We start from the raw sequence: 55,190 nt of genomic DNA, 5'->3' as shown, positions 1-55,190 counted from the left end.
ATGCCCGAGAATCGCATGCCGGTCTGCTCCAGCTTCTCGCGGTAATGAACGTTGACTTCGTAGCGATGGCGATGCCGCTCGCGGATGTCGGTCCGGCCATAGATCTCGGCCACCCGCGATCCTTCGGCCAGCTTGGCGGGGTAGGCGCCTAGGCGCATCGTCCCGCCCATCTCTCCGCCTTCGCGCCGGCGCAGCAATTCGTTGCCGCGGGCCCATTCGGTCATCAGGCCGACCAGCGGCTCGTTGGTCGGGCCGAACTCGGTGGAGGAGGCATCGGGCAGGCCGGCGAGGTTGCGGGCGCACTCGATGACCGCCATCTGCATGCCGAAGCAGATGCCCAGGAACGGGATGTTATGCTCGCGCGCGAATCGGACGGCCTGGATCTTGCCCTCCGCGCCGCGCTCGCCGAATCCGCCAGGCACCAGAATCGCGTGCACATTGTGCAGGGCTTCCAGCGCGTCTTCCGATTTCTCGAACGTCTCGGCCTCGACCCAGTCCAGCTTGACCCGCACCCGGTTGGCGATACCGCCGTGCAGCAGGGCCTCGATCAGCGATTTATAGGCGTCGAGCAGGGCGGTATATTTGCCCACGACCGCAATGCGGACCTCACCCTCGGGGTGGCGAATCGCATCCAGCGTCCGGTGCCAGCGCGACAGGTCGGGCTCCTGGTCGAAGGGCAGGCCGAAATGGCGCAGGACTTCGGTATCCATGCCTTCCGCATGGTACGAAATCGGGCAGGCATAGATCGTGTCGACATCCAGCGCCGCGATCACGGCTTCCGGGCGCACATTGCAGAAATTGGCGATCTTGCGCCGTTCGGTATCGGGGATCGGCCGGTCCGACCGGCACAGCAGCATCTGGGGCTGGATGCCGACATTCTGCAATTCCTTGACGGAATGCTGGGTCGGCTTCGTCTTGAGCTCGCCGGCCGAGGGAATCCACGGCAGCAGGGTCAGGTGGACGAACATCGTCTGCCCGGTGCCCAGGTCATTGCGCAGCTGGCGAATGGCCTCGAGGAAGGGCAGGCTTTCGATATCGCCCACCGTGCCGCCGATTTCCACCAGCACGAAATCCAGGTCCTCGGTCCCCGCGACCACGGCTTCCTTGATGGCATCCGTGATGTGGGGAATGACCTGCACCGTGGCGCCCAGATAATCGCCGCGTCGCTCGCGCGCGATCACGTCCGAATAGATCTGGCCGGTGGTGGCGTTGTCGGCCCGGGTGGCATGGACGCCCGTAAAGCGTTCGTAATGCCCGAGGTCGAGATCGGTCTCCGCGCCGTCATCGGTCACGAAGACTTCGCCGTGCTGATACGGGCTCATGGTGCCCGGATCGACATTGAGATAGGGGTCGAGCTTGCGTAGCCGGACCCGGTAACCGCGCGCCTGCAGCAGCGCCGCGAGGGCTGCAGAGGCAATGCCTTTACCGAGAGAGGAGACCACGCCGCCAGTGATGAATACAAACCGCGTCATGGATGGCCTCCCTACACCGTTTCGACCTGCCGGGCAAAGCGAATAACCGTCGCCTCTGCCCGATAAAAAAAGGCTGCCTTCCGTGGGGAAGGCAGCCCGATCCGTCAGTGGGTGGCCGTGGGCGCCGCGGGCGGAGCCGGGGGCAGGGCCGGGGCGGAGGTAGCGGCCGCGGGCGCCGGCGGCTGGGCCAGGATGTCATGGCCGCCGCCCGTCGAGGCCCCCCGGTTCAGCACCGCCAGGGTCAGCGACAGCAGCATGAAGATGCCCGCCAGGATCGAGGTGGTACGCGTCAGCAGGTTGGCCGTGCCGCGCCCGGACATGAAGCTGCCCATGCCCTGGCTGCTGCCGATTCCCAGGCCGCCGCCCTCGCTGCGCTGGATCAGGACGGTTCCGATCAGGGCCAGGGTGACGAACAGGTGCAGAAAAAGCAGAAGGGTGATCATTCTCGACTTCCGATAGGGCGGCGCAGACCGACCGTTTACAGATCAATGGCGGCGCGGACAATCGGCGGCGGCGCGGACAATCGGCAGAAACGCATCGGCCTTCAGGCTGGCGCCGCCCACCAGCGCGCCGCCGACCTCCGCGATCGGCAGGATGGTCGGGGCCTCGCGCCCGCTGACCGACCCGCCATAGAGAATGCGCATGGTCTTTCCCGTCTCGCCGAACTGGCGTGTCAGCTCGGCGCGGATGAAGCCCATCATGTCCGCGATGTCCTGCGGCGAGGCCGGCACGCCCGAGCCGATGGCCCAGACCGGCTCGTAGGCCACGACGCCGCTGAAATTGTCGGGCAGCGAGCCCTTGATCTGCCAGCCGACGACGTCCTGATATTCGCCGGCGGCCCGCTGGTCGGCGCTTTCGCCGATGCAGACGATCGGCGTCAGGCCGGCTTCCATCGCCGCCACGGCCTTCTCGCGCACCGTCTCGTCCAGTTCGCCATGTTCCCGCCGCCGCTCGGAATGGCCAAGGATCACATATTCCACGCCCAGCTCGGCCAGCATGGCGGCCGAGATGTCGCCGGTATGCGCGCCCGACGGCGCCTGGTGGCAATCCTGGGCGCCCAGCGCGATGCCGGTCCCTTTCAGCAGGGGGGCCAAGGCCGCCAGCTGGGTAAAGGGCGGGCAGACCACGACCGGCGGCGGGTTGGCAATGGCTTTCAGGCCCTGCGCAAGCGCGCTCACCAGCTCCCGCGAGGGGGCGCTCAGCCCGTTCATCTTCCAGTTGCCGACGATCATCTGCCTCATGTGGCTTGATCCCTTGATTTATCGTTTGGGGCCGCTGTGCAGCCCGGTTGCCGATACCGTACACCATGCGCGCCGTGCCAGCACAATGGCCACGCGCCAACGCGGCACCCGCGCACAGGGTTCTGGTCAATCGCGGGGCGTATCCTTATGGTGCCCCGCCGAATAAGGCGGCCGTCGGGCCGCCATAGTCGCTTGTGCCGCCTTCGTCCGGAATATTGTCGTTCATGATCTCCTTCCTGCGTCACGCCTTAGTCGATTCCTGGCTGGGCCGCGTCATTGCCGGCCTGCTGTTCCTTGCCTTCGTCGGCTGGGGTGTGGGCGATGTCCTGTCGAATATCGGCAGCGAGCGCGCCGATGTCATCGTGCGGGTGGGCGGCCAGACCGTCACCACCAACGATTTCCTCTCGGCGGTGCAGAACGAATTGCAGCAGGTCGCCCGCCAGGCGGGCATGAGCGACCCGTCGCAGCTGCCGGTCGCAACCCGCCGCCAGGCGGCGGAGCAGGTCTTGCAGCGGCTGCTGATGCAATCCGAGATCACGCTGTCGGCGGACCGGCTGGGCGTGACCGTTCCCGACGCCGCGGTGCGTGAGGAAGTGTTCGGCCTACCCGCCTTCAAAGGGCCGGACGGACGATTCGACCGCAAGCTGTTCGATTCGCGCCTGCAGCAGATCGGCATGACCGAAGCGCGCCTGCTGGAGCTGATCCGCGCCGACCTGGCCGTCCGCGCGCTGATCGAGCCGATCCAGAACGGTGCCCGCGCGCCGGAGACCATGGTCCGCCAGGCGTTCGATTTCGATGCGCAGACCCGGACCATCGACCTGGTGCGCCTGCCGCTGACCGCCCAGGCGGCGCCGGTGCCCGACGCGGCGCAGCTCCGCCGCTTCTACGACAATCATCCCTGGCTGTTCCAGACGCCGGAGTTCCGTCATGCGCGCGTCGTGGTGCTGTCGCCCGACAGCGTGGCCCAGTCGATCGAGATCCCCGATGCCGAGCTGAAGAAGCTGTATGACGCCCAGGCCTCGAAATACCATGTGCCCGAGACCCGCAGCGTGCAGATCGTGACGGCCCCCAGCCAGACCCGCGCGCAGGCCATCGCCGACCAGTGGAAGGCCGGTGCCGATTGGGCCCGCATCCAGGCCGATGCCAAGGATGCCGCCACGGTGCAGATGGACAATGTCCGCCAGACGGGCATTCCTTCCGTGGGGCTGGCGAATCTGGTCTTCGCCGCTCCGCCGTCCGACCTCCAGGGGCCGGTGCAGGTCGATACCGGCTGGGTCGTCTTCAAGGTCACGCAGGTCACACCGCCGCACGATACCCCGTTCGACGCCGCCCGGCAGGAACTGCGCGAACAGATGGCGCGCGGCCAGGCCGTGGAGCTGATCGGCCAGCGCGTGCAGAAGCTCCAGGACGCCATCGCCGGCGGCGGCCTGGACCATATTCCCGACAATCTGGGGGCGGCGGCCATCGCCGGCTCGCTGAACGCACGCGGCATGACCCAGGGGGGCGAGGCCGCGCCGATCCCGGCCTCGCCGGCCCTGCGCCAGACGATCATCGACAAGGTCTTCAGCCAGGCGAAAGACGCCAGCCCCACTCTGGTCCAGGGGCCGGAGAATGGCTGGTTCGCGGTCGCGGTCGACAGCATCACGCCCGCCCAGCTCCAGCCCTTCGATGCCGCCGCCGCGCAGGTGCGCGCGGCGTGGGACGAGGAGGCCAGGCGCCATGCGGCCAATGTCGCGGCCACCGCGCTGTACCTGGCCGCCAGGGCGCATGGCGGCGTCTCGGCCGCCGCCGGGGGCCAGCAGGTCGAGCATCCGGCGCCTCTGGAGCGCGGGCGGGCGGTCGAGGGCGTGCCCGACGAACTGGCGCGCCTGGTCTTCCGCTTCGACAAGGCCGGGCAGACCGTCATGCTCGACGGGGCCGACGGCTTCTATGTGGCGACGCTGACTGCGATCACGCATCCCGACCCCGGCACGCAGGCGATGCGCGTCGGCCGCATCCGCTCCGGCCTGTCGCAGGCGCTGGCTGATGATATCGGGATGACCTATGCCGCCGCCCTGCAGCAGGTGGTCAAGCCCAAGACCAATATGGGCGCCCTGAAATCGGCCCTGTCCTCGGTCACCGGGGCGGGCAGCGCCGGAGAGACCAGCCCGTGACGACCATCGTTCAGACCATTCCCGCCGCGCCGACCCTTGCGGAACGCGACGCGGCGCTGTCCGCCCTGCGTATGGGAGAGGGCAGCGTGGTCTGGAGCGTGGAGGCCGCCGACCTGCTGACGCCGGTCTCGGCCTATATGCGCCTCTCCCGCCTCGCCGGCGCCACCGATACCAGCCCGGCGCGAAATGCCTTCCTGCTGGAAAGCGTCGAAGGCGGGGTGGCGCGTGGCCGATACTCGGTGATCGGCCTGCTGCCGGACCTGGTCTGGCGCTGCCATGGCGGAAAGGCCGCGATCAACAGCGCGCCCGACCGCGATCCGGACGGCTTCGCCCCGGTCGCGGAGGCGCCGCTGGATTCGCTGCGCGCGATCATCCGCGACAGCCGGATGACCCTGCCAGCAGGACTGCCGCCGATGACGGCCGGCCTGTTCGGCTATCTGGGATACGACATGGTACGGCAGATGGAGCATCTGCCCCACAGCCCGCCCGACGATCTGGACCTGCCCGAGGGGGTGATGACCCGCCCCGGCCTGTTCGCCATCTTCGACACGGTACGCGACGAGCTGATCCTGGCCGCACCTGTGCGGCCCAGCGCCGACCGCGCGCCCGAGCAGGTGTGGCAGGCGGCGGAAGACCTGATCGCGCTGGCACGAAGGACGCTGTCCGAGCCACTGGCGCTGCACGAGATCCGGCCGGACTATACCGGCCCGCTGGAGCCCGCGCGCTCGAATTTCACCCGCGAGGCGTTCTGCGCCATGGTCCGGCGCATCCAGGACTATATCGCGGCCGGCGACGCCTTTCAGGTCGTGCCCAGCCAGCGTTTCTCGACCCCGTTCACCCTGCCGCCGCTGGCACTGTACCGGTCGCTGCGCCGCATCAATCCGGCGCCGTTCCTGTTCCACCTGGCCTTCGACGGGTTCACCCTCGTCGGCTCCTCGCCCGAGATCCTGGTGCGCCTGCGCGACGGGCGGATGACGGTGCGCCCCCTGGCCGGCACGCGGCCTCGCGGCCGCACGGCGGAGGAGGACCTGGCGCTGGAGCAGGACCTGCTGGCCGACCCCAAGGAACTGGCCGAACACCTGATGCTGATCGACCTGGGCCGCAACGATGTCGGCCGGGTCTGTGCGGTCGGCAGCGTGAAGGTCACCGAGAAATTCGTGATCGAGCGCTTCAGTCACGTCATGCATATCTCGTCGAATGTCGAAGGCGTATTGCGACCGGGGCTGGAGGCGCTGGATGCGCTGATCGCGGGCTTCCCGGCCGGCACGCTGACCGGCGCGCCGAAGATCCGGGCGATGGAGATCATCGACGAGGTCGAGCCGACCCGGCGCGCCACCTATGCCGGCTGCATCGGCTATTTCGGCGCGAATGGCGAGATGGACACCTGCATCGGCCTGCGCATGGCCGTGGTCAAGGACGGGCAGATGCACGTTCAGGCCGGGTGCGGCGTGGTGGCCGACAGCGTGCCCGATGCGGAATACGAGGAAACGCAGCACAAGGCCCGCGCGCTGTTCCGTGCGGCCGAAGCGGCGGTACGCTTTGCGCGCGGAGGCAACGCCGACTGACGGCATCGTGATCGCGCCAATCGCGCCGATCATAAAATTACACGATCTTTCCTGTTTTTTGTAACAAACGACCCAATTTCAGACGGTATGTATTATTTCGATGAAATTCTGAACTGTTGTTTGACCGGGGTGGAACAGAAGGCCATCATGTCGCCATGATCCTGCTGATCGATAATTACGACAGTTTCACCTTCAATCTCGTCCATTATCTGGGCGATCTGGGGGAGGAATGCGACGTACGGCGCAACGATGCGCTGACGGTCGACGCGGCGATGGCGCTGAAGCCGGAGGCGATCGTGCTGTCGCCCGGTCCGCGCTCGCCCACCGAGGCCGGGATCTGCTGCGACCTGATCCGCCGCGCGGCCGGGCATGTGCCGATTTTCGGGGTCTGCCTGGGCCACCAGGCCATCGGCCAGGTCTTCGGCGGCACCGTGGTGCGGGCGCCGGTGCCCATGCACGGCAAGGTCAGCCCGGTCTTTCATGACGGCAGCGGCGTGTTCGAGGGGCTGCCCAGCCCCTTCCAGGCGACCCGCTATCACAGCCTGACGGTCGATCCCGCCACCCTGCCGCCCGACCTGGTGCCCGTCGCGCATACCGAAGACGGCGTCATCATGGGGCTTCGCCATCGCGTCCTGCCGATATTCGGGGTCCAGTTTCATCCGGAGAGCATCGCGTCGGAACACGGGCACGCCATCCTGGCCAATTTCCTGGCGATCGCGCGCGGCCTCAATACGCCGCGAAAGGCGGCCTGACCGCCGATGGATGGCACGCCGTCCCTGCCTGTCGCCCCGACCGACGCCTTTCGGGCCATCCTGAGCCGCCTGGCGGGTGGCGAGACCCTGAACGAGGCCGATGCCGAACATGCTTTCGGCCTGATCATGGATGGCGGCATTCCCGACATGCTGATCGCGGCGTTCCTGATGGCGCTGCGGGTGCGGGGTGAGCAGCGGGCCGAACTGCTGGGCGCCGTGCGGGCCGTGCGGTCGCGCATGCGGCGGGTGGCCCCCGTGCCGGCGGGCACCATCGATGTGTGTGGAACCGGCGGCGACGGGCTGGGCACGCTGAATATCTCGACCGCCGTTGCCTTCGTACTGGCGGCGCTGGGCGTGCCGGTGGCCAAGCATGGCAACAAGGCCCTGTCGTCGCGCTCGGGCGCGACCGACGTGCTGGGCGCGCTGGGTGTGCTGATGTCGGACGACCCGGCCGTGATCGCGGCGCGGGTGAATGACGGGGGGCTGGCCTTCATGGCGGCGCCGTCGCACCATCCGGCCATGCGCTTTGCCGCACCCGCGCGCTCGGCGCTGGGGGTGCGGACGCTGTTCAACCTCATCGGCCCCCTGTGCAATCCGGCAGGCGTCACGCGCCAGCTGGTCGGGGTGTTCGATCCGTCCTGGCTGCGCCCGGTGGTCGAGACGTTGCAGCTTCTGGGGTCGGAGCGCGCCTGGGCCGTTCACGGCACATGCGGGGCGGGGCAGGGCGTGGACGAGCTGACGCTGGCCGGCCCCACTGCAATCGTGGCGTTGCAGGACGGCGTCCTGTATGATTTCACGCTGGAACCCGCCGATGCCGGCCTGCGCCCGGCACCGATTTCGGCGATTACGGGCGGCGGACCGGTGGAAAACGCCGCCGCGCTGGAGGCTCTGCTGGCTGGTGCCCACGGGGCCTATCGGGACACCGTTCTGTTGAACACGGCCGCCGCGCTGCACGTCGCGGGCCGTGGAGACATTCTGAAAGAGGGGAAAGTGCAGCCCGCATCGTTGCGGGCATTGGTCGCCGACGCGGCCCGTGTTCTGGATGACGGGTCTGCACTGGCTGTCTTGAAATCCGCGCGCGACGGCAGGCCGTCCGCGCGGGACGAATTCATACAGGGTTGATCATGAACGATACCGCGACGAATCCCGCTCAGAACGAGTGCGGCACCGCCTCGGACCCGGATGGGCTTCCGGATGTCCTTGCGCGCATCTGCGCCCGGACCAGGGTCGATGTCGCGCAGCGGGCCACCGTTACCCCCCTGAAGGAAATCACGGCCCGGGCCCGGGAAGTCACCACGCCGACCCGCGGTTTCGGCCAGGCGCTGAAGCAGCGGACGGCGGACCGCCAGATCGGGCTGATCGCGGAAATCAAGAAGGCATCGCCCTCGGCGGGCATCCTGCGCCCCGACTACGACCCCGCCGGCATCGCCGCCGAATATGAAAAAGCGGGTGCGGCCTGTATCTCGGTCCTGACCGAGGGATCGTGCTTCCATGGCTGTGCGGAAGACCTCCAGCGGGCACGCGACGCCTGCGCGTTGCCGATCCTGCGCAAGGATTTCATCCTCGATCCGTGGCAGGTGCATGAAAGCCGCATCATCGGCGCGGACTGCATCCTGCTGATCCTGGCGGCCCTGACCGACAGCGAGGCGGCGGAACTGCTGGATATCGCACGCGGGCTGGACATGGACGTCCTGGTCGAGGTGCATGACGAGGCCGAACTGAACCGCGCCCTGGCGCTGGACACGTCGCTGATCGGGATCAATAACCGTAATCTCAAGACGTTGAAGACCAATCTTGAGACGACGATCCAGCTTGCCCCGCTGGTTCCGCCCGACCGGATCGTGGTTTCGGAAAGCGGTATCCGCACCCACGACGATGTCGTGCGGCTCAGCAATGTGGGCGCCAGCGGCTTCCTGGTCGGCGAAACGCTGCTGCGCCACCCGTCGCCGGGCGAGGCGGCCCGCATCCTGCTGGGCGGTGCCTGAGCCATGCCGGTTGCGGGCGGCCTGACCCATCTCGACGCCAATGGCCACGCCGTGATGGTGGATGTGGCCGACAAGCCCGCGACCGTGCGGCAGGCCGTCGCGCGGGGGCAGGTGACGATGCGGCCCGAAACGCTGGGCCTGATCCTGTCGGGCGGCATGAAGAAGGGCGATGTGCTGGCCGTGGCCCGCATCGCGGGCATCATGGCCGCCAAGAAGACCGCGGACCTGATCCCGCTCTGCCACCCGCTGGCGCTGAGTTCGGTTCGCGTGGACCTGGCGCCTTCGCAGGATGGCAGCGGGATCGAGATCGAGGCCAGTGTCGGCACCACCGGCCCGACCGGGGTGGAGATGGAGGCCCTGACGGCGGTCAGCGTCTGTGCCCTGACCCTGTACGACATGTGCAAGGCGGTGGATCGGGACATGACCATCGGGAATGTCCGCCTGATTGCCAAATCCGGCGGACGCTCCGGGCTCTATCAGCGAGACGTAGCGGCTCAGGCACCTGCCGCCGGCTGAAAGAAGAAACCGCTCTGCGGCATCGCGCGATGCTCGCAATCGGCGCGCACGCATGACCGGCAGCCGGGGCCGATCGAGATGAATGTGCGCGGATCGTGCAGGTTCAGCATCGACGAATAGACGACCTCGTCGGCATGGGCGACGGAGCAGCCCAGCACGATGGCGCGTTTCGGCTGACGGTCGAAGAATGACAGCGGGTGAGGGACGACGGCCCGCGCCACGCTGATGAACAGGCCGCCTTCCGTATCCTGCGAAATCTGGATGATCAGCTTCCCGGCGGCCGAAAAGCTTTCGAAGACGTTCCAGCGCGGGCACAGCGCGCCGAAGCGGGCGCGGCTGAAGCGGTTGGCGCTATAGCTTTTCAGCACGTTGCCCGCCACATCCGCCTTGATGAAATAGAACGGCACCCCTTCCGCGCCCGGCCGCTGGAGAGAAGAGAGCCGCTGGCACACCTGCTCGTAACTGGCCGAGAAGGTCGTTTGCAGGCGATCGAGATCGTGCTTGAACGCCTTGGCTTTCGCCGCAAACAATTCGTACGGCATGATCAGCCCGCCCGCGAAATAATTGGCCATTGCGGCGCGGGCGATCGAACGCGTGTTTCCGTCGGACAGGAGCGGGTGACGGGCTGCCTCGTCGATCAGCGTGGCATATCCCAGATGGGCGACCAGCCGCGCCATGCAGAATGTCCGGGTCGGGCCGGGCAGGCCGGGCAGGAAGCGCGCCACTTTTTCGACGCTGTCGAAGTGGCACGGGCTGGTATTGGGAATGACGGATTCGGCGGCCGTGGTGGAAACCGTGACGCCGAAGCGGTCGCGAAGATGACGCTCCAGCCCCGTGCCGATCGTATCCGTATCCAGCCGCGCGGTTTCGTACAGTTGCTCGGCCGCGCGATCCAGCGTGTCGAAATAATTCCGTTCCGCCTGCACCCAGTCGCCGACGATCTCGTAGGCAGATGAGAGTTTGGACCACGCGGAAGCGCGCTCGGCCTCGGTCCGCTTGTCGGGCTGGCTCTCGCTGCCCTGTTCGTGCATGGCCCTGACCGACCGATAGAGTTCCAGAAACATCTTCACGAAAGCAGGATTATCGCGGATGGCCCCCTGGATCTCCCGCTCCGGCAGCGCGGAGCGGAACATCGGGTCGCTCGATGCCTCCCGCAGAAGCCGGAGCATCCGGATCTCGCCGTCATCGCCGAAATAGCTCGGGGCGACGGAAAACATGTCGCACAGCGTCACCAGCAGCCGCGTCGGGACCGGCTTGGCGTTATTTTCGATCTGGTTGAGGTAGCTTGCGGAAATGCCCAGCCGCTGGGCCATCATCCTCTGCGAAATCGCATTCGCGATCCGCAATGCACGCACGCGGTTGCCACAGAACATCTTTCGGCCGCTGGTGTCGCTCACGTTCACTCCGTTTACCAAATTCGTTCGGTTTGTTTCCGAGCTTACACCTCTTTCGGCCTTTGAGGACGGCTCTCCGCACGGTAAAAAATAGCGAACGTCGTAAATCTGCCGTTGGATTCCGACAGTGCTGTCGCATGTCGGCTGAATGGGCGGGACAGCTTTCCCCGTCCATCAACACGGCAAATTGAGTGAACATCATCAGGCCGGAGCGCCAGAGGGCAGGGATCTCATTCCTCTCCGACGCCGCGGTGCGCGAAAAAAAAGGGGACAAACCATGGGCGATAAAAAAACGTCCGGCACCGGCGCGGGCGTTTCCAACCCCGACCGGACCAATGCGACCTTCACCACGGACGAGCTGAAGCACGCTTTCTACGACATGGTGCTGATCCGCCGGTTCGAGGAGCGCGCGGGCCAGCTGTACGGCATGGGCCTGATCGGCGGGTTCTGCCACCTGTATATCGGCCAGGAGGCCGTGGTCGTCGGCATCCAGATGGAGCTGAAGCAGGGCGACAAGCTAATCACCTCCTATCGCGACCATGGGCAGATGCTGGCCGCCGGCATGGACCCGCGCGGCGTGATGGCCGAACTGACGGGGCGCGAAGGCGGCTATTCGCGCGGCAAGGGCGGCTCGATGCACATGTTCTCGCGCGAGAAGCATTTCTACGGCGGCCACGGGATCGTCGGCGCGCAGGTCGCGCTGGGGATCGGCCTGGCCTTCGCGAACAAATATCGCGGCACCGACGAGGTCTCGATCGCCTATTTCGGCGAGGGCGCATCCAACCAGGGCCAGGTCTACGAGAGCTTCAACCTCGCGGCCCTGCACAAGCTGCCCTGCGTGTTCGTGATCGAGAACAATCATTACGGCATGGGCACCAGCGTCGAGCGCTCCTCGGCGTCCAAGCAATTGTGGCGCAACGGCGAACCCTGGGGGATTCCGGGGCGCAAGGTCGACGGCATGGATGTCGAGGCCGTGCGCCTGGCGGCGCAGGAGGCGATTGCCTATTGCCGCGAAGGCAAGGGGCCGTTCCTGCTGGAAATGGAGACCTACCGCTATCGCGGCCATTCCATGTCCGACCCCGCGAAATACCGTCCGCGCAGTGAGGTGGACGAGATGCGCAAGAACCACGACCCGATCGACCGGGTGCGTCGTGACTTGCTGTCGAGCGGCGTCGACGAAGCAGAACTGAAGGCGATCGAGGACAAGGTGAAGGCAATTGTGGTGGATGCGGCCGATTTCGCACAGAGCAGCCCTGAACCCGATCCGTCCGAATTGTGGACAGACGTGCTGGTGGAAGGCTGAACGATGAGCACCCAGATCCTGATGCCCGCCCTGTCGCCGACCATGACCGAGGGCAAGCTGGCCCGCTGGCTGAAGACCCCCGGCGACCATATCGCCGCCGGCGACGTGATCGCCGAGATCGAGACCGACAAGGCGACGATGGAAGTCGAAGCCGTCGACGAGGGCACGCTGGCCGACATCCTGGTGCCGGAAGGCACCGAGCATGTCGCGGTGAACACCCCGATCGCGAACCTGCAATCGGACGGCGCGGCTGCCGCCCCGGCGGCGGCAAAGGCCGAAGCTCCGGCTCCCGCGCCGGCCGCACAGGCTGCCCCCGCCAAGGCCGCGCCGCCGGCCCCCACGGTCGCGCCCGAAAAGGAATGGGGCGAGACGGTCGAGATCACGGTCCGCGAGGCCCTGCGCGACGCCATGGCCGCCGAGCTGCGGCGGGACGAGGACGTGTTCCTGATCGGCGAGGAAGTCGCGCAGTACCAGGGGGCCTACAAGGTCTCGCAGGGGCTGCTGGACGAATTCGGCGAGAAGCGCGTGATCGACACGCCGATCACCGAACACGGCTTTACCGGCATGGCGGTCGGTGCCGCGCTGACGGGGCTGAAGCCGATCGTGGAATTCATGACCATGAATTTCGCGATGCAGGCGATCGACCACATCATCAACTCGGCGGCCAAGACGCGCTACATGTCGGGCGGCCAGATTTCCTGCCCGATCGTCTTCCGCGGCCCCAACGGCGCCGCCGCCCGCGTGGGCGCCCAGCATTCGCAATGCTATGCCAGCTGGTACGGCCATGTGCCGGGCCTGAAGGTGGTGGCCCCCTGGTCGTCGGCCGACGCCAAGGGCCTGCTGCGGGCCGCGATCCGCGACCCGAACCCGGTGATCGTGCTGGAAAACGAGATCCTGTACGGCCACAAATTCCCGTGCCCGATCGACGACGATTTCATCCTGCCGATCGGCCGGGCGAAGATCGAGCGCGAGGGCACCGACGTGACCATCGTCGCCTTCTCGATCATGGTCGGCACGGCGCTGGAAGCCGCCGCGATCCTGGCGGAGCAGGGGATTTCGGCCGAGGTGATCAACCTGCGGACCATCCGCCCGCTGGATACCGAGACGATCGTGGCCAGCGTCAAGAAGACCAGTCGCCTGGTCTGTGTCGAGGAAGGCTGGCCCTTCGCCGGCATCGGCGCGGAAGTGGCGATGCAGGTGATCGAACATGCGTTCGACTATCTCGACGCTCCGCCGGCGCGTGTCGCCGGGGCCGACGTGCCGATGCCCTTCGCCGCCAATCTGGAAAAGCTGGCCCTCCCGAACCCGACCTGGGTGGTGGATGCGGTCCGCAAGCTGGTCTGAGGAACACGCGCAATGTCCGTGAACATCCTGATGCCGGCTTTGTCGCCGACCATGACCGAGGGCAAGCTGGCCCGCTGGCTGAAGAAGGAAGGCGAGGCCATCGCCTCGGGCGACGTGATCGCCGAGATCGAGACCGACAAGGCGACGATGGAGGTCGAAGCCGTCGATGAGGGAACGCTGGGGCGGATCCTGGTCGAGGCCGGGACCGAAGGCGTGAAGGTCAACGCACCGATCGCCATCCTGGTGGCGGAAGGCGAGGCCGTGCCCGATGCGGCGCAGGCCGCCGCCGCACCCAAGGCGGCGGCCCCTGCGCCGACTGTGGGTGCCGCAGGTGCGACGCCCACAGTCATCGCGCCGGCCCCCGTTGCCGAGGTTGCGCCGAAGGCAGGGCGCGTCTTCGCCTCGCCGCTCGCCCGACGCATCGCCGCTCAGAAGGGTATCGATCTGGGCCAGGTGAAGGGCAGCGGCCCGAACGGGCGGATCGTGCGACGCGATGTCGAGGCGGCCGTGGCCGTGCCGGCACCGGCCGCAGCGTCCACCACCCCCAAGGCGGCGCCGCCTCCCGCACCCGTGATCGACGTGCCGCATACCGCGGTGCCGAACTCGACGGTGCGCAAGGTCATCGCGCGCCGGCTGACCGAGGCGAAATCGACCATCCCGCATTTCTACGTCGCCATGGATGTGGAACTGGATGCGCTGCTGGCCCTGCGCGCGCAGCTTAACGCGTCCTCGCCGGCCGAAGGGCCGGGCGCGTTCAAGCTGTCGGTCAACGACCTGCTGATCAAGGCCGTCGCCGTCACGCTGCGGCGCGTCCCCAAGGTCAACGCGTCCTACACCGAGGATGCGACCATCCTGTACGACGATGTCGATATCTCGGTCGCGGTGTCGGTGCCGGATGGGCTGATCACCCCGATCATCCGCAATGCCGACCGCAAGTCGCTGAGCCAGATCAGCAACGAGGCGAAGGAACTGATTGCCCGCGCCCGTGCCGGCAAGCTGAAGCCGCAGGAATTCCAGGGCGGCTCGTTCTCGATCTCGAACATGGGCATGTACGGGGTCAAGGAGTTCTCGGCCATCATCAACCCGCCGCAGGCCGCCATCCTGGCCATCGCGGCGGGCGAGAAGCGGGCGGTCGTGAAGGGCGATGCCCTGGCCATAGCGACCGTCATGACGGTGACGCTGTCGGTCGATCATCGCGTGGTCGACGGCGCGCTGGCGGCCGAATGGGTCGCCGCCTTCCGCTCGGTGGTCGAATCGCCGCTCAGCCTCGTCGTCTGAACCGCCGTGGCCCGGCATGTCCGGGCCACGGAACTTTTTCTGAACCGGCATCCTCGCGCGACCGCCCTTGTCCGGCCGCCCTCCGCTCCGGGAACGTACATCAATGAACAAGACAGAATTCGATCTCGTCGTCGTCGGCGGCGGTCCCGGCGGGTATGTCGCCGCGATCCGCGCCGCCCAGCTCGGGCTCCAGACCGCCGTGGTCGAGGCCAATCACCTGGGCGGTATCTGCCTCAACTGGGGCTGCATCCCGACCAAGGCGCTGCTGCGTGCGTCCGAGATCAATCACCTGCTGCATCATCTGGGCGAATTCGGCTTCGCGGCCGACAATGTGCGCTTCGACCTGCAGAAAGTGGTCAAGCGCTCGCGCCAGGTCGCCGGCCAGCTTTCCTCCGGCGTCGGGCACCTGCTGAAAAAGAACAAGGTCACGGTCTTCGACGGGTTCGGGGCGCTGGCGGGCAAGGACGGCAGCCGCCGCCTGCTGTCCGTCACCAAGGACGGCAAGCCGGTGGCGACGCTGAGCGCGAAGAACCTCATCCTGGCGACCGGCGCGCGCGCCCGCGTGCTGCCGGGGCTGGAGCCCGACGGCAAGCTGATCTGGTCCTATCGCGAGGCGATGGTGCCGACCGAACTGCCCAAGAGGCTGCTGGTGATCGGTTCCGGCGCGATCGGCATCGAATTCGCCTCGTTCTATCGCAACATGGGCGCCGAGGTGACGGTCGTCGAAGTGCTGGACCGCATCCTGCCGGTCGAGGACGAGGAGATCGGCGCGCTGGCGCACAAGGCGTTCGTCAAGCAGGGCATGACCATCCTCACGGGTGCGAAGATCGGCCCCATCACCAAGGGCGCGGACAATGTCAGCCTGTCGGTCGAAGCCGGCGGCAAGACGCACGCCCTGACCGTGGACCGCGTGATCTCGGCCGTGGGCATCGTGGGCAATGTCGAGAAGCTGGGGCTGGAGGGCACCGCCGTCACCGTCGATCGGACGCATGTGAAGGTCGACGCGAAATGCTTCACCGGCGAGCCGGGCGTCTACGCCATCGGCGACCTGGCCGGCCCGCCCTGGCTGGCGCACAAGGCAAGCCATGAGGGCGTGATGTGCGTCGAGGCGATCGCGGGGCGGCATGTCCACCCGATCGACCCGCTGAACATTCCCGGCTGCACCTATTGCCGGCCGCAGATCGCCTCGGTCGGCATGACCGAGGCCCGGGCGAAGGAAGCCGGGCACAAGGTGCGTGTCGGCCGCTTCCCGTTCATCGGCAACGGCAAGGCCATTGCGATGGGCGAGCCCGAGGGGCTGGTCAAGACGGTGTTCGACGCCGAAACCGGCGAGCTGCTGGGCGCGCACATGATCGGTGCCGAGGTGACGGAAATGATCCAGGGCTACGTCATCGCCCGGACGTCGGAACTGACCGAGGCGGAACTGAAGGAAACCGTCTTCCCGCATCCCACCATTTCCGAGGCGATGCACGAGGCCGTTCTGGCGGCCTATGACGGCGCATTGCATATCTGAATGGAGGGGCCGGGAGACTGCTCCTGAGCTTTTGATCGCCGGGGCGCGGGCAGGGGGGATGTTTGCTTGACGCGCCCCCCGCGACGTTCCACTTCTGGCTGTCCGTTTGCTTTATGGGTTCTGCCTTATGTCCACGCGTCTGGTGATCGACCACAGAAAAGGCGGTGCGCTGCTCCGCCACCCCGAGAAGGCGCATCGCCCGGACAATCCCATCGCCCGCAAGCCGGACTGGATCCGCGTCAAGGCGCCGAACCACCCCGTCTATCACGAGACCCGCGCCCTGATGCGCGAGCAGAAGCTGGTGACGGTGTGCGAGGAAGCGGCCTGCCCGAATATCGGCGAATGCTGGTCGCAGCGTCACGCCACCATGATGATCATGGGCGAGATCTGCACCCGCGCCTGTTCCTTCTGCAACGTCACCACCGGCATGCCCCATGCACTGGATGACGGCGAGCCGGAGCGCGTGGGCGAGGCCGTGGCCAAGCTCGGCCTGCGCCATGTCGTCATCACCTCGGTCGACCGCGACGACCTGCCCGATGGCGGGGCCGCGCATTTCGCCCGCGTCATCGGCGCGGTGCGCGCGGCGTCGCCCAGCACCACGATCGAGATCCTGACCCCGGATTTCCTGCGCAAGCCGGCAGCCCTGGAAGTGGTCGTGGCGGCGCGCCCCGACGTGTTCAACCATAATCTGGAGACCGTGCCGCGGCTCTATACCTCCATCCGCCCCGGCGCGCGCTATTACCAGTCGCTGCGGCTGCTGGATGACGTAAAGCGCCACGATCCGTCGATCTTCACCAAATCCGGCCTGATGGTCGGGCTGGGCGAGGAACGGCCCGAGATCCTGCAGGTGATGGACGATCTGCGGGTGGCCGATGTCGATTTCATCACGCTGGGCCAGTATCTTCAGCCGACGGTGAAACATGCGGCGGTGAAGCATTTCGTCACACCGGACGAATTCGCCGATTATGCCGCGATGGCGCGGGCCAAGGGCTTCCTGCAGGTCAGCGCCTCGCCGCTGACCCGTTCCTCCTACCATGCCGATTCCGACTTCGCGGAGCTGCGCGCGGCGCGCGAGGCGAAGCTGGCAGCCGTGCGGAGCGGGGCGGAGAGCGTCTGATGCCGACGCATGCGGAACGTCGCCTGATTGCCTATGCGCCCGAGCAATTGTTCGACCTGGTGGCGGACGTCGCCAAATATCCGCAATTCCTGCCCTGGTGCGCCGCCGCCCGCGTGCGCACCCGCACCGCGACTGAACTGGTTGCGGACCTGACCATCGGCTTCGGCCCGTTCCGCGAGACCTTTACCAGCCGGGTGGACCTCGAACATCCCACCCGCATCCGCGTCCGCTATGAAAGAGGGCCGTTCCGCTACCTGAACAATGTCTGGACCTTCGCGCCGGACCCGCGCGGCTGCCAGGTCGATTTCTTCGTCGATTTCGAATTCCGCTCGCGCCTGCTCCAGGCCGCGATCGGGGTGGTGTTCAACGAGGCCGTACGTCTGATGGTCTCGGCCTTCATCCGCCGCGCGCGCGACATCTACGGCCCGCCGGTGACCGACAAGACATTGGCGCAGCCCACGAATGCGCAGCCGGCCGGAACCGGAGGCGCCTGAAGGACGTTGGGATTACGCAAGGTCAATGACGGCCCCGCGCCGTCATGACGCCGCGTGCCCTGATGCGGGCGCGTTCCAACCCCTTGGAGGAACGATCGTGATGAAATTGTCTTTCGGCCCGATGATTGTCGCCGCAGCCCTGGTTGTCGGCACGCCGGTCCTCGCGGACCCGGATCACCACCACCATCATCATCACCATAAAGACCATGGCAAGGAGCATCAGGAATCGGCCACGGGCTCGCCCACGACCGAAGACCTGAACGCCAAGAGCCTCGCCACCGCCCGCGCCGGCAATCCGCCGCAGCCCGAGGCGGCCGTCCCGCCCGGTACGGTCCCGTCCGGCGTCGTTCCCCCGGGCACCATGCCGAACACGCCCACGATGTCGGCACCGACCGAACCCACGGCGACAGTTCCGGCGGGCACCGGCACCGTGGCGCCGCCGGCACCGCCCGCGCCTTCGATGCCGGAGAGTTCGCCGCAGTAAAGCCGGCACGCCGCACATCGGAACAGCCTCTCCGGCCCGACCGTCTTGGCCGGAGAGGTTTCTATGTCGCCTCCGTCAGCCCCGCCAGCAGGTCCAGCGCCTGCGCCACCGCCTGCCGGCGGACGGCTTCCCGATCGCCATCGAAATGGCGCGATATCGTGCTGCCTTCGCCATCGCGCCGGATGGCCCCGAACCATACCAGCCCGACCGGCTTTTCCGCCGAGCCGCCGCCCGGCCCAGCGATGCCGGTGATGGAGACCGCCAGATCGGCCTCCGGCGCATGGGCCAGCGCCCCCCGCGCCATCGATGCCGCGACTTCGGCGCTGACCGCCCCGTGGCGGGCCAGCAGGGCCGCCGGCACGCCCAGCAGCGCGGTCTTCATCCCGTTGGAATAGGTGACGAATCCGCCCTCGACCATGTCGGACGATCCGGCATGATGCGTCAGCGCGGCGGCCACCAGCCCGCCGGTGCAGCTTTCGGCGGTGACGGCCCGCAATCCCGCGCCGCGCATCCGCTCCAGCACCTCGGCCGCCTGGGCCAGCACGGTTTCGTTCAGCATGGACGTCATGGGCACCCCGCGATGATGTCAGGCCAGCACGATCAGCATCCGCGCGGCCGTCAGGATCGCCGCGGCGATCAGTCCGGCCACGATATCGTCGCCCATGATCCCCACCGCGTCATGCCGCCGGTCGAACCAGCCGACGGGGCCGGGCTTGGTAATGTCGAACAGCCGGAACAGCGCAAAGGCCAGCAGCAGCCACAGGATGCCGATCCGGTCGGGCCATAGCGGGTCTACCTGCATGGGGCCGAACGTCAGGGGGAACATCGCGATCCACATGCCCGCGACCTCGTCGATCACGATCCACTGATGGTCCTCGCCGCCGCTGACCCGCGCCGTGGCCACGTATCCGACACCACAGCACAGCAGGATGGCAGCCCCGAGCACAAGCGGATGGGGCAGGAACAGCAGGCCGCAGACCAGGGCCGCCAGCGATCCGACAGTCCCGGGTGCGACGGGCGAAAAGCCGCAGCCGCCGAAACTGGCGACAAGGCGGGCAGGGGTCATGGCGGCGCCTCCGATCGGGGTCCGGAGGCCAGAGCCTGGTAGATGGCCAGGTTTTCCTCCACGCGCTGGATATAGCTGCGGGTTTCGGCAAACGGAATGCTCTCGATCCAGTCGAGCATGGCAGTGGGCGTGGGGTCGGCATGCGCCGGGTCGCCGACCGAGGCCAGCCATTGGTCGGCCCGGTGCGGCCCCGCATTATAGGCCGCCAGCACATAGGGAATCGCCCCGTCGAACTTGCGCATCAGCCGCGACAGATAGGCGGTGCCGATTCGCATGTTCAGGGTCGGGTCCGTCAGGCTGGCGCCGGTCAGCGTGCCGGTCGCCAGCCCCGCCCACCGCGACACGTCCCGCGCCGCCCCGGGCAAAAGCTGCATCAGCCCATAGGCCCCGGCCGCACTGACGATGCCGGGGTCGAAGCTGCTCTCCTGCCGGATCACGGCCATGACGAAGCCCGGGGGCAATCCCTGCTCGCTGGCCGGGAAGGGCGTCGGCCAGCCCAGCGGAAGCAGCGCGATGCCGTCGCGGCCCGCGCGGCGGGTGATCGCCACCGCCACGTCGGGCATCCCAAGCCGCACCGCGAGCATCGCGGCCAGCGCATGGCCGGCGGCATCGTCGCGGCGCGAATCCTGCATCAGCACGAAATCGCGCGCACGGGGCAGGTCGCCCCGCGCGGCCAGCAGCCGGGCGGCCTGCACCAGGTCGCTGGCCTCGAACCGGCTCATATCGTCATGGCTCCAGGCCGGCATGGGCACGCTGCCCAGCCGGTCGCGGACCAGCGCGCCGGAACGCTCGGGAAACAGCAGCGGGCTGGCCGAATCCCCATCCAGCCGCGACAGCGCCATCTGGCCGTAGAAGGTGCCGGGCATGGCGGCGGCCTGTTGCCATTGCGCGCGGGCACCGGAATCGTCGCCGGCTTCCTCCAGCGCGCGGCCGGTCCAGTACAGGCCCCGGCTGCGCGTGATCAGGGCGCGCGAGGCACAGAGGGGGCGGAAGCGCCCGGCGGCGGATTTGGGGTCATGCAGGCGACGCAGCAGGATCCAGCCGGCCAGGAAGTCGGCTTCGTTCCGGGCGGCCGGGCTCATGTCGCCGGTCGTGCCGGTCAGGGCCAGCGCGTCGCGGTCGCGGCCGGCCAGCAGCATGTCGTGCGCCAGCGTGTCGCGCTCGCTCCAGAAGGCAGGGATGGGCAGGCGCCGTTCGGCGGCCAGCCCCGATTGCGCCCACAGGGCAGCCGCGGCGTCGAACTGCTCCGTCCGCCGCAGCCAGCGCAGCCGGTCCAGCACCAGGATCGGGTCGTCGGCCAGGGCGGGCGGCACGCTCGCCAGAGCGGACAATCCGGCATCGGCCCCGGAATCGGGCCGGGCCGCGCGCAGGGCCAGCCGGGCCAGCGCCAGGGCCCGACGCGCCGGGGGCAACCGCCCGGCCTGCCGGCGCGCGGCGTCCGTGTGGCCGTCCAGTTCCTGGCGGTTGAACCGCCGCCATTGGTCGTCGGCCGTCAGCCCGGCCGCGAAGGCCGCCAGAAACGCATCCTCATCGGGCGCCCGGTCGATCCCCGCCACCCAGGCCTGCCGGGCGCGCGCCACCAGGTCGGGCGGCGGGGCCGGCAGGCGGGCACAGGCCAGCAGCGCGGGGGCGGCAGTGAGCGAAAGCGTGACGCAGGCCTGGGCCAGACCGGTATCGTCGGCGGGCGCCTGGGCCATCAGGTCCTGGACCCGGGCCAGCATCGCCGGGCGGCGCGGCCATGCCGGCTGCTGGTCGAGGAAGGTCAGATAGTCCCCGATGCTCCCGCTCTCGGGCGAGAGCAGCCGCAGATAGGTCTCCACCCGCGCCGCCACGGCGCCCGAAGCCGGGGACAAACGGGGCGCGGCGGCGATGTCGCCGGCAATATCCCGGGCGACGGCGGGCGGCGACACGCACGCAAGCGCCGCCAGCACCACCGCACCCGCCATGCGTCCCCCGGGGCGCGACAGGGCGCGACGCGGGGCGGTGGGACGGGCGGGTGGCGGCATGGCGGGCCTCGATGTCAGCAGGCGCGGCGGGCGGGGCGCGCCATCATGCCACGACATGCCAGATTTCGCCGCCGCCCTTGACGATCAGCTCGATCGCCACGGCCAGCACGATCAGCAGCCCGACCCAGGCAATCCAGCGAAACCGCTCCAGCAGCCGTGCGATAAACGAGGCCGCGACGGCCATCATCAGGACCGAAACCGCCAGGCCCGAGATCAGCACCCAGATATGCTCGCCCGCTGCCCCGGCGACCGCCAGCACATTGTCCAGGCTCATCGACAGATCGGCGACGATGATGCGGACGATGGCGGCGCGCAGCGCGCCGGGCGGCGCCTCGCCCGACGCGACGGGCGCCTCCTGGTGGCGCAGTTCGCGGAACATGCGCCAGCACACCCACAGCAGCAGGATGCCGCCGGCCAGGGTCAGGCCGATGATGGCCAGCAGCTGGACGGCGACGATCGCCAGCCCGACGCGAATCAGCGCGGCCGCCGCAACACCGGCCAGGATGGCACGCCCCCGCAACGGGTGGGGCAGGCCGCGCACGGCCAGGCCGATCACCACGGCATTGTCGCCGGCCAGGGTCAGATCGATCAGAATGACCTGCAACAGCGAGGCCAGTGCGGATAGGGTGAGGATGGTCGCGCTCCCGATGGCAATGTCCGTCGGCCCGCCCTGTGGGCCGATACCGCGCGATGTTGATCATTCCCGCCGCAACCGGGCAAGGGGCCTGCCGCTTTCGAAGGAAGACGCGGCGCGGGAAATCGGCTAAAGGGGCAGCCCCGTCCCCGGAGCAGATCGTCATCGACCCGGGATTGCCGCATGACGCGACGATGCCGCCGACCGGCATCCGGTCGACAAGAGAGAAAGCCGAGCACGATGGTTCCGCGTTATACCCGTCCCGCCATGGCCGCCATCTGGGCCCCCGAGAACCGGTACCGGATCTGGTTCGAGATCGAGGCCCTGGCATGCGAAGCCATGGCGCAATACGGCGCCGTGCCGGCCGAGGCCGCCCGTGTGGTGCGCGAGAAGGGTGACGCCGCCATGGCCGCCTTCTCGCAGGCCGACCTGGATCGCATCGACGAGATCGAGGCCGAAACCCGCCACGACGTCATCGCCTTCCTGACCTGGCTGGCCGAGAAGATCGGCCCGGAAAGCCGCTTCGTGCATCTGGGCATGACCTCGTCGGACGTGCTGGATACCTGCCTGTCGGTGCAGCTGGTCCAGGCGACCGACATGCTGCTGGCGGACCTCGACGCCGTGCTGGACGCGCTGAAGCGCCGGGCGTTCGAGCATAAATACACGCTGACCATCGGGCGCAGCCACGCGATCCATGCCGAGCCAACCTCGTTCGGCCTCAAGCTGGCCGGCCATTACGCCGAATTCGCCCGCAATCGCGAGCGCCTGGTGCGCGCCCGCGCCGAAATCGCCACCTGCGCCATCTCGGGCGCGGTGGGCACCTATGCCCATGTCGATCCGCGCGTCGAGACGTTCGTGGCCGAGAAGCTGGGGCTGGAGCCCGAAGGCGTTTCCACCCAGGTGATCCCCCGCGACCGCCATGCCGCCTATTTCTGCGCGCTCGCGGTCATCGCCAGCGGCATCGAGCGGCTGGCGATCGAAGTGCGCCATCTTCAGCGCTCCGAGGTGCGGGAGGCCGAGGAATTCTTCCATCCGGGCCAGAAGGGCTCGTCGGCCATGCCGCACAAGCGCAACCCCGTGCTGTCGGAAAACCTGACCGGCCTGGCGCGGCTAGTGCGCGCGCATGTCATCCCGGCGCTGGAAAATGTCGCCCTGTGGCACGAGCGCGACATCAGCCATTCGTCGGTCGAGCGCAATATCTGCCCCGACGGCACGATCGGGCTGGATTTCGCGCTGGCCCGCCTGGCCGGCATGATGGACAAGCTGGTGATCTATCCGGACCGCATGATGGCCAACCTGGAAAGCCTGGGCGGCGTCGTGCATTCCGGCGAGGTGCTGCTGGCCCTGGCGCGCGCCGGCATCCTGCGCGAGGACGCTTACCGCATCGTCCAGCGCAATGCCATGGCGACCTGGACCCGCCTGGGCCAGCCCGACGGCCGCACCTTCCGCGAGAACCTGGACGCCGACCCCGAGGTGGCGGGCCGCGTGCCGGCCGAGGTGCTGGATGCGGCGATGAACAGCGATTCCCACCTGGGCGCGCTGGACCACAGCTTCACCCGCGTCTTCGGCGAAGCCGGCCCGGCCCGCGCGGGCTGAGGAACAGGAGCAGCCAGAGACCCGAATGTGCACGATCGTCCTGTCCTTTTCCCCCGGTTCCGCCTGGCCCCTGCTGTTCGGCGCCAACCGTGACGAACGGCTGGACCGCTCGTGGGATGCGCCCGGCCGTCATTGGCCGGATCGCCCCACGGTGGTCGGCGGACGGGACAGGCTGGCCGGCGGGTCCTGGCTGGCCCTGAACGATGCGGGCGTCGTCGCCGGCGTGATGAACCGCGTGGGCAGCCTGGGGCCGGCACCGGGCAAGCGTTCGCGCGGCGAGCTGCCCCTGCTGGCGCTGGAACATGCCACGGCGGCCGATGCGGCACGCGCCATCGCCAATCTGGATGCCGGGGCGTGGCGGTCGTTCAACATGATGGTGGCCGACCGGAACGGCGCCTATTTCATCTCCGGCCTGGGCTATGCCACGCCGGAGGTCAGGGTGCTGGAACCCGGCACCCATATGGCCGCCACGACCGAGCCCGACGACATGTCGATCCCCCGCATCGGGCGGCACTTGCCGCGCTTCCGCGAGGCCCCGCGCCCGGTGCCGCCGGACTGGACCGAATGGACGCGCCTGCTGTCCGACCGGTCGCTGCCGGCCGGCAGCGAGCTGAACATTCCGCCGCGCGCGGGGTTCGGCACATGCAGCTCGTCGGTCATCGGCCTGCCGGCCGATCCGGGCGTGACGCCGTCCTGGCATTTCGCCGCCGGCGCGCCCGACCGGGTGGGCTACGCCGCCATCGACCTCTCGGCGGCCTGACCGGCGCGAAACGCCGCAAGGGGTCGCGCAAGGGAATGGTATCTTCCGCGATCAATCATTGCTATGAGGCAGTCGCATTCCAGGGGCCCTGACCGGGCCCCCATATCGGACGGCATGCAGGACATGCCTCCATCAGCCGCATGAAGGACGAGTATGGCCCGCCGTCGTCAGCTCTACGAAGGAAAAGCCAAGATCCTCTTCGAGGGTCCGGAACCCGGGACGCTGGTCCAGTATTTCAAGGACGACGCCACGGCCGGAAACGGGGCGAAGAAGGGGATCATCACCGGCAAGGGCGTGCTGAACAATCGCATCAGCGAGCATCTGATGCTGCGCCTGCACGATATCGGCATCCCGACCCATTTCATCCGCCGCCTCAACATGCGCGAGCAGCTGATCCGCGAAGTCGAGATCATTCCGCTGGAAGTCGTGGTGCGCAACGTGGCCGCCGGCAGCCTGGCCAAGCGGCTGGGCATTCCCGAGGGCACGCGCCTGCCGCGCACGATCATCGAATATTACTACAAGAACGACAGCCTGAACGACCCGATGGTCAGCGAAGAGCATATCACGGCCTTCGACTGGGCCTGCGCCCACGACCTGGACGATATCGTGGCGCTGACCATGCGCACGAACGATTTCCTGACCGGGCTGTTCGTCGGCATCGGCATCACGCTGGTCGATTTCAAGCTGGAATTCGGCCGGCTGTGGGAAGGCGACGAGATGCGCATCGTCCTGGCGGACGAGATCTCGCCCGACAATTGCCGCCTGTGGGATGCGAAGACCAGCGAGAAGCTGGACAAGGACCGCTTCCGGCGCGACCTGGGCCGTGTCGAGGAAGCATATCAGGAAGTGGCCTGGCGGCTCGGCATCCTGCCCGAGGCCACGAATTCCGACATGAAGGGGCCGGAGGTGATGCAATGAAGGTACGCGTGACGGTCATGCTGAAGGACGGCGTGCTGGACCCGCAGGGCAAGGCCGTGGGCCATGCGCTGCACGTGCTGGGCTTCGGCGGCGTGGGCGAGGTGCGGATCGGCCGCGTGATAGAGCTGGAGCTGGACGAGACCGACCCCGCCGCGGCGCGCGAGAAGGCCGATGCCATGGCGCGCGGCCTGCTGGCCAACCTGGTGATCGAGGATTTCGTGACCGAGGTGGTGGCATGACCGCCCGCCGTTCCATCCTGCTGGTCGCCGCCCTGGCGGCCGGCCTGCCGGCCTCGGCCATGGCCCAGCGCGTCTCGACGCTTCAGGGCGGCCGGTTCCTGGAACTGTGCAGCCGTGCCCCCAGCATCGCGATCTGCGATGCCTACCTGTCCGGCCTGGCCGATTCCGTGGCCCTGACGCATGTCTACGACCGCAACGAGGGCGACAAGGCCGCACCGACCGGCTTCTGCGCGAAGTCCGGCGTGACCAGCGCCGAGATGCGCGGCCATGTCGTGTCGTGGCTGCGCGCGCATACCGACCAGCTGTCCAAGCCGGTGGGTGAACTGGCCTTCACCGCCCTGCACGAGGCCTATCCCTGCGGTGGCGGCAAATGAAGGCCGGAATCGTCGTCTTTCCGGGCACGAACCGGGAACGTGACATGGCGATCGCGCTGCGGGTCGTGACCGGGCGCGAGCCGGTGATGATCTGGCATGCCGAAACCGATCTGCCGGACCTGGACCTTGTCGTGCTGCCCGGCGGGTTCAGCTATGGCGATTACCTGCGCTGCGGCGCCATGGCGGCCCATGCGCCGATCATGGCCCCGATCCGCCGCTTCGCCGAGGCCGGCGGTCATATCCTGGGCGTGTGTAACGGCTTCCAGATCCTGACGGAAGCCGGCCTGCTGCCGGGGGCGCTGCTGCGCAACGGCGCGCTGCGCTTCCTGTCGCAGGATTGCCATCTGCGGGTCGAGCGCAGCGATACGCCCTTTACCCGCCGCTGGAACGCGGGCGACGTGTTCCGCGCCCCGCTGGCGCATGGCGACGGCAACTATATCGCCGATGACGCGACGATCCGCGATTTGGAAGATAGCGGCCGCATCGCGTTCCGCTACGCACGGCCCGACGGGCGCGTCGACGAAGGCGATCGGCAGACCAATCCCAATGGCAGCGTCAAGGCGATTGCCGGCGTGCTCAGCGCCAATCTGCGGATCTGCGGCATGATGCCGCACCCCGAAGACCTGGTGGACCCGCTGATGGGCGGCGAAGATGGAAAGCCCCTGTTCGAAGGGCTGGTGGAGGCTCTGGTCCGATGAGCAGCGCAACGGGGCAGAAGCCCGTCGACGAGGCCCTGGCACGGGAATTCGGGCTGACGGCCGAAGAATACGGCAATGTGCTCTCGATCATGGGCCGCGCGCCCAGCCTGACCGAACTGGGCATTTTTTCCGTCATGTGGTCGGAACATTGCTCCTACAAATCCTCGCGCGTGTGGCTGCGCACGCTGCCGACCACGGCGCCGTGGGTGATCCACGGCCCGGGCGAGAATGCGGGCGTGGTCGATATCGGGCAGGGCCTGGCCGCCATCTTCAAGATGGAAAGCCATAACCACCCCTCGTTCATCGAGCCCTACCAGGGTGCGGCGACGGGCGTCGGCGGCATCCTGCGCGACGTCTTCACCATGGGCGCGCGCCCGGTCGCCAACCTCAACGCCCTGCGTTTCGGCAGCCCGGAGAACCCGCAGACCCGCCGCATCGTCGATGGCGTGGTGCGCGGCATCGGCGGGTACGGCAATTGCGTCGGCGTGCCGACCGTGGGCGGGGAAATCAATTTCCATCCGGCCTATGACGGCAACCCGCTGGTCAATGCCATGACGGTGGGCATCGCCCGCCAGGACCGCATCTTCCTGTCCGCCGCGGCGGGAATCGGCAATCCGGTGGTCTATGTCGGCTCCAAGACCGGGCGCGACGGTATCCACGGCGCCACCATGTCGTCCTCCGAGTTCGACGAGGACGCGCTGGCCAAGCGCCCGACCGTACAGGTCGGCGACCCGTTCGTGGAAAAGCTGCTGATCGAGGCATGCCTGGAACTGATGGCCACCGACGCCATCGTGGCGATCCAGGACATGGGGGCGGCCGGCCTGACCTCCTCGTCGGTCGAGATGGCGGGCAAGGGCGGGGTCGGGATCGACCTCGACCTCGACGCCGTGCCGCAGCGCGAGCGCGGCATGACCGCGTACGAGATGATGCTCTCCGAAAGCCAGGAGCGCATGCTGATCGTCGTGCACCCGGACCGCACCGAACTCGCCCGCGCGATCTTCGAGAAGTGGGAACTGGATTTCGCGATCATCGGCCATCTGACCGATACCGGCCATATCGTCGTGCGCCATCAGGGCCGCGTCGAGGCCGATATCCCGCTGGACCCGCTGGCCGACCAGGCGCCGCTCTACCGTCGCCCGACGGCACCGTCGCCCGCGCCCGCACCGCTGGGCCCGATCACCGATCCGGTCGGGATCGAGCAGGCGCTGGTCCGCCTGATCGGCTGCCCGGACCTGGCATCCCGCGCCTGGGTGTGGAACCAGTACGACAGCACCGTGGGCGGCCAGACCGTCAAGCGGCCGGGCGCGGCCGATGCCGCGATCGTCAAGGTCGAGGGCACGTCGCTGGGCCTGGCGCTGACCACGGACTGCACGCCGCGCTACTGCCGGGCCGATGCCCGCCAGGGCGGCGCGCAGGCGGTGGCGGAAGCATGGCGCAACATCGTGGCGACCGGCGCCCGTCCGCTGGCGGTGACCGACAACCTGAATTTCGGCTCGCCGGAAAAGCCCGAGGTGATGGGCCAGTTCGTCGCCGCCATCGAGGGCATGGGCGAGGCCTGCCGCGCGCTGGACTTCCCGGTCGTCAGCGGCAACGTCTCGCTCTACAACGAAACCCGCGCGCCCGATGGCTCGTCGGTCTCGATCCTGCCGACGCCGGCCATCGGCGGGCTGGGCGTGCTGGACGATGTCAATCGCGCCATCGGCCTGGCCATGCCGGCCGAGGGCACGCTGGTGCTGGTCGGCGCCACCCGTGGCGAACTCGGCCAGTCCCTGTGGCTGCGCGAGATCCATGGGCGCGAAGACGGCGCCCCGCCTACGATCGACCTGGCGGCGGAGCGGCGGAACGGCGATTTCGTCCGCCAGCAGATCGAAGCCGGCCGTGTTCTGGCGTGCCATGACGTGTCCGACGGCGGGATCCTGGTCGCGCTGGCCGAGATGGCCATGGTGGGCGAGGCCGGGTGCATCCTGTCCGCCCCGCAATCGGGCATGCGGCCCGAGGCGTTCTGGTTCGGCGAAGACCAGTCACGATATGTTGTGGCGGTGCGCGACGCCGAGGCCTTTACCCTTGCCGCTTCGTCGGCCGGCGTTGAAACGCGGGTCCTCGGCCAGGTGGGGGGCGACGGTTTGACTTTGCCCAGCGGCGCCACAATATCGAAGGCGCGGATGAAAGCGGTCAATTCGGCGTTTTTCCCCGCCCTGATGGACGATTGAGCGACAACGTCGCGAAGGAGGAACGCCGATGGCGATGACGGCACAGGAGATCGAAACCTATATCCGCACCGCCCTGCCGGATGCCTCGATCAGTATCGAGGATCTGGCGGGCGACGGCGATCATTATGCTTGCACCGTCGTCAGCGAGTCCTTCCGGGGCTTGTCGCGCGTCCGCCAGCATCAGATCGTCTATGCGGCGCTCCAGGGCCATATGGGCGGCAAGCTGCATGCCCTGGCCCTGCAGACGACTGCTCCGGAGCAATGAGACCCTGACCGGAAATATGTGCGCCGGGGGCGTGTCCTCCGCGCATTTTCGGCGCTTCCGCCGGCCACGCTTTCCGGTCAGTCTCCCAGACGTTCCCCATTATCCGGCCGCCCCCGGCCGCCTTTTGCACAGGACGAACAAAATGGCTGAAACCATCGCGCAGCGTATCCAGAACGATATCGATACCAACCCGGTCATGCTGTACATGAAAGGGTCCGCCCTGTTCCCGCAATGCGGGTTCTCGGCCCGCGTGGTGCAGATCCTCAATCACACCGGCGTTCCGTTCCAGACCGCCAACGTGCTGGAAGATGCGGAACTGCGCCAGGGGATCAAGGATTTCACGAACTGGCCGACCGTGCCGCAGCTCTACGTGAAGGGCGAATTCGTCGGCGGCTGCGATATCGTGACCGAAATGTTCCAGACCGGCGAACTGGAAAAGCTGTTCGAGGAAAAGGGGATCGTGTCGGCCTCGGCCTGACCTCTCCCGCCTTTCGATCCGAAGAACGGGCCGGTCGCCTCGACCGGCCCGTTTTTTATACTGGACACACGCCCTTTCTCTTGTCGCGCGCCCCGGCTTTCGTCTAGCCTCCCTCGATCGGGTTGGTATGAGGTGATGGATGTTCGAGGCTCTGTTCAGGAAGACCGCGTTCTACGCACTTGGAACCGGGATGTTCCTGCTGGCTGCCACTCCTCACGGCGCACAGGCCCATGTGGTCACGAATGACGAAGCCGGACGGTTGACCCTCGATGCCCTGACCGCGGTCCCGGCCCCGGTCCCGGTCCGCCATGTTGCCTACCGTCACGATACGCGCCCCGTTCATGTGGCGTCGATCAGCTACACCCATTCGGCCCGGGCCACCGTCCGCTCGCGCGGGCTGGTGCGTAATGCCGTCTATCATCCGCATGCCGTGCCGTCCGCCCGGCATGCCGCCCACAAGGGGCGCCAGCGCACCTGATCCGCGCCACGACCGCCCGGCAGCTATGCTTCCGGCCTGAAGGCATCGGGAATGTGGTGTACGGCCCCGTCCGCCGTGACCAGCAGCACATCGAAGCGCATCTGCCCGCACAGCCAGTCGGGGTGCCGGGCGCACAGCGCCGTGGCCGCGTTCGCCAGCCGACGCATCTGGTGACGGGTCAGGCTTTCCGCCGCCTCGGCGTAGGAGGGGCGGCATTTGACCTCGCAGAATGCCAGCAGATCGTCCCGCCGGGCGACCAGGTCGATCTCACCCCAGCGGGTGCGGGCCCGATGGCCCAGGATCGTCCATCCACCCTGCAGCAGCCACGCCATGGCCGCCTGTTCGGCATGCAGGCCCCGCGCGTGCGATGCGGCACCGCGCACCTGCCGTCGGGCGCGCAATCCGGCCGAGAGTTGATCCTTGCCCCATTCCGGCTGCACCATCGATTACCCTGACCCTTCTGTCGCGCCGGTTCGAACAGTGCCCCGCAGCGCCCGATTCGACAATGCCGCCGCCCATCATCATGAATCGAGCTGACGCATGCTGATCGTGTACTGGCAAACCGTTCTTGCGCTGGTGTTCTTGTGCCGGGTGGCGATCGCGGTCTTCGTGACGGGGCATGTGCTGCTGCACAAGAAGGACGTGGGCGCCGCCATCGGGTGGATCGGCATTACCGTCCTGATGCCGTTCACCGGCGGAACCCTGTACGCGATGTTCGGCATCAACCGCGTCCATCGGCGCGCCCGCAAGCTGATCGGCCGCGCCTCGTGGCACAGCCGCACGCTCTCGTCGCGCTGGAAGCGCGCCGAGGAGGGCGGGTTCGCCCCGCTGGCCCATATGGTCGGCAAGCTGACCGGCCGCCCGCTGATGGGCGGCAACCGGGTCGAAATGCTGCATAACGGCGATGAAGTCTATCCGCAGATGCTGGCGGCGATCGAGGGGGCCACCAGCAGCGTGCTGCTCTGTTCCTACATCTTTCGCGGCGACGCGGCCGGCGAGCGATTCCTGGCGGCGCTGATCCAGGCCCATCGGCGCGGCATCGCGGTGCGGGTGCTGGTCGACGGCATCGGCAGCGGCTATTTCCGCTGCCCGGTCGCGGCCGCGCTGCGCCGGGCCGGGGTGCCGGTGGCCCGGTTCATGCATTCGATGCTGCCGTGGCGCATGCCCTTCATCAACATGCGCAACCACAAGAAGATCCTGGTGGTGGATGGCCATCTGGGCTTCATGGGCGGTCTGAATATCGGGGTGGAAAACCTGATGGCGACCCACCCGCGCCACCCGGTGGCCGACACGCATTTCCAGCTGGAAGGGCCGATCGTCCATCAGCTGACCGAAGCTTTCGCGCGGGACTGGTCCTTCGCCTGGGGCGAGGACCTGCCGCCGGCCTCGATCTTCCCCGACGTGACCGCGCAGGGCGAGACGCTGGCGCGGATCGTGACGGCGGGGCCGGATTCTGACCTGGAGAAGATCGAATACACCATGCTCCAGGCCATCACCCTGGCCCGGCAGTCGGTGCGGCTGATGACGCCATATTTCCTGCCGGGGGAACGGTTCCTGAGCGAACTGGCGCTGGCGGCCCTGCGCGGGATCGAGGTCGACATCATCGTGCCGCGCCACAGCAACCACACACTGATCGACTGGGCGCGCTCGGCCAACCTGCCGCGCTTTCTCGATTCCGGCTGTCGGGTGTGGCAGGCAAGGCCGCCCTTCAACCATTCCAAGCTGATGGTGGTAGACCGGCACTGGACCTGCGTCGGCAGTTCCAACCTCGACGTCCGCAGCCTACGCCTGAATTTCGAAATCAATCTGGAAGCGTACGACGACGCGCTGGCGGCGCGGATCGACGATTTCATCGTCGCCCACCGTCAGGACCGCCTGACCCATTACGACCTGGACCGCCGCAGGCTGCCGACCCGCCTGCGCGATGCGGCGGCGCGGCTGCTGCTGCCCTATCTGTGACCCGAGCGCTCCAGCCGCACGGCGATGGGGCGATGGTCCGATGCGTAATGGTTCAGCACCCGCGCCTGGGTGCAGATCAACCCGCGCACCAGGCACCGGTCGATGCGGATCGGCACCATGTCGACCATCCGGTGGGTGGGCGCGCGCGGCCCGACATCGCGGAAACTCGGCATCAGGGTCGGCCCGACCAGGTTGAAATCCCCCAGCACGGCGGCATGTGACGGCAGGATCTGCACCAGCCGCCGCAACTGGCGCCGGTTCATGATCTGGCCGTGCGACAGATGGACATTCGCCACCGAAAACCCGAAGGCCGCGCATTCGATCACCTGCGCGACCCGGCGCACCAGCGGGCCGGAGGGCAGGGTGCAAGCCAGCGGGGGCCGCCGGAATGGCCCGGGGCTCCAGCACGCCACGCCATGGATGCGGCCGGGCAGCGGCGCGCGGGCGTAATACCCGCCGATCAGGTGGGGCAGGGCATCGAAATCCTCGGTCGCTTCCTGCATCAGCAGCAGGTCCGGCCGTTCCTCCTCGATCAGGTGGATCACGTCGCGCGGGGTGGCGCCGACGCGGCGCAGCAGGTTCCAGCTGACGATCTTGCGTTCCGACCCGATGATCGGCGCCGGCATGTGGGCCGGGCGCGGACGCTGCCCCGGACGCGGGGGCAGCAGCGGGGAGGGGTGGGTGATGCTCATGATTCGATGAAGGTCTCCTCTATCCGGGTGGTTTCTCCCGCCCGGGCCGGCGCATTGGCGGCGAATTCGGCCGTCAGCGTATAGCCGACGCCCAGCAGCACCGGGCCAAGGAAGATCCCCAGCGCGCCGAAGGTCCAGACTCCGCCCAATACGCCCAGGACCGTCAGCAGGTAAGGCAGTTGCGCGCCGCGTGAGATGAACATCGGCCGGATGACATGGTCGGCCCCGGAAATGACGATGGTCCCGAACGCCAGCAGGCAGATCCCCCGCCACAGATGATGCGTCAGCATCAGCACCAGCGCCCCCGGAATCCAGATCAGCGGCGCGCCCACCGGCAGCACCGCGACCCCGGCGGTGATCATGCCGAACAGCACCGGCTGCGGCAGGCCCGTCATGGCGAAGCCAAGCCCCGTCAGCACACCCTGGATGATCGCGGTACCCAGGATGCCGTAGACCGTGCCGCGGATGGTCCGGCCGATGATGCCGATGATCCGGTCCGCATAGGCACCGGCGATGCGCCGGATGACGGCCGCGAAGGTCGAGCCCAGGGCCTCGCCGCCCAGCCAGAAGAAGAAGGCGATGAACAGCGCCATGCCCAGATGGACCAGGCCGCTGGCCACCAGCATCAGGCCGCTCAGCATCGATTGCGCGATATTGCCGGCATAGGGCAGCAGCATGTGCTCGGCATGGCCCAGGTCGGTGGCCCACTGGGTCCATTTGCTCGCCAGGTCGGGACCGATCAGGGGAATGCGCGTCAGCCATGTGGGCGCGGGCAGGTGGAACGATGTCAGCGAGGCGGTCAGCCGCTCGAACGTGCCGGGCAGGTCGGCGATGCTGGAGCTGACCACGATCACCAGCGGCACCACCACGACCAGCGTGGTCAGCACCGTCATGATGATGGCCCCCACCACGGGCCCCATGTTCCGGCGGAGGCGGGCATAGATCGGCCAGGTGGCGAAGGTCAGGATCGCGGCCCAGAGCAGCGCCGACATGAAGGGATAGAGGATGGCGCCGCACCCGAAGGCCACCCCGCCCAGCAACAGCCCCATCATGATGCGCTCGGTCATTCATTCCCGCCATGGCTTGCGACGCCGGAGCGCATCCGGCCCCCGTGGATGATGTGGCACCGCACCGGGATGGTAAAGGGCCGCGCACCGCATATCGGGGCGCCGGGACGCCGATGGTTGCCGGTGGTTGATCGGGACCGAGCCGCTCCGCTAAGGACGATCTGTGCTTCGGGTGGCCCGCCGCTCCGTCGGGGCCCGGAACAGCATGGAACCGTGATGGGGCCCCTATCGATGCATGCGTCCATTCATCCCCTGATCTCGCCCGCCCGGCTGCGGGAAATCCTGTCCGCCCCCGACCTCGTCCTGCTCGACGCCACGATGGCCCTGCCGGGTGAGACGTTCGATCCGGCACAGCGTTTCCTCGACGCTCGCCTGCCGGGCGCCCGCCGCTTCGATATCGAACAGTTTTCCGACCCGGACTCCCCCCTGCCGCACATGATCCCGACCCAGGCGCGCTTCGCGGCGCTGGCGGGCGCGCTGGGCCTGTCCGACGCGGCGCATGTGGTCTTCTACGACCAGGGCAACGCGGCCTCGGCGGCGCGGGGATGGTGGCTGGCCCGCCTGTTCGGGATGGAGCGCGTCCAGGTGCTGGATGGCGGCCTGCCGGCCTGGCAGCGCGCCGGCGGCCGGGTCGAAGCCGGTGCGCCGCCTTCCGTGCCGCCCGCCGCCTTCCGCCCGGCACCGCGCTTCGCGCAGATCATGGGGTTGGGCGACATGCGCGACCATGTACGGCGCGGCGATCGGCTGATCCTCGATGCCCGCGCCCATGGCCGCTTCACGGGCGCGGTGGCCGAGCCCCGACCGGGCCTGGCGTCGGGCCATATGCCCGGCGCGCACAATTTGCCGTTCGGCACGCTGCTGGACGAAGACCGCGCCTTCCTGCCGCCCGAATCCTTGTATGCGCGCTTTGCCGAGGTGGGTGTAACCGACGACCGGCGGGTCATCACCAGTTGCGGCTCGGGCGTGTCGGCGGCGGTGCTGTCGCTGGGGCTGGCCATCTGCGGCCGCACGGGCGATGCGCTGTATGACGGCTCGTGGGCCGAATGGGGCGCGACACCCGGCGCGCCGGTCGAAACCGGGCCGGTACGGGGCGCCGTTTCGTGACCGACCGCGAATCCATGCACCATGCGGTCTCGCGCGGATGGCGCGAGATGGGGACCCTGCTGGTCCATCTGGCCCGCGACCTGCCGCCCGACGCGCGCGGCACCCTGGTCAACCAGCCGCCCACACGCGGCTCCACGGTGCTGTTCCCGACCGTGGCGGACATGAACCGCAACGGCACGCGCCGCTACGATCACGAGGTGATCTACGGCGCCATGGGCACACCGATCCAGCACGAGCTGGAAGCCGCGATCGCGGCCGTCGAGGGCGCGCGCCATACCCAGATCGTGTCGTCGGGCCTGGCCGCCTGCACCACGCCGCTGCTGGCCTTCCTGGGCAAGAACGGCCATTGCCTGATCCCGGATTCGGTCTACGGCCCCACCCGGCGCTTCGCCAACACGGTGCTGCGCCGCTTCGGGGTGGAGACCACCTATTACCCCCCCTTGACCGACGCCGAGGGGCTGCGGGCGATGATGCGGCCCAATACCCAGGTCGTGGTCGCCGAAAGCCCCGGCAGCCATACGTTCGAGGTGCAGGATATCCGCATGATCGCCGACATCGCGCATGAACACGGCGCGCGGCTGCTGCTGGACAATACCTGGGGGGTGGGCATCTTCCGCCCGTTCGATCACGGGGTGGATATCGCGGTGCAGGCGCTGACCAAATATCCGGCCGGCCATTCGGACAGCATCATCGGCGCGGTCTCGGTCGCGGACGAGCAGGACTGGCACGTGCTGCGCGACACCTGCATCCAGCTCGGCCAGGTGGCCGGCCCGGACGATTGCTGGCTGACCCTGCGCGGCCTGCGCACCATGGGCGCGCGGCTGGAGCGCCAGTCGCGCAGCGCCATCGACGTGGCGCTGTGGCTGGCCGACCGGCCGGAGGTCGCGCGCGTGCTCCATCCGGCCCTGCCGTCCTGCCCGGGCCACGCGATATGGCGGCGCGATTTCAGCGGCGCCTCGTCCCTGTTCGGCGTGGTGTTCCGGCCGGAATACAGTCAGGAGGCGATGGTCGCCATGATCGACTCCCTGACCCTGTTCGGGATCGGGGCCTCGTGGGGCGGCTATGAAAGCCTGGTCCTGCCCACCACCGGCGGCGTCGTCCGCACCTGCGCGCCCGACGCGCCCGATTGCGGCCCCGCCTTCCGCCTGCATATCGGCCTGGAAAATCCCGAGGACCTGATTGCCGACCTGTCGGCGGGGCTGGAGGTGCTGACGGGCGCGGCCTCGTACGGCGACTGACCAGCTGCACCCGTTTTCGTGCCGCTGCGGCGGTGATACGCAGGCATGACGGCCGGGGCGGCCGGCACGATCGAGACCGGCCGCCCCGGCCCGACAGGCAACAGATGCGCCATCGTCGCCCCGCGCGACGGTCGCCGACCGGGAACGTGACATGGTGGATGGCGATTTTATCGCGCGGCGGATTCTCCTGACAAACGATGACGGCATCGACGCGCCGGGACTGGCCACGCTGGTCGAGATCGCGGCGACCCTGGCGCCCGAAATCTGGGTCGTGGCGCCCGAACGGGACCAGAGCGGTACCTCGCACGCGCTCAGCCTGCACGACCCGCTGCGGGTCAGCGAAAGGGGAGAGCGACGCTACGGCGTCTCCGGCACGCCCGGCGACTGCGTGGTGATGGGCGTGCGCCACCTGATGGCCGACCAGCCACCCGACCTGATCCTGTCCGGCGTCAATCGCGGCGCCAATCTGGGGATGGAAACGGTGTTCTCGGGAACGGTGGGGGCGGCCATGACCGGGCTGCTGCTGGGCATCCCGTCGATCGCGCTGAGCCAGCTCTTTACCCGCGACCAGCCGGTACGGTGGGAGACGGCGCGGGCACTGGCACCTTCCGTTATTCGCGCCATGTCGCGGCTCGACTGGGCGCGCGATGCCTGCCTCAACATCAACTTCCCCGACCGCCCGCCGGCGGAGGCAGGCGGCCCGGTGCTGACCAGCCAGGGGGCGGGCCTGCTGGGGGGCGCCTCCATCACGGCACGCACCGATCCGCGCAACGGGGCCTATCACTGGCTGAGCCTGACCCGCTCCTCCACCACCGACGACGAGGGGACCGAGACGGAGGCCGTTCTGTCCGGAAAGATCTCCATCACCCCGCTGCGCTTCGAACGCACCGACCAGGGCGTGCTGGGGCGGATGCGCGCGGCCCCGGCGCGATCCTGATCGGAAAATTCAGATAAATATCATTCAAAAATAAATAATTATCACAATATCCTCTCGCGATATCGCAACAAATCCAGCCGGCTCGTCCGGCTTTTTTTTGTGCCCGAATTCTCGGATCTCACAAAAAACTATTGCAAGGAACCGTCCAATAATGGCTACCTTGCATAGACAGGTTCCGTGCGGTGCGGAACCCAATCAAGGATCGAGACGTCGTGGACAGCAATCTCGTCCAGTTCAAGAAAGGGGTGCTGGAACTGTGCGTTCTCGCGCTCCTCGCGCGGTCGGACTCCTACGGCTACGACATTGCCAGCCGCCTGTCCGCCGCCATCGATATGGGTGAGGGAACGATCTACCCCCTGATGCGCCGGATGCAGAAGGACGGGCTGGTCTCCACCTACCTGGTCGAATCCTCCTCCGGCCCCCCGCGAAAATATTATCGCCTGACCGAAGGCGGCCGAAAAAACCTCAACGACCAGAAATCGGCGTGGACCGACTTCACGCGCGCCGTCGCCGCCATTCTGGACCTGGATCTGGAGAAGACATCATGAATGAGCGGGATTCGTTTCTCCGGAGGCTGAGGAGCGGCCTGTGGGGGCTGCCGCGACCGGCCATCGACGACATCATCGCCGATTACGAAGGGCATTTCGATGCCGGGCGCGCGGCGGGCCGCAGCGATGCCGACGTCGCCACCGCGCTGGGCGACCCGGCACGCCTGGCGCGCGAACTCCGTGCCGAAGCCGGCCTGCGCCGGTGGGAGGACGAGCGCAGCCTTGCCTCCGCCCTGGGGGTGATCGTGGGCGTGATCGGCCTGGCGGCGCTGGACCTGTTCGTGATCCTGCCGGTGCTGCTCGGCCTGGTGGGGTCGCTGTTCGCCTTCCTGGTGGGGGGCGTCGTCGTGGCGCTGTGCGGCGGCCTGATGCTGCCCTTCGCGCTCATCACCAACCTGCCGGGCTTCCCCGGCGACCGGTTGCAGGCCGGGCTGCTGAGCCTGGGCCTGCTGAGCGGCGGCGCCGCGGTGACTTCGGTCTGCATCCTGATCACCGTCGGGCTGGTCAACCTGCTGGTCCGCTACGGACGCGCCCATTACCGGCTGATTGCAGGCGGACGCAGTTCCGCGCTGCGCGACTGACGGACCATTCCGAACTGCGCCGGTGCGCGCAAGGAGAAAGCCATGATTCGTGGACTTATATTGGTGGCTGTCGGCGGAGCGTTCCTGTCGATGACCTGCTTCGCCGTGGCGGCCGTGCGCGGCCCCATGACCTGGAACGTCTCGGGATGGGACCTGGTCCATTTCGATGACGATGACGATGACGACGCCCCGGCGGGGCCGGCGGTCTCGCGCAAGATCGACTGGAAGGGCGGCGAGGCACTGGCCTTCGATGTTCCGGCCAGCATCGTCTATACGCAGGGCCCGGCCCCCTCCATCACCGTCACCGGCGCCCGCGATATCGTGGACCGGGTGAAGCTGGACGACAATGTGCTCGGCATCGACCATGTCTCGCACCATCACTGGCGCAACAGCCACCTGCGCATCGTCGTCACCGCGCCGGCCCTCAAGGCGCTGACCGTGGACGGCGCGGGCTCGCTGACGCTCAACGACGTGGCGGTGGACCATCTGTCCCTGACCGTGGAAGGCGCGGGCAGCCTGACCGGACACGGCAAGGCCGACGTGGTGACGCTCAAGGTCGCGGGGGCCGCCCATGCCGACCTGTCGGACATGATCGTGCGCGACGCGGATCTCGAAATCTCCGGCGCCGGCCATGTCCGCGTCGGGCCCAGCGGGCACGCGGCAGTCAGCCTCAGCGGCGTGGGCGCGGTGGAACTGACCCGCAAGCCTGCGTCCCTGACCAAGGAAATCAGCGGCATCGGCTCCGTCACGGTCGATGACGACGACCATGAAGACCATGACGGCGACGAGGATACCCCGAAAGTCAAGGAAAAGGCCGGGGACGTTCAGCTCTGACCGGCGATGGCGGGGGAGGAGGGTGGTTCATCTTCTCCCCCTGTGCCGCGTGGCTCAGGCCTCGTGCCCCTGCGGCTCCGCCTCGGCCGGGATGACGGATTTCGAGCGCACCAGCCAGTAGACACCCCCCAGCGCCAGCACCGCAGCCGACAGCGCCAGCATTTCCATGACGTTCACGCCGCTCAGGTCGAGAACGATGAACTTGCGGACGGTCGCCATCATGCCGATCAGCAGCACCGACCGCATGCGGATCAGGCTGTGCGACTGGGCCTGCGGCAGGACCAGAATGGAATGCTTGAATTCCAGCGCGATCAGGACGGTAAAGAACAGGCCGAAAATACCCTGGAGGACCGAAGGCTCGGTCGGTTGCAGCCCGGTGGTCAGCAGCAGGTGGATGACGGCCACCACCACATGCAGCAGGCCGACACAGGCCACGGCCGCGATGCACAGGGTCAGCACCAGCATCGCGATTTCCTCGAACAGGTCGAAAAGCGTGCCGACCTTGATGAAACCGGGTATGCGCTCGATCATGAAATCCCCCTTCGCCCGTGTCCACGAAGACGGGACCCGCTCGACCATCGGCCCACCCGTATAGCAAATTTTCGTGAGGAGTCAGAAGCCCGGCATGCCCGCTCAGGCGTTGCCTCCATCGGCGACCGGGCGATAAAGGCGGCCGACCAGGCGCTCCATCGTCAGCCCCTGCACCAGGATGGTAAACACCACGACCCCGTAGCAGGCGGGCAGCAGCGTATCGCGCAACGGCCCCGCTGGCAGGCCCAGCGCCAGCGAGACCGAAATCCCGCCCCGCAACCCGCCCCATGTCAGGACGACGAGCGCCCGCCAGCGGTCGCGATTGCGCAGATAGACCGGCAGCGTCGCGCACAGCACGCTCAACCCTCGCGCCACGATGGACAGCACGATGACCGCCAGCGTCGCAAGCAGCGACGACAGACGCGGCGTGATCTCCAGGATCTCGAAGCCGATCAGCAGGAAGAGCAGGACATTCAGCACCTCGTCCACCACGGACCAGAATGCCAGAATCTCGGCGCGCGAATGCGCGCGTATCGCTTCCTGGCCATAGCGCGTGCCCAGGCTCATCCCGGCCACGACCACGGCGATCGGCCCGGACATATGAAGGGAATTGGCCAGCGCGAACGTGCCCGACGCCAGGGCCAGCGTGGCCAGCAGGTCGATATGCGCATCCTCCACGCCGCGGACCAGGCGCAGCGCGACCCAACCGGTCAGCGCGCCCAGCAACCCGCCGCCCACAGCCTGAATCAAGAAGCCGGACGCGATATCGGCCGCCGACACGGCAGCGGTCTCGCCCGTCGCCAGCCCGATCGTGACGCCGAAGATCACCACCCCGACCCCGTCGTTGAACAGGCTTTCCCCCGCGAAGATCGCCTGCAACGGCGCCGGCAGCCCCAGCCGCCGCAGCATGCCGACGACCGATACCGGGTCGGTCGGCGCCAGGATCGCCCCCAGCACCACACACCACACGAACGGCACCGGCGCCCCGACCAGCGGAAAGACCCACCAGGCGGAGACTGCCAGCAGTCCGACCGCAAAGACGGTGCCCAGCACCGCCAGCGCCGTCACGGACACCATGCGCGAGACCATATGGTGCAGGTCCACCTGCATCGCCCCCGCGAACAGCAGCAGCGACAGCGCACCGTCCAGCAGGGTCCGGGGCAGGTCGACCGCCCCCAGCACCGCGCGGGGGATCAGGTGCAGGTCGTATGACGGGATCAGCGGGTCCAGCGCCATGATCGCCAGCGACACGCAAAGCGAGATCGCCAGCACCCCGATCGTCATCGGCAGGCGCAGCGTCCGGTGGTTGACAATGCCGAACAGCGTCGACAGCGTCGCGAGGATGGCGAACAGGCCGAGGGCGTTCATGAAACATGCCTTCCGGGTGATCGCGCCGCTGTCAAGGCGCCCGCTGTCAAGGGACCGGTGGCCCGGGCGGGCGGAACGGCATTTCCGTTCCCCCGTTCAGGGCCGGCGTGGCGCCCGCCTCGTGAACCGATACGCGCAAGGAGTTTCCCAATGAGCAAGATCGCTGTGCCCGAGCTGAAGCTGAACGACGGCGGATCCATTCCCGCCATCGGCTTCGGGACCTACCGGCTGAACGGCTCGTCGGGTGTCGAAGGGATCGTCTCGGCCATCCGCAACGGCTACCGCCTGCTGGATTCCGCCTTCAATTACGAAAATGAAGGCGCGGTCGGTGCCGCGATCCGCAAGGCCGGCGTGCCGCGCGACCAGCTGGTCGTCACCTCCAAGCTGCCGGGCCGCCACCATCATTTCGACGAGGCCATCGCAACGGTCGAGGAATCGCTCTACCGGGCGCAGCTCGATTATTACGACCTTTATCTGATCCACTGGCCCAACCCCAGCAAGGGCCTTTACTCCGAAGCCTGGAGCGCGCTGGTCGAGGCCCGCAAGCGCGGGCTCGTCCGCTCGATCGGCGTCTGCAATTTCCTGCCCGAGCATCTGAAGCGCATCATCGCGGATAGCGGCGTGATCCCGGTCCTCAACCAGATCGAGCTGCACCCTTATTTTCCCCAGCATGAACAGCTGGCCTTCAACCGGTCGCTCGGCATCGTCACCGAAGCCTGGAGCCCCCTTGGCCGCGCCAATCACCTGATGCAGGACCCGGTCATCCAGAAGATCGCCGCCCGGGTCCAGCGGACGACCGCCCAGGTCATCCTGCGCTGGCACGTCCAGCTCGGCGCCATATCGCTGCCCAAGGCGGCCAGCCCGGCACGCCAGGTCGAAAACCTCTCGGTATTCGATTTCGAACTGAGCGCCGAAGACATGGCGCAAATCGCAACCCTCGCACGGCCCGACGGCCGGACCTTCGACCAGGATCCGGCGCGTTACGAGGAGTTCTGACCCCGAAACTTGTCCCGTCAGGAATGCCGCAACCAGCACGGCAATTCGCGCCTGCATGGCGCGACGATGCCTTGCGCAGAATTCGCGTATCGAACAACGCTGTCCCAGGTCTGAAACGCATCGAATTGCGAGGAAGGGGAGATCCTGTCACGTTGCACGACCATTAAAACGGTGTAATTTCGGTGCGTATCACTTGAGACGACGCATGAGACAGTACCGTTTTTCCTTCAATACCATCCCACTTCCACTCGCCGGCACCATTTTCCTTCTTCTTTTGTTCCTGCGGCACCCGGCCGCGATCCTAGACGCCAATTTCTGGGGCGAGGACGGGTGGTTCTGGTACCCCGATGCCTATAAGATAGGCGTGCGCTCCCTCCTGCTGCCGCATACCGGCTATCTCCAGACCATTTCGCGGCTGGGCGGGCTGGCCGCGCAACTGGTTTCCGTACGCTGGGGGCCAACAGTCTTCGCGGTCATCGCGCTGGTCGTGCAGATGCTTCCGGCCCTGTTCCTGGTATCGCGCCGCTTCGATGCGCTCTGGCCCCATTATCCGTCCCGCCTGGCGTTCGCGCTCGTCTATGTCGGCCTGCCGAACAGCGTCGAGACCTCCGGCAACCTGACGAACAGCCAGTGGTATCTCGCGATCCTGGCCTTCCTGGTGATCGTGAGCGCGCCGCCGCGCGGGGGCATCGGCCGGCTGGGCGATAGCGTGGCTCTTGTTCTCTCGGGCCTGAGCGGCCCGTTCTGCATTCTGCTTCTGCCCGTCGCGGTCTGGAACTGGTGGCTGGACCGGGGCAGGGAAGGGGCGCTCCGCCTGGCCCTGGTGCTGGCCACGACCACCATCCAGGCCGTCATGCTGGTACAGACCATGGGGCAGTCCCGGCCAAAGGGGCCGCTTGGCGTCACGCTTCCCAATCTCGTCCATATCATCGCAATGAAGCTTGTCTTCGCCCTGTGCCTCGCTTCCCACCAACTGGAACGGCTGGTCCGCACCAGCGACATCGTCGCCGGCGTGCTTTCCGTGGCGGTCGTCACGATCCTGGTGCTGGCATGGCGGTACGGAACCACGCTGTTCCGTCAGTTCGCGCTCTTCGGCGCACTGGTCTTCTCGGCCTCACTGGTTACGCCTGTCGGTGCGGGCCCGTCCCCCTGGGTCACGCTCGGGACGCTGGGGGGCGGCGCACGCTATTTCGTCATCCCGCTGCTGGTCGTCGCTGCGGCATTCTTCACGCTTGCCGCCACGCCTCGGGGGCGGCTTTCCTCCGCCGGGCTCGCTCTGTGCCTGCTGATGACGATCGGGATCGTGCGCGACCGCAGCTATCCACATATGACCCCGACGGATTTCAATCGCGTCGCCAACGCGTTCGCAAACGCACCTGCGGGAACCCGCATGGTCTTTCCCGTCCGCCCGGAAGGCGAAAAACCGATGGTGCTGATCAAGAAATAACCGGCATGGCGCGTGGGATACTCCTCATGCGGGCGGCAGGCGCAACGCCCTCTGCGCCCAGGCAAGGGCGGTAACGAGCTGTCGCCGCTGCACCTGCCGCACCCGCGGCGCGTGCGGAATGACAGGCAGGCCCGCGCGCGCGGCGAAATAGCCCGAAACCCATGCGGCAACCTCCGGTGCACCGGGCAATAGTACCTCGGGCTCAGGACCGCCTTCATCGGCAAGGCTGGGCAGCCAGAAGCCCAGGTCGAGGCGCGGGTTGGACAGGCAGGCCTCCGACCAGTCCACCAGCTTCGCGCCATCCGCCGGAAAGGCCAGATTGTCGCTGCGGATGTCCCAATGGCAGGGCGCATTGCCCGACGTGGCACAACTGGCTTCCGCCGCCAGCAATGCGGGCAATGCGCGGCAAAGCCACGCCTGCGAAGCGATGCCCAACCCCAGAAAGGGCCCAGGATCGCGCTGGACGACAACCCATCCCGCATCCATATCGCCATGGATGTCGCGGTAGGGACGCAGCGCCGCCGGCGAGGCATGCAGCCGCTCGACAAGACGCAGGACGCTCTCGATCTTCTTCGCGTCCCATGGCGGCGCGACAAAATTGCCGGACAGATCTTCCGTCACCAGAATCGGATGTGTCTCATCGTCCTGAAACCCGATGAGTGTCGGACGAAACGCCATGCCGACCGCCCGGTAGGCAGCTTCCTCCTTTCGCAATGCGGAAGCTGTCGCGCCATTGGTTCCGATCTTCACGAACGCGCTTTTCCTGGCAGCCTGCACCCGGTACCGCGCGGCAGGGGTATAGCCGCCGGCGATGCGCGACAGCGATTGCGGGGTCCAGTCCAGAATCGATGCAACACGTTCGGCGATCCACGGGTCCATGATCGTCACATCCGTCGGCAGGCATTATGTCGCCTGCAACCGCAAGATAATCATGGCCCGTGACAGGGGGATAGCGCGGCGTAACACTCGCTTGGCTCACGATGGTCTCGACCCGGACATCCACGTCGCGACGGAGGAAGAAGGCGCTGGCGTACCGCTCCATCGCCGCGCACCGTCAAAAGTCGTATAATATATATTATGCCAACTCATGGCCGCACCATCATGGCGGCAGCCCATGGGGTTTCGCGGCGGCCGTTCTGGGCTACAACATGATCATACAGGATTTTCCGGCGATCGGGGCCGCATGACCATTTCTTCCGTACTGGGTTTCGCCCTGTCGGGCATCGACGCCATTCCCGTGCGGGTCGAGGTGCAGCTGGCGTCGGGCCTGCCATCGTTCCTGATCGTCGGCCTGGCCGACAAGGCCGTGGCCGAAGCCCGCGAGCGCGTGCGCGCGGCACTGGCGGCCATGGGCCTTGCGCTGCCGGCCAAGCGGATCGTGGTCAACCTCGCACCCGCCAACATCGTCAAGGAAGGATCGCATTTCGACCTGCCCATCGCGCTGGCCCTGCTGACGGCAATGGCGGTCGTCCCGCCCGAGGAAAGCGGACGCTACGGCGCGATCGGCGAATTGTCGCTGGATGGACGGATCAACCCGGTCCCCGGCGTGCTCCCTGCGGCCCTGAGTGCGGTGGACCAGTCGCGCGGTCTGATCTGCGGTGCCCAGCAAGGTGCCGAGGCACGCTGGGCCGGCGAAACGCTCGATATCGTCGCGGCCGATTGCCTGCTGGCACTGGTAAACCACCTGACCGGCGAACAGGTCCTGCCGTCGGTCGAATTGCCGGCCCGGCTGCCGTTCGACCCCGCGGGCGGCCCGGACCTGGCGGATGTGCGCGGCATGGAAACGGCGCGTCGGGCGCTGGAAGTCGCGGCCGCCGGGGCGCATTCGCTGTTGATGACGGGGCCGCCCGGTGCCGGAAAATCGATGCTGGCGGCGCGCCTGCCCTCGCTGCTGCCCGACCTGACGAGCGCCGAGATCCTGGAAATCAGCCGCATTCACAGCATTTCCGGCCAATTGCCCATGGGGCTGCCCATCTTCCGGCCCCCTTTCCGCGATCCGCATCACTCGACCAGCCAGGTCGCCCTGGTGGGCGGCGGCAGCCGGATCCGGCCCGGCGAAGTCAGCCTGGCCCATCGCGGCGTGCTGTTTCTCGACGAACTGCCCGAATTCTCCCGCCCGGCGCTGGAGGCACTGCGCCAGCCGATCGAAACCGGTACCATCACGGTGGCAAGGGCATCGGGCCACGTCACCTACCCTGCCCGTTTCCAGCTGGTGGCGGCCATGAACCCCTGCCGTTGCGGCTATCTGGGCGATGCCGCGCAGGAATGCCGCAAGGCGCCCCGCTGCGGCGAGGATTATACGGCCCGCATCTCCGGCCCGATGCTGGACCGGATGGATATGAGCGTGCATGTCGAACCGGTCTCGCCGGCCGAACTGGCGGGCCTGCCGACCGGCGAAAGCAGCGCCATGGTGGCGGAACGCGTCGCGGCCGCGCGTGCGATCCAGTCAGCGCGCCAAGACGGGCTGACCAATGCCGAGGCCTCGCCCGACCTGTTCCCTATCGATGCTGCTGCCCGCGACTATGCGGTGCGCGCCGCCGACCGCCTGCGCCTGTCGGCACGCGGATTTACCCGCCTGCTGCGCGTGGCCCGCACCATCGCCGATCTGGCGGATGAGACGGAAACCGCCCAGCCCCACGTCGCCGAAGCCCTGAGCTATCGGCTGCGCCGCCCCGACCGGCGCATGTGAGTCCCCTCACCGCGCATCCTTTTCCTGCCGCATAGGCCAAAGACGCGCCATTTCGGAGAAAAGCGCCTCCAGTATCCGACGGGCTGCCGCGTTCATCCGCCGCTCGAAGCCATAATGCAGCGCGACGGCCGCCGCCTGGGCGATGACGAGGCAGGAGAGCAGATAGAACACGACATATCCGTGGAGATGCGCATGGCTGAAGCCCAGCGCGACGGCACGCATGACGAACGGATGGGTCAGGTAAAGCATATAGGACGCCTCCCCCAGGCGCATGATCCATTGTTCGACCATGCCGGGCGGAGTGTGCGACCGGCGCCCCAATGTCGCCGCGGCGACCAGCGCGGTGGCGGCGCCCCCATGTACCGGAAGCCCCGATGCCGGCGGCATGACGGCCAGAAACATGATGGCCGCAAAACCCAGTGCCAGTCGCGCGGCATCGGACAGGACGATTTTCCCCGCCGCCAGTGCCAGCAGCATTCCGCAGCAGAACTCCAGCACGATCGGGCGGCCCCAGAATCGCAGGACCGTAACGGCAGGATGCGGCACAAGCGTCAGGAGCGCGAGCACGGCACTGGCCGCCAGAACCGCATACCCCCGCCGCCAGCGCAGGCAGAAGACGAAGACCAGATAGAACAGCATCTCGTAATTCAGCGTCCAGCCCAGGCCGAAGACCGGCTGGACGATGCCGTCCGGACGCGTACTGGGGATGAACAGATAGCTGGCGAGGATGTAGGACAGGCCGCCGAGCGTGCCATTGACCTGGTGCGCCATGGTCAGGGAAATGACGAGAAACAGCGTCGTGGTCAGCCAGTAGAGCGGCACGACGCGCGCCAGCCGGCGTATGGCGAATGCGGACATCGCCCCCGGCGCGCCGAAAAGAGCGCCCGAGGAATATACGATCACGAAGCCGGAAATGACGAAGAAGACATCGACCCCGGTCGCCCACGGAAAATGATCGTGCAGATTCTTCAGCCACATGGCGGAAGGATTCAGCGCCTGGGCATTCCACAGGATATGCTCGAATGACACAGACAGCGCCGCAAAGGCGCGCAGAACCTGCAAACCCGTAATTTTATGCCGGCCAGCAGCAGACATTGTGGTCCCGATGATCAATTTTTATGGGGCGCGAGAAAGCCGGCACGAACCTTTCCCGAGCGATAAGCAAAATGAGTTTCGTCCGGGTGGATCATTGCAGAGGCTCCAGGGGCAGGTGGATGTCCCCTCGCCCGGCATCGTCCAGCGTCCGGCGTGGGGCGCCGAGAGGTAGCAGACACTCGGAGAGTCGGCCAATCCATGAGGTCCAGGGTGTAGCGGGTCGGAATTCGGTCGGGCGCCGGTGGCGAAGGAACCTCCTGCTCCTCCCGCCAGACGATCCAGCGGGCACACCGTTCCCCCGGCGCATGCGCGAGAAGGTTTTTTCAGGCATGGGCGCGGCGGCCAGGGGCTGAATGAGCACGCTTAGGCGGAAAAATACCCAAATGAAACAACGTTACGACATAAATAAATAAAATCGATATTGCCAATAATTGCTTTTATTTACGTGAATAATATTCTGAAAATTAGATTTTTAATTGGCATAATATATATTAAGCGTCTTTTTTATTATTCAATTACTTTCATATTTATTGATGCCCCAGACACGCGCGGCGCCGGACCGCGCGTCACGCCCGGCAATCCCGCAGAATCGTAAAAAATCGAGATCCTTGATCAGTGTCAACGGCCGCCGCCACGCCTTGACATACTATGTCATAAATCAAGCCGATCAGGAGGTATTCCGATGACCGATCTTCCCTGGCTGAGTTCCAAACCCGAAGCGCCGGAACCCATTCGCGGCGACCGGGGCGCAAGCATCCTGGGCCCGCGCAATCTTGCGCGCGAACGCGAGGTTCCCGACCTGCTCGCCTCGCCGGACACCGATGCCGGTACCATTCCCAACCTGAAATTTTCCTACGCGGACGCGCGCAACCGCCTCGGTTCGGGCGGCTGGGCGCGCGAAATCACCATTCGCGAGCTTCCCGTCGCCACGACGCTCGCCGGCGTCAACATGCGCCTCAAGCCCGGCGGATACCGCGAACTGCATTACCATAAGGAAGCCGAGTGGGGCTTCATGATCGCGGGGCAGGCCCGCGTCACGGCGATCGACACCGAAGGTCGCCCCTTCGTCGACGATGTCGAGGCCGGCGATATCTGGAACTTCCCGGCCGGCATTCCCCATTCCATCCAGGGGCTGGGCGAGGAGGGATGCGAGTTCCTGCTGGTCTTCGACGATGCCAATTTCTCGGAAAACGAGACGTTCCTCGTCAGCGACTGGTTCGCCCACACGCCGCGACACATCCTGGCCCGGAATTTCGGCGTGCCGGAATCCGCGTTCGCCCACCTGCCCACCGATGTCGAAAAGACCCGCTGGATCTTCAACGGCACCGAACCCACGGTCGCGAAGCAGGATGCGATCAAGTGCCCCCAGGGCCCGTCGCCGATCCGCTACACGCATCGCTTCCTGAAGCAGGAGCCCTCCCGCGCTGCCGGCGGGACCGTCCGCGTCGTCGATTCCCGCAATTTTCCGGCGGCCTCCACCATCGCCGCCGCGATCAACGTCGTCGAACCCGGGCGGCTGCGCGAACTCCATTGGCACCCCAACAACGACGAATGGCAGTATTTCGTCCGTGGCCGTGCCCGCATGACCGTCTTCGCCTCGGGCGGCAAGGCGCGGACCTTCGATTATTGCGCCGGCGATGTCGGATACGTGCCGCTGGGCATGGGCCATTATCTGGAGAATATCGGCGACGAGCCGATGGTGTTCCTCGAAGCCTTCAAGAGCGACCGGTTCGCCGATTTCTCGGCCAACCAGTGGCTCGGCCTGTCACCGCGCCAGATGGTGAAGGAACATCTCAACCTCGATGACGAGACCCTGTCGAAACTGCGCCAGGACAAGCCCCTGATCGTCTGATGCTCTCCACGACGCACTCGGCGCTGCGGGTAGCGGCGCTGAGCCTCGTTGCCGGTTACGTGGATGCCGTGGGCTATGTCGAACTCCACGGCATCTTCAGCGCCGCCATGACCGGCAACACGACCAGTTTCGGACTCTCGCTCGCCCGGCAGGACTGGCCGAGGGTTGCAGCCGTCGGCACCGTCCTCGGCCTGTTTTTCTGCGGTGCCCTGGCTGCCAGCCTGCTGCGGCGCAGCCTGCGCGCCTATCGCCACGAATGGCTCTGGATCGCCGCCCTGCTCATCCTGGCCCAGTGCCTGCACTGGTCCCACACCGCCGCCACGGGCTCGCGGGTCGAGACCCTTCTCCTCACCGTCGCCATGGCCATGCAGGGCGAGGTCCTGTCCCGCTTTTCCAGCGTCTCGGTGCAGACGATCGTCGTCACGAACAACATCATCAAGTTCGCGGACAATGTCGCGGGGTTTCTCCGGGCTCCCAAAGGCGGAAAACCCGCCTTTTCCCTTGCGGCCGCCCTGCCCGGCCTTGCCTGGGCATGCTGCATCGCCGGAGCGTTCCTCTCCGTTCCCATGCGCCATGCGACCTCGGCCTATTTCCTGCTGCCGGTCCCGCTCCTGATCGGCCTCTGCTTTCTCCGCCGCGACGAACTGGAACAGGCCTAGACGCACCCTCCCCGCCGGAGACGAATTGAACATCCGGAGGCCGGACATGGCGGCAGGACGGTCATTCACCGCATTCGATGGAATCCGCATGCGGAATTCCCGATCAAGCGGCGTAGCGTCCGAATATTTAAAGGGAAATATTGGCTGGGGGACCTGGATTCGAACCAGGGCTGACCGGGTCAGAGCCGGTAGTTCTACCGCTAAACTATCCCCCAACCGGGTGACCGGGCTTAGTGCCGTGCGGTGAGGGGCTGATAGCATCGGCCATCGGACGTGACAAGCACCTTTCCGTGCTGTTTTTGCAAAGAGTCATATTTGTCTTGCCCTGCGTGCGGGTCAGCACACACTATATGCTACATACGGTGTGGCAGAGGGACCGTCCGATGGACAATACGATGTCCTGGCGCGATGGCCAGGAGGCAAGGCGACTCCCCCGTGCTCCGGGATTCAGGGCGAATCGCAGCATGCTGGGCATGTTCGGGGCGATCGATCTCGGGACGAACAATTGCCGGCTGATGATCGCCGCCCCCCATGCCGACGGTTTTCGCGTCGTCGACAGCTTCAACCGCATCGTCCGCCTGGGCGAAGGCCTGCAACGCACCGGGCAGCTCAGCCCCCATGCGATGGACCGCACCATCGAGGCATTGCGGATCTGCGCCATGCGCATGGAGCGCCGACGCCTGTATCGCTACCGCGCCGTCGCGACTGAGGCCTGCCGCCGCGCGGGCAACGGCGCCGCGTTCATCGAGCGCGCGCGCCAGGAAACCGGTCTGGACATCACCGTCATCTCGTCGCGCGAGGAAGCCGAGCTGGCGATGGAAAGCTGTTCGGCCCTGCTGCATGACGACCGGGTATCCCCCGCGCGCACCCGCGCGCTGCTGTTCGACATCGGCGGCGGCTCGACCGAAATCGCCTGGGTCCGCACCGACCGCCACAGCCGCCGCCAGGATCTCAGCGGCTATCTCAGCCTGCCCGCGGGCGTGATCACCCAGGCCGAGCAGTTCGGCGAGAGCGCGTTCAGCGAACAGGGCTACCAGCGGATGGTCGAGCAGATCGCCAACCAGCTGCGCGCGTTCGAGGCCGTGCACTGCATCCGCCGCGAAATCAGCCGCGACAATGTCAGCCTGATCGGCACCAGCGGCACCGTCACCACCCTGGCCAGCATCGCCCTATCCCTGCCCCGCTACAGCCGGACGGCGGTCGACGGCACGATCCTGGAGGCCGGGCCGGCGCTGGAGGCGATTCGCACCCTGGCCGCCATGGGGCCGGCCGGGCTCAGCCAGCATCCGTGCGTCGGCCCCGACCGGGCACAGTACGTCATGCCGGGCTGCGCGATCTTCGAGGCGATTCACCGCGTATGGCCGGTGCCGGAAATCATGGTGGCCGATCGCGGCCTGCGTGATGGTATGCTGCTGCGCATGATCAACGATTCGACCAGTATGGCCCTGCCGTCGTCATCGGCGCCCCTGCCCTTTGCAGCGTCCCGGCCGCCCGCGATGGGCGTATCGCTTCCATGAAGCGGCGTCCCCCCGCCGGCGGCGGTAAGTCACGGGTTCCCGGCAAGGCACTCAGCAGCAGTTCGAACCCCGGGGGCGGCGATGCGGCTGCCGATTCCGGGGCCGCACGCGCAACGCGCAGCCAGTCCGTATCGCTGCGCACCGCGCGCGGGCGCACCACGGCCCAGCAGCGCTGGCTCAACCGGCAACTGAACGATCCCTACGTCCAGGCCGCCCGCAAGCAGGGCTGGCGGTCGCGCGCGGCCTTCAAGCTGATCGAACTGGACGACCGTTTCCACCTGATCCGCCCCGGCATGCGGGTGGTCGACCTCGGCGCCGCTCCGGGCGGATGGACGCAGGTCGCCGTCAAGCGCGGAGCGAGCAACGTCGTCGGCGTCGACCTGCTGCCGGTCGATCCGGTGGCCGGCGCCACGATCCTCGAGGGCGATTTCAACGATCCCGACCTGCCGGACAAGCTGACGGACCTGCTGGGTGGCCCGGCCGATCTGGTCCTGTCCGACATGGCGCCGAATACGACCGGCCACGCGCCCACGGACCATCTGCGCATCATCGGCCTGGCGGAACTGGCGCTGGATTTCGCGCTGAAGGTTCTGGCGCCGGGCGGCACCTTCGTCGCCAAGGTCTTCCAGGGCGGGTCGGAAAAGCAGATGCTGGAACCGATGAAGCACGCCTTCGCGACCGTCCGCCACGCCAAGCCGCCGGCCAGCCGCAAGGAATCGAGCGAGCTGTACGTGGTGGCTACCGGCTTCCGTCCCGAGCGTGTCCTCCCGACCCAACCCGAAGACTGAGTTCCGGTCCGCAAACGCGCGCTGGCGGCAATCCGGCGCGCGCTTCCCGTGCTGCGGTGCTCGGGAACACACGCCGGGCGCAACCCTTGCGGGCCGCTCTCGCTCGCCGGCCCGCGTTCTTTCGAATCCCCCATCGAGGGGGATGACCGGCGCGCAGAAATGCGTGCCGCGGACTACGCCCCGACCTCGTCCGCCGACCACAGCCAGGCCGCGCCACGCACGCCCGAACTGTCGCCATGCTGGTTGCGAACGACCGGCGTGTTGCATTGCGGCGTGATGACGTAGCGCGGCATCAGCAACGGCACGCGATCGTAGATCGACAGCAGGTTCGACACCCCGCCCCCCAGCACGATCACATCCGGGTCCAGGAAGTTGATCGCCATGGCACAGGCTCGCGCCAGACGGTCCACATAGCGGTCCAGCGCACCGATGGCGGCGATGTCCCCGGCCTCGGCCGCCGCCTCGATTCCCGCCGTGTCGCGATGGCCCGGCCCCTTCCAGTCCTGCGCCAGCGACGGGCCGCTCAGGAACCGCTCCAGGCAGCCCTCATTGCCGCAGAAACATTTGGGGAACGGCATCTCCGTGATTCGCGGCCAGGGCAGCGGAACATGCCCCCATTCGCCGGCGATATGGTGCGCACCGGTCAGCAGCTTGCCGTCCACGACCAATCCGCCGCCCATTCCGGTGCCGAGAATCACCCCCAGCACGACGCGGCGGCCGGCAGCCGCGCCATCCACGGCCTCGGACAGGGCAAAGCAATTGGCATCGTTCTCGACACGGACCTCGCGCCCGACGGATTCGGTCAGGTCGCGCCCGAAGGGCTGGTTGTTCAGCCAGGTGGCATTCGCGTTCTTGATCAGCCCGCTCTCGGGGCTGATCGACCCCGGAATGCCGATGCCCACGCTGCCCGTGCCGCCCAGTTCGGCGTCCATCCCGGCGACCAGGTCGCGGATGGCCGCGACCGCGCCGGCATAATGCCCGGGATTGGCGATCCGTCGTCGGACGAGTTCCCTACCGTCAGCGCGGGCCAGCGCCGCGATTTCGATCTTCGTCCCGCCAAAATCGATTCCGATCCGATAGCCGGTCATATCCATCCCGTCAGCCGTGATATTTTCCATGGTCTCTGTTTCTTCTATGGTGCGACCTTCCGTGCCGTAAAGTCACCCCGAGGCAGAGGTTCGCGAGCCCTGCCGCCTTCCGGAGTCCGCTGCCATGAGCGAGACGCTGCTCGACGTCAAAGGGCTGAGCTGCCCCCTGCCCGTCCTCAAGGCCAACCGGGCCCTGCGCGGCATGCAGCCGGGCGACCGGTTGCGGGTGATCGCGACCGACCGGGCCAGCGTTGCGGATTTCCAGGCATTCTGCCGTGAAACCGGCCATGCCCTGATCGCCTTCGGCGAGGATGGCGGCGTGCTCTCCTTCGTGATTCGGCGCCGGCCCGAAGCACCGGCAACCCCTTAAGGACGCGATACTTGCCACTTCGTTCCAAAGACGTGCCCTAAATGCCACAGGCGGCACAAAATCCCCCCATCCGCCCTATGCCCTTGGCAGAAGCGGCCACCTGGGAGTAATTCCTGCGCCTCATGATGGAAGAACCGCACCCATGACGGAAGATCTGTCCCAGCTTTCCTTCGAGGATGCCCTCGCGCAGCTCGAGGACATCGTGCGCAAGCTCGAAGGCGGACAGCTTCGCCTCCAGGATGCCATCGCATCCTACGAGCGTGGGGCGGCCCTGAGACGACACTGCGAGAGCAAGCTGAACGAGGCCGACGCCCGCGTTCAGGCGATCATCCAGCGGGCCGATGGCGCGCTGGAGACGAAATCGATGGATTGACGTAACCGATGAGCCACACCACAGCGACCGCCCGGACCGGGCAGACCGCGGACCGCGCCAGCCTGCTGCGGTCTTCCCTGTCGACCCGGGCCACCGCCGTCGAAGCCGCGATCGACAGCCTGCTGCCCCCCGTGCCGGGCGCCGAGGGCCGGGTGATCGACGCCATGCGCTATGCCACGCTGGGCGGCGGCAAGCGCCTGCGGGGCTACCTGACGGCGGAAGTCGCCAGCCTGTTCGATGTGGACGCCGCCCGGTCCTATCGCGTCGCGGCCTCGGTCGAGATGCTGCATGCCTATTCGCTGGTGCATGACGACCTGCCGGCGATGGATGACGACGATCTGCGCCGCGGCCAGCCCTCGACGCACCGCAAGTTCGACGAAGCCACCGCCATCCTGGCCGGCGACGCGCTGCAGACCATGGCGTTCGAGATCCTGGCCGACGAGGCCACCCACCCCGACGCGACCATTCGCATCGGCCTGGTGGCGGCCCTGGCCGCCGCATCGGGCGCGGCCGGCATGGTCGGCGGCCAGATGATCGACATGGAGGGCGAAGGCCGTTCGCTCTCCCTGCCGGAAGTCGAGCGCCTGCACGCGCTCAAGACCGGTTGCCTGATCCGCTACGCGGCCGAGGCCGGGGCAATTCTCGGGCAGGCGGACCACGCGGTCCGCGCCCGCATCGCCGCCTACGGGCGCGACCTGGGTGCGGCCTTCCAGATCGCCGACGACGTGCTGGACGCCACGGCCAGCGCCGAGGAACTGGGCAAGACCGCCGGCAAGGACCTGGCGGCAGGCAAATCCACCTATGTCGCCCTGCTGGGTGTCGACGGCGCGGCGCGCGAGGCGCGGCGCGTGGCCGAACAGGCGGAAGCCCATCTCGATATCTTCGGACCCGAGGCCGACCGGCTCCGGGACCTGATCCGTTACGTCGTCGATCGCAGGAGCTGAAGACCATGGCCGAAGAAAAGAACGGCGCCGAGATCCCGGACCCGATCCCGACGAAGGGCCGTTTTCCCCTCCTGGACCGCGTGACCACGCCGCGCGACCTGCGCAACCTGTCGGTGGACCAGCTGCGCCAGCTGGCCGAGGAACTGCGGGCCGAGACGGTGGATGCGGTCTCGACCACCG

Annotated in this window: 57 protein-coding genes and 1 tRNA gene (1 of these 58 running past the window's edge); 41 read left to right on the top strand and 17 right to left on the bottom strand. The window is 67.3% G+C overall.

Going from position 1 to position 55,190, the window contains the following annotated elements; translation table 11 throughout:
* From HLH27_RS04690 to tpiA, 3 genes are all read right to left on the bottom strand, one after another.
* Positions 1-1,472: the 5' portion of a CTP synthase gene (locus HLH27_RS04690; protein WP_182948257.1), read on the bottom strand. It extends 160 nt beyond the left edge of the window; 1,472 of the gene's 1,632 nt are visible here — the first part of the coding sequence; its start codon is at positions 1,470-1,472; its stop codon lies beyond the left edge, outside the window.
* A 104-nt stretch (positions 1,473-1,576) separates the two neighbouring features.
* Positions 1,577-1,915 (bottom strand): preprotein translocase subunit SecG, encoded by a 339-nt coding sequence (gene secG / locus HLH27_RS04685; protein WP_182948256.1) that lies wholly within the window; start codon positions 1,913-1,915, stop codon positions 1,577-1,579.
* A 42-nt stretch (positions 1,916-1,957) separates the two neighbouring features.
* Positions 1,958-2,713, bottom strand: a complete 756-nt coding sequence (gene tpiA, locus HLH27_RS04680) for a triose-phosphate isomerase (protein ID WP_182948255.1) — start codon at positions 2,711-2,713, stop codon at positions 1,958-1,960.
* A gap of 224 nt (positions 2,714-2,937) precedes the next feature.
* On the opposite strand from tpiA, the gene HLH27_RS04675 reads away from it, so the two are divergent.
* From HLH27_RS04675 to moaC, 6 genes are all read left to right on the top strand, one after another.
* Positions 2,938-4,866, top strand: coding sequence for a peptidylprolyl isomerase (locus tag HLH27_RS04675; RefSeq protein ID WP_182948254.1), 1,929 nt, complete (start codon positions 2,938-2,940; stop codon positions 4,864-4,866).
* A 71-nt stretch (positions 4,867-4,937) separates the two neighbouring features.
* On the top strand, positions 4,938-6,431 hold the full coding sequence (trpE, locus tag HLH27_RS04670) for an anthranilate synthase component I (RefSeq protein ID WP_182948753.1): 1,494 nt from the start codon (positions 4,938-4,940) through the stop codon (positions 6,429-6,431).
* Between the two features lie 155 nt (positions 6,432-6,586).
* Positions 6,587-7,183: an anthranilate synthase component II gene (locus HLH27_RS04665; RefSeq protein ID WP_182948253.1), complete on the top strand. Its 597-nt coding sequence runs from the start codon at positions 6,587-6,589 to the stop codon at positions 7,181-7,183.
* A 6-nt stretch (positions 7,184-7,189) separates the two neighbouring features.
* On the top strand, positions 7,190-8,305 hold the full coding sequence (trpD, locus tag HLH27_RS04660; protein ID WP_182948252.1) for an anthranilate phosphoribosyltransferase: 1,116 nt from the start codon (positions 7,190-7,192) through the stop codon (positions 8,303-8,305).
* A gap of 2 nt (positions 8,306-8,307) precedes the next feature.
* Positions 8,308-9,168 carry an indole-3-glycerol phosphate synthase TrpC gene (trpC, locus tag HLH27_RS04655; RefSeq protein ID WP_182948250.1) on the top strand — a complete coding sequence of 287 codons (861 nt, stop codon included), beginning with the start codon at positions 8,308-8,310 and terminating at the stop codon, positions 9,166-9,168.
* 3 nt (positions 9,169-9,171) lie between these two features.
* Positions 9,172-9,684, top strand: a complete 513-nt coding sequence (gene moaC, locus HLH27_RS04650) for a cyclic pyranopterin monophosphate synthase MoaC (RefSeq protein WP_182948249.1) — start codon at positions 9,172-9,174, stop codon at positions 9,682-9,684.
* Here the strand turns inward: moaC and HLH27_RS04645 are convergent.
* Positions 9,663-11,081, bottom strand: coding sequence for a short-chain fatty acyl-CoA regulator family protein (locus HLH27_RS04645; RefSeq protein ID WP_182948247.1), 1,419 nt, complete (start codon positions 11,079-11,081; stop codon positions 9,663-9,665). The genes moaC and HLH27_RS04645 overlap by 22 nt on opposite strands.
* 274 nt (positions 11,082-11,355) lie before the next feature.
* On the opposite strand from HLH27_RS04645, the gene pdhA reads away from it, so the two are divergent.
* The 7 genes from pdhA to HLH27_RS04610 all read left to right on the top strand — a co-directional run bounded on the left by pdhA (position 11,356) and on the right by HLH27_RS04610 (position 18,611).
* Positions 11,356-12,381 (top strand): pyruvate dehydrogenase (acetyl-transferring) E1 component subunit alpha, encoded by a 1,026-nt coding sequence (gene pdhA, locus HLH27_RS04640; RefSeq protein WP_182948245.1) that lies wholly within the window; start codon positions 11,356-11,358, stop codon positions 12,379-12,381.
* Positions 12,382-12,384: 3 nt separating this feature from the next.
* Entirely contained in the window at positions 12,385-13,725 is a 1,341-nt protein-coding gene (locus HLH27_RS04635) for a pyruvate dehydrogenase complex E1 component subunit beta (protein WP_182948243.1), read from the top strand.
* A gap of 12 nt (positions 13,726-13,737) precedes the next feature.
* Positions 13,738-15,003: a pyruvate dehydrogenase complex dihydrolipoamide acetyltransferase gene (locus tag HLH27_RS04630; protein ID WP_182948241.1), complete on the top strand. Its 1,266-nt coding sequence runs from the start codon at positions 13,738-13,740 to the stop codon at positions 15,001-15,003.
* A gap of 103 nt (positions 15,004-15,106) precedes the next feature.
* A complete protein-coding gene (gene lpdA / locus HLH27_RS04625) occupies positions 15,107-16,516 on the top strand; it encodes a dihydrolipoyl dehydrogenase (protein ID WP_182948239.1) in 1,410 nt (469 codons plus the stop codon).
* Between the two features lie 127 nt (positions 16,517-16,643).
* Positions 16,644-17,633, top strand: a complete 990-nt coding sequence (gene lipA / locus HLH27_RS04620; protein ID WP_182948237.1) for a lipoyl synthase — start codon at positions 16,644-16,646, stop codon at positions 17,631-17,633.
* On the top strand, positions 17,633-18,127 hold the full coding sequence (locus tag HLH27_RS04615; RefSeq protein WP_182948235.1) for a type II toxin-antitoxin system RatA family toxin: 495 nt from the start codon (positions 17,633-17,635) through the stop codon (positions 18,125-18,127). The genes lipA and HLH27_RS04615 overlap by 1 nt, the downstream gene beginning before the upstream one ends.
* Before the next feature lie 100 nt (positions 18,128-18,227).
* Positions 18,228-18,611 carry a hypothetical protein gene (locus tag HLH27_RS04610; RefSeq protein ID WP_246375528.1) on the top strand — a complete coding sequence of 128 codons (384 nt, stop codon included), beginning with the start codon at positions 18,228-18,230 and terminating at the stop codon, positions 18,609-18,611.
* A gap of 61 nt (positions 18,612-18,672) precedes the next feature.
* Here HLH27_RS04610 and HLH27_RS04605 read toward each other — a convergent pair whose 3' ends face one another.
* Genes HLH27_RS04605 through HLH27_RS04590 form a run of 4 tightly spaced genes read right to left on the bottom strand, consistent with a single transcriptional unit; the run spans position 18,673 to position 22,317 of the window.
* Positions 18,673-19,170, bottom strand: coding sequence for a CinA family protein (locus HLH27_RS04605; RefSeq protein WP_182948752.1), 498 nt, complete (start codon positions 19,168-19,170; stop codon positions 18,673-18,675).
* Positions 19,171-19,197: 27 nt separating this feature from the next.
* Entirely contained in the window at positions 19,198-19,677 is a 480-nt protein-coding gene (locus HLH27_RS04600; protein WP_182948232.1) for a phosphatidylglycerophosphatase A family protein, read from the bottom strand.
* On the bottom strand, positions 19,674-21,740 hold the full coding sequence (locus tag HLH27_RS04595) for a lytic transglycosylase domain-containing protein (protein ID WP_246375482.1): 2,067 nt from the start codon (positions 21,738-21,740) through the stop codon (positions 19,674-19,676). Before HLH27_RS04595 ends, HLH27_RS04600 begins: the two co-directional genes overlap by 4 nt.
* A complete protein-coding gene (locus tag HLH27_RS04590) occupies positions 21,727-22,317 on the bottom strand; it encodes a YjbE family putative metal transport protein (protein ID WP_182948750.1) in 591 nt (196 codons plus the stop codon). The genes HLH27_RS04595 and HLH27_RS04590 overlap by 14 nt, the downstream gene beginning before the upstream one ends.
* Positions 22,318-22,557: 240 nt before the next feature.
* Here HLH27_RS04590 and purB point away from each other — a divergent pair, with 240 nt between their 5' ends.
* From purB to HLH27_RS04540, 10 genes are all read left to right on the top strand, one after another.
* Complete coding sequence (purB, locus tag HLH27_RS04585) at positions 22,558-23,913, top strand: adenylosuccinate lyase (RefSeq protein ID WP_182948230.1); 1,356 nt, start codon at positions 22,558-22,560, stop codon at positions 23,911-23,913.
* 25 nt (positions 23,914-23,938) lie between these two features.
* Positions 23,939-24,673 (top strand): NRDE family protein, encoded by a 735-nt coding sequence (locus tag HLH27_RS04580; protein WP_182948228.1) that lies wholly within the window; start codon positions 23,939-23,941, stop codon positions 24,671-24,673.
* Positions 24,674-24,826: 153 nt separating this feature from the next.
* Positions 24,827-25,591: a phosphoribosylaminoimidazolesuccinocarboxamide synthase gene (purC, locus tag HLH27_RS04575; RefSeq protein ID WP_182948226.1), complete on the top strand. Its 765-nt coding sequence runs from the start codon at positions 24,827-24,829 to the stop codon at positions 25,589-25,591.
* A complete protein-coding gene (gene purS, locus HLH27_RS04570) occupies positions 25,588-25,830 on the top strand; it encodes a phosphoribosylformylglycinamidine synthase subunit PurS (protein WP_114728364.1) in 243 nt (80 codons plus the stop codon). Before purC ends, purS begins: the two co-directional genes overlap by 4 nt.
* On the top strand, positions 25,827-26,204 hold the full coding sequence (locus HLH27_RS04565) for a Rap1a/Tai family immunity protein (RefSeq protein ID WP_182948224.1): 378 nt from the start codon (positions 25,827-25,829) through the stop codon (positions 26,202-26,204). The genes purS and HLH27_RS04565 overlap by 4 nt, the downstream gene beginning before the upstream one ends.
* Complete coding sequence (gene purQ, locus HLH27_RS04560; RefSeq protein WP_182948222.1) at positions 26,201-26,902, top strand: phosphoribosylformylglycinamidine synthase subunit PurQ; 702 nt, start codon at positions 26,201-26,203, stop codon at positions 26,900-26,902. Before HLH27_RS04565 ends, purQ begins: the two co-directional genes overlap by 4 nt.
* Positions 26,899-29,112 (top strand): phosphoribosylformylglycinamidine synthase subunit PurL, encoded by a 2,214-nt coding sequence (gene purL, locus HLH27_RS04555; protein ID WP_182948220.1) that lies wholly within the window; start codon positions 26,899-26,901, stop codon positions 29,110-29,112. The genes purQ and purL overlap by 4 nt, the downstream gene beginning before the upstream one ends.
* Before the next feature lie 28 nt (positions 29,113-29,140).
* Entirely contained in the window at positions 29,141-29,377 is a 237-nt protein-coding gene (locus HLH27_RS04550; protein WP_182948218.1) for a BolA family protein, read from the top strand.
* Between the two features lie 142 nt (positions 29,378-29,519).
* On the top strand, positions 29,520-29,855 hold the full coding sequence (gene grxD / locus HLH27_RS04545) for a Grx4 family monothiol glutaredoxin (RefSeq protein WP_182948216.1): 336 nt from the start codon (positions 29,520-29,522) through the stop codon (positions 29,853-29,855).
* A 139-nt stretch (positions 29,856-29,994) separates the two neighbouring features.
* Positions 29,995-30,333: a hypothetical protein gene (locus HLH27_RS04540; protein WP_182948214.1), complete on the top strand. Its 339-nt coding sequence runs from the start codon at positions 29,995-29,997 to the stop codon at positions 30,331-30,333.
* 23 nt (positions 30,334-30,356) lie between these two features.
* Here the strand turns inward: HLH27_RS04540 and HLH27_RS04535 are convergent, their stop codons facing one another.
* Positions 30,357-30,776, bottom strand: coding sequence for a YraN family protein (locus HLH27_RS04535; RefSeq protein ID WP_182948213.1), 420 nt, complete (start codon positions 30,774-30,776; stop codon positions 30,357-30,359).
* Positions 30,777-30,873: 97 nt separating this feature from the next.
* On the opposite strand from HLH27_RS04535, the gene cls reads away from it, so the two are divergent.
* The gene (gene cls, locus HLH27_RS04530; RefSeq protein ID WP_182948211.1) at positions 30,874-32,292 is read left to right on the top strand and encodes a cardiolipin synthase; all 1,419 of its coding nucleotides are present in this window, start codon (positions 30,874-30,876) and stop codon (positions 32,290-32,292) included.
* Here the strand turns inward: cls and HLH27_RS04525 are convergent.
* Entirely contained in the window at positions 32,283-32,918 is a 636-nt protein-coding gene (locus HLH27_RS04525) for an endonuclease/exonuclease/phosphatase family protein (RefSeq protein ID WP_246375526.1), read from the bottom strand. The two genes, cls and HLH27_RS04525, sit on opposite strands and share 10 nt — an antisense overlap.
* 62 nt (positions 32,919-32,980) lie before the next feature.
* The gene (locus HLH27_RS04520) at positions 32,981-34,051 is read right to left on the bottom strand and encodes an AI-2E family transporter (protein WP_182948207.1); all 1,071 of its coding nucleotides are present in this window, start codon (positions 34,049-34,051) and stop codon (positions 32,981-32,983) included.
* 231 nt (positions 34,052-34,282) lie between these two features.
* Between HLH27_RS04520 and HLH27_RS04515 the strand changes: the two genes are divergently transcribed.
* The 6 genes from HLH27_RS04515 to HLH27_RS04490 all read left to right on the top strand — a co-directional run bounded on the left by HLH27_RS04515 (position 34,283) and on the right by HLH27_RS04490 (position 39,293).
* The gene (locus HLH27_RS04515) at positions 34,283-35,155 is read left to right on the top strand and encodes a sulfurtransferase (RefSeq protein WP_220790288.1); all 873 of its coding nucleotides are present in this window, start codon (positions 34,283-34,285) and stop codon (positions 35,153-35,155) included.
* Between the two features lie 14 nt (positions 35,156-35,169).
* On the top strand, positions 35,170-36,393 hold the full coding sequence (gene metC / locus HLH27_RS04510; protein ID WP_182948747.1) for a cystathionine beta-lyase: 1,224 nt from the start codon (positions 35,170-35,172) through the stop codon (positions 36,391-36,393).
* A gap of 151 nt (positions 36,394-36,544) precedes the next feature.
* Positions 36,545-37,330: a 5'/3'-nucleotidase SurE gene (surE, locus tag HLH27_RS04505; protein ID WP_182948205.1), complete on the top strand. Its 786-nt coding sequence runs from the start codon at positions 36,545-36,547 to the stop codon at positions 37,328-37,330.
* Between the two features lie 212 nt (positions 37,331-37,542).
* Positions 37,543-37,878, top strand: a complete 336-nt coding sequence (locus HLH27_RS04500; protein WP_182948203.1) for a helix-turn-helix transcriptional regulator — start codon at positions 37,543-37,545, stop codon at positions 37,876-37,878.
* Positions 37,875-38,459, top strand: a complete 585-nt coding sequence (locus HLH27_RS04495; RefSeq protein ID WP_182948201.1) for a DUF1700 domain-containing protein — start codon at positions 37,875-37,877, stop codon at positions 38,457-38,459. Before HLH27_RS04500 ends, HLH27_RS04495 begins: the two co-directional genes overlap by 4 nt.
* A 42-nt stretch (positions 38,460-38,501) precedes the next feature.
* Positions 38,502-39,293 (top strand): GIN domain-containing protein, encoded by a 792-nt coding sequence (locus HLH27_RS04490; protein WP_182948199.1) that lies wholly within the window; start codon positions 38,502-38,504, stop codon positions 39,291-39,293.
* A 54-nt stretch (positions 39,294-39,347) separates the two neighbouring features.
* Here HLH27_RS04490 and HLH27_RS04485 read toward each other — a convergent pair whose 3' ends face one another.
* Together HLH27_RS04485 and HLH27_RS04480 are read right to left on the bottom strand one after the other, a co-directional pair.
* Positions 39,348-39,824, bottom strand: coding sequence for a phosphate-starvation-inducible PsiE family protein (locus tag HLH27_RS04485; protein WP_182948198.1), 477 nt, complete (start codon positions 39,822-39,824; stop codon positions 39,348-39,350).
* A 102-nt stretch (positions 39,825-39,926) separates the two neighbouring features.
* On the bottom strand, positions 39,927-41,192 hold the full coding sequence (locus tag HLH27_RS04480) for a cation:proton antiporter (protein WP_182948196.1): 1,266 nt from the start codon (positions 41,190-41,192) through the stop codon (positions 39,927-39,929).
* Positions 41,193-41,342: 150 nt separating this feature from the next.
* On the opposite strand from HLH27_RS04480, the gene HLH27_RS04475 reads away from it, so the two are divergent.
* Both HLH27_RS04475 and HLH27_RS04470 read left to right on the top strand, forming a co-directional pair.
* Positions 41,343-42,188 carry an aldo/keto reductase gene (locus HLH27_RS04475; RefSeq protein ID WP_182948194.1) on the top strand — a complete coding sequence of 282 codons (846 nt, stop codon included), beginning with the start codon at positions 41,343-41,345 and terminating at the stop codon, positions 42,186-42,188.
* A gap of 205 nt (positions 42,189-42,393) precedes the next feature.
* Positions 42,394-43,635, top strand: a complete 1,242-nt coding sequence (locus HLH27_RS04470) for a hypothetical protein (protein ID WP_182948192.1) — start codon at positions 42,394-42,396, stop codon at positions 43,633-43,635.
* A 24-nt stretch (positions 43,636-43,659) separates the two neighbouring features.
* Here the strand turns inward: HLH27_RS04470 and HLH27_RS04465 are convergent, their stop codons facing one another.
* Positions 43,660-44,514 (bottom strand): phosphotransferase, encoded by an 855-nt coding sequence (locus HLH27_RS04465; RefSeq protein ID WP_182948191.1) that lies wholly within the window; start codon positions 44,512-44,514, stop codon positions 43,660-43,662.
* 304 nt (positions 44,515-44,818) lie between these two features.
* On the opposite strand from HLH27_RS04465, the gene HLH27_RS04460 reads away from it, so the two are divergent.
* Complete coding sequence (locus HLH27_RS04460; protein ID WP_182948189.1) at positions 44,819-46,324, top strand: YifB family Mg chelatase-like AAA ATPase; 1,506 nt, start codon at positions 44,819-44,821, stop codon at positions 46,322-46,324.
* Positions 46,325-46,330: 6 nt separating this feature from the next.
* On the opposite strand, the gene HLH27_RS04455 is transcribed toward HLH27_RS04460, so the two are convergent.
* Positions 46,331-47,419: an acyltransferase family protein gene (locus HLH27_RS04455; protein WP_246375480.1), complete on the bottom strand. Its 1,089-nt coding sequence runs from the start codon at positions 47,417-47,419 to the stop codon at positions 46,331-46,333.
* Positions 47,420-48,101: 682 nt separating this feature from the next.
* Here HLH27_RS04455 and HLH27_RS04450 point away from each other — a divergent pair.
* Together HLH27_RS04450 and HLH27_RS04445 are read left to right on the top strand one after the other, a co-directional pair.
* Positions 48,102-49,271, top strand: a complete 1,170-nt coding sequence (locus tag HLH27_RS04450; RefSeq protein ID WP_182948186.1) for an oxalate decarboxylase family bicupin — start codon at positions 48,102-48,104, stop codon at positions 49,269-49,271.
* A complete protein-coding gene (locus HLH27_RS04445; RefSeq protein WP_182948184.1) occupies positions 49,271-49,930 on the top strand; it encodes a YoaK family protein in 660 nt (219 codons plus the stop codon). The genes HLH27_RS04450 and HLH27_RS04445 overlap by 1 nt, the downstream gene beginning before the upstream one ends.
* A gap of 141 nt (positions 49,931-50,071) precedes the next feature.
* Here the strand turns inward: HLH27_RS04445 and HLH27_RS04440 are convergent.
* Positions 50,072-50,145: transfer RNA gene (locus HLH27_RS04440), tRNA-Gln, on the bottom strand.
* A 168-nt stretch (positions 50,146-50,313) separates the two neighbouring features.
* Between HLH27_RS04440 and HLH27_RS04435 the strand changes: the two genes are divergently transcribed.
* Complete coding sequence (locus HLH27_RS04435; RefSeq protein ID WP_182948182.1) at positions 50,314-51,447, top strand: Ppx/GppA phosphatase family protein; 1,134 nt, start codon at positions 50,314-50,316, stop codon at positions 51,445-51,447.
* Positions 51,444-52,235: an RlmE family RNA methyltransferase gene (locus HLH27_RS04430; RefSeq protein WP_182948181.1), complete on the top strand. Its 792-nt coding sequence runs from the start codon at positions 51,444-51,446 to the stop codon at positions 52,233-52,235. Before HLH27_RS04435 ends, HLH27_RS04430 begins: the two co-directional genes overlap by 4 nt.
* Before the next feature lie 173 nt (positions 52,236-52,408).
* Here the strand turns inward: HLH27_RS04430 and HLH27_RS04425 are convergent, their stop codons facing one another.
* The gene (locus tag HLH27_RS04425) at positions 52,409-53,323 is read right to left on the bottom strand and encodes an ROK family protein (RefSeq protein ID WP_182948746.1); all 915 of its coding nucleotides are present in this window, start codon (positions 53,321-53,323) and stop codon (positions 52,409-52,411) included.
* Between the two features lie 124 nt (positions 53,324-53,447).
* Here HLH27_RS04425 and HLH27_RS04420 point away from each other — a divergent pair, with 124 nt between their 5' ends.
* From HLH27_RS04420 to HLH27_RS17195, 4 genes are all read left to right on the top strand, one after another.
* Positions 53,448-53,693, top strand: coding sequence for a sulfurtransferase TusA family protein (locus HLH27_RS04420; RefSeq protein ID WP_182948179.1), 246 nt, complete (start codon positions 53,448-53,450; stop codon positions 53,691-53,693).
* 142 nt (positions 53,694-53,835) lie between these two features.
* Positions 53,836-54,066, top strand: coding sequence for an exodeoxyribonuclease VII small subunit (locus tag HLH27_RS04415; RefSeq protein ID WP_114728417.1), 231 nt, complete (start codon positions 53,836-53,838; stop codon positions 54,064-54,066).
* Between the two features lie 8 nt (positions 54,067-54,074).
* Positions 54,075-55,010 carry a polyprenyl synthetase family protein gene (locus HLH27_RS04410; protein ID WP_182948177.1) on the top strand — a complete coding sequence of 312 codons (936 nt, stop codon included), beginning with the start codon at positions 54,075-54,077 and terminating at the stop codon, positions 55,008-55,010.
* A 5-nt stretch (positions 55,011-55,015) separates the two neighbouring features.
* Positions 55,016-55,190, top strand: a 175-nt coding sequence (locus tag HLH27_RS17195; RefSeq protein WP_182948175.1) for a 1-deoxy-D-xylulose-5-phosphate synthase N-terminal domain-containing protein, incomplete at its 3' end; no start/stop codon positions are given.

The sequence above is a fragment of the Gluconacetobacter takamatsuzukensis genome (assembly GCF_014174275.1).
GTDB lineage: Bacteria > Pseudomonadota > Alphaproteobacteria > Acetobacterales > Acetobacteraceae > Gluconacetobacter > Gluconacetobacter takamatsuzukensis.
Note: the sequence above shows the minus strand (reverse complement) of the source record. Positions and strands in the feature narration are given on the sequence as shown.

Excerpts from the sequence above, each read along its gene's own strand:
- HLH27_RS04630 (WP_182948241.1), top strand. The coding sequence starts at position 13,738 with ATGTCCGTGAACATCCTGATGCCGGCTTTGTCGCCGACCATGACCGAG.
- secG (WP_182948256.1), bottom strand. The coding sequence starts at position 1,915 with ATGATCACCCTTCTGCTTTTTCTGCACCTGTTCGTCACCCTGGCCCTG.
- cls (WP_182948211.1), top strand. The coding sequence starts at position 30,874 with ATGCTGATCGTGTACTGGCAAACCGTTCTTGCGCTGGTGTTCTTGTGC.
- HLH27_RS04610 (WP_246375528.1), top strand. The coding sequence starts at position 18,228 with ATGAAATTGTCTTTCGGCCCGATGATTGTCGCCGCAGCCCTGGTTGTC.
- trpE (WP_182948753.1), top strand. The coding sequence starts at position 4,938 with ATGGGAGAGGGCAGCGTGGTCTGGAGCGTGGAGGCCGCCGACCTGCTG.
- HLH27_RS04450 (WP_182948186.1), top strand. The coding sequence starts at position 48,102 with ATGACCGATCTTCCCTGGCTGAGTTCCAAACCCGAAGCGCCGGAACCC.
- HLH27_RS04435 (WP_182948182.1), top strand. The coding sequence starts at position 50,314 with ATGGACAATACGATGTCCTGGCGCGATGGCCAGGAGGCAAGGCGACTC.
- HLH27_RS04465 (WP_182948191.1), bottom strand. The coding sequence starts at position 44,514 with ATGGACCCGTGGATCGCCGAACGTGTTGCATCGATTCTGGACTGGACC.
- HLH27_RS04445 (WP_182948184.1), top strand. The coding sequence starts at position 49,271 with ATGCTCTCCACGACGCACTCGGCGCTGCGGGTAGCGGCGCTGAGCCTC.
- purL (WP_182948220.1), top strand. The coding sequence starts at position 26,899 with ATGAGCAGCGCAACGGGGCAGAAGCCCGTCGACGAGGCCCTGGCACGG.
- pdhA (WP_182948245.1), top strand. The coding sequence starts at position 11,356 with ATGGGCGATAAAAAAACGTCCGGCACCGGCGCGGGCGTTTCCAACCCC.
- tpiA (WP_182948255.1), bottom strand. The coding sequence starts at position 2,713 with ATGAGGCAGATGATCGTCGGCAACTGGAAGATGAACGGGCTGAGCGCC.
- moaC (WP_182948249.1), top strand. The coding sequence starts at position 9,172 with ATGCCGGTTGCGGGCGGCCTGACCCATCTCGACGCCAATGGCCACGCC.
- HLH27_RS04470 (WP_182948192.1), top strand. The coding sequence starts at position 42,394 with ATGAGACAGTACCGTTTTTCCTTCAATACCATCCCACTTCCACTCGCC.
- HLH27_RS04565 (WP_182948224.1), top strand. The coding sequence starts at position 25,827 with ATGACCGCCCGCCGTTCCATCCTGCTGGTCGCCGCCCTGGCGGCCGGC.
- HLH27_RS04455 (WP_246375480.1), bottom strand. The coding sequence starts at position 47,419 with ATGTCTGCTGCTGGCCGGCATAAAATTACGGGTTTGCAGGTTCTGCGC.
- HLH27_RS04540 (WP_182948214.1), top strand. The coding sequence starts at position 29,995 with ATGTTCGAGGCTCTGTTCAGGAAGACCGCGTTCTACGCACTTGGAACC.
- lpdA (WP_182948239.1), top strand. The coding sequence starts at position 15,107 with ATGAACAAGACAGAATTCGATCTCGTCGTCGTCGGCGGCGGTCCCGGC.
- HLH27_RS04635 (WP_182948243.1), top strand. The coding sequence starts at position 12,385 with ATGAGCACCCAGATCCTGATGCCCGCCCTGTCGCCGACCATGACCGAG.
- HLH27_RS04600 (WP_182948232.1), bottom strand. The coding sequence starts at position 19,677 with ATGACCCCTGCCCGCCTTGTCGCCAGTTTCGGCGGCTGCGGCTTTTCG.
- metC (WP_182948747.1), top strand. The coding sequence starts at position 35,170 with ATGCACCATGCGGTCTCGCGCGGATGGCGCGAGATGGGGACCCTGCTG.
- HLH27_RS04425 (WP_182948746.1), bottom strand. The coding sequence starts at position 53,323 with ATGACCGGCTATCGGATCGGAATCGATTTTGGCGGGACGAAGATCGAA.
- HLH27_RS04580 (WP_182948228.1), top strand. The coding sequence starts at position 23,939 with ATGTGCACGATCGTCCTGTCCTTTTCCCCCGGTTCCGCCTGGCCCCTG.
- HLH27_RS04535 (WP_182948213.1), bottom strand. The coding sequence starts at position 30,776 with ATGGTGCAGCCGGAATGGGGCAAGGATCAACTCTCGGCCGGATTGCGC.
- HLH27_RS04415 (WP_114728417.1), top strand. The coding sequence starts at position 53,836 with ATGACGGAAGATCTGTCCCAGCTTTCCTTCGAGGATGCCCTCGCGCAG.
- lipA (WP_182948237.1), top strand. The coding sequence starts at position 16,644 with ATGTCCACGCGTCTGGTGATCGACCACAGAAAAGGCGGTGCGCTGCTC.
- HLH27_RS04550 (WP_182948218.1), top strand. The coding sequence starts at position 29,141 with ATGGCGATGACGGCACAGGAGATCGAAACCTATATCCGCACCGCCCTG.
- HLH27_RS04495 (WP_182948201.1), top strand. The coding sequence starts at position 37,875 with ATGAATGAGCGGGATTCGTTTCTCCGGAGGCTGAGGAGCGGCCTGTGG.
- HLH27_RS04605 (WP_182948752.1), bottom strand. The coding sequence starts at position 19,170 with ATGCTGAACGAAACCGTGCTGGCCCAGGCGGCCGAGGTGCTGGAGCGG.
- HLH27_RS04675 (WP_182948254.1), top strand. The coding sequence starts at position 2,938 with ATGATCTCCTTCCTGCGTCACGCCTTAGTCGATTCCTGGCTGGGCCGC.
- HLH27_RS04420 (WP_182948179.1), top strand. The coding sequence starts at position 53,448 with ATGAGCGAGACGCTGCTCGACGTCAAAGGGCTGAGCTGCCCCCTGCCC.
- purC (WP_182948226.1), top strand. The coding sequence starts at position 24,827 with ATGGCCCGCCGTCGTCAGCTCTACGAAGGAAAAGCCAAGATCCTCTTC.
- HLH27_RS04665 (WP_182948253.1), top strand. The coding sequence starts at position 6,587 with ATGATCCTGCTGATCGATAATTACGACAGTTTCACCTTCAATCTCGTC.
- HLH27_RS04615 (WP_182948235.1), top strand. The coding sequence starts at position 17,633 with ATGCCGACGCATGCGGAACGTCGCCTGATTGCCTATGCGCCCGAGCAA.
- HLH27_RS04520 (WP_182948207.1), bottom strand. The coding sequence starts at position 34,051 with ATGACCGAGCGCATCATGATGGGGCTGTTGCTGGGCGGGGTGGCCTTC.
- grxD (WP_182948216.1), top strand. The coding sequence starts at position 29,520 with ATGGCTGAAACCATCGCGCAGCGTATCCAGAACGATATCGATACCAAC.
- purB (WP_182948230.1), top strand. The coding sequence starts at position 22,558 with ATGGTTCCGCGTTATACCCGTCCCGCCATGGCCGCCATCTGGGCCCCC.
- HLH27_RS04595 (WP_246375482.1), bottom strand. The coding sequence starts at position 21,740 with ATGTCGTGGCATGATGGCGCGCCCCGCCCGCCGCGCCTGCTGACATCG.
- HLH27_RS04490 (WP_182948199.1), top strand. The coding sequence starts at position 38,502 with ATGATTCGTGGACTTATATTGGTGGCTGTCGGCGGAGCGTTCCTGTCG.
- purQ (WP_182948222.1), top strand. The coding sequence starts at position 26,201 with ATGAAGGCCGGAATCGTCGTCTTTCCGGGCACGAACCGGGAACGTGAC.
- HLH27_RS04410 (WP_182948177.1), top strand. The coding sequence starts at position 54,075 with ATGAGCCACACCACAGCGACCGCCCGGACCGGGCAGACCGCGGACCGC.
- trpC (WP_182948250.1), top strand. The coding sequence starts at position 8,308 with ATGAACGATACCGCGACGAATCCCGCTCAGAACGAGTGCGGCACCGCC.
- HLH27_RS04430 (WP_182948181.1), top strand. The coding sequence starts at position 51,444 with ATGAAGCGGCGTCCCCCCGCCGGCGGCGGTAAGTCACGGGTTCCCGGC.
- trpD (WP_182948252.1), top strand. The coding sequence starts at position 7,190 with ATGGATGGCACGCCGTCCCTGCCTGTCGCCCCGACCGACGCCTTTCGG.
- surE (WP_182948205.1), top strand. The coding sequence starts at position 36,545 with ATGGTGGATGGCGATTTTATCGCGCGGCGGATTCTCCTGACAAACGAT.
- HLH27_RS04460 (WP_182948189.1), top strand. The coding sequence starts at position 44,819 with ATGACCATTTCTTCCGTACTGGGTTTCGCCCTGTCGGGCATCGACGCC.
- HLH27_RS04515 (WP_220790288.1), top strand. The coding sequence starts at position 34,283 with ATGCATGCGTCCATTCATCCCCTGATCTCGCCCGCCCGGCTGCGGGAA.
- HLH27_RS04480 (WP_182948196.1), bottom strand. The coding sequence starts at position 41,192 with ATGAACGCCCTCGGCCTGTTCGCCATCCTCGCGACGCTGTCGACGCTG.
- HLH27_RS04485 (WP_182948198.1), bottom strand. The coding sequence starts at position 39,824 with ATGATCGAGCGCATACCCGGTTTCATCAAGGTCGGCACGCTTTTCGAC.
- HLH27_RS04525 (WP_246375526.1), bottom strand. The coding sequence starts at position 32,918 with ATGCCGGCGCCGATCATCGGGTCGGAACGCAAGATCGTCAGCTGGAAC.
- purS (WP_114728364.1), top strand. The coding sequence starts at position 25,588 with ATGAAGGTACGCGTGACGGTCATGCTGAAGGACGGCGTGCTGGACCCG.
- HLH27_RS04475 (WP_182948194.1), top strand. The coding sequence starts at position 41,343 with ATGAGCAAGATCGCTGTGCCCGAGCTGAAGCTGAACGACGGCGGATCC.